This is a genomic window from Streptomyces sp. NPDC046349 (assembly GCF_055587885.1).
On sequence record NZ_JBVJFK010000009.1, the window covers coordinates 278,508 to 333,232 of the forward strand.

Annotated in this window: 57 protein-coding genes and 1 pseudogene (2 of these 58 cut by a window edge); 33 read left to right on the forward strand and 25 right to left on the reverse strand. The window is 73.0% G+C overall.

Annotated elements, in window-relative coordinates; all coding sequences use genetic code 11:
- The 8 genes in view from ACZ6JS_RS22720 to ACZ6JS_RS22755 are tightly spaced (at most 36 nt apart) and all read left to right on the forward strand, a layout consistent with a single transcriptional unit that may run on beyond the window.
- A protein-coding gene (locus ACZ6JS_RS22720; protein ID WP_469300340.1) for an aspartate aminotransferase family protein crosses the window boundary here: on the forward strand, positions 1–182 show its 3' portion. 1,249 nt of this gene lie to the left of the window's left edge; 182 of the gene's 1,431 nt are visible here — the last part of the coding sequence; the start codon falls outside the window, past its left edge; the stop codon is at positions 180–182.
- A gap of 16 nt (positions 183–198) precedes the next feature.
- Positions 199–945 carry a class I SAM-dependent methyltransferase gene (locus tag ACZ6JS_RS22725; protein ID WP_469300342.1) on the forward strand — a complete coding sequence of 249 codons (747 nt, stop codon included), beginning with the start codon at positions 199–201 and terminating at the stop codon, positions 943–945.
- Between the two features lie 36 nt (positions 946–981).
- On the forward strand, positions 982–2,403 hold the full coding sequence (locus ACZ6JS_RS22730; protein ID WP_469300344.1) for a hypothetical protein: 1,422 nt from the start codon (positions 982–984) through the stop codon (positions 2,401–2,403).
- Positions 2,400–3,065, forward strand: coding sequence for a 2OG-Fe(II) oxygenase (locus ACZ6JS_RS22735; RefSeq protein ID WP_469300345.1), 666 nt, complete (start codon positions 2,400–2,402; stop codon positions 3,063–3,065). Before ACZ6JS_RS22730 ends, ACZ6JS_RS22735 begins: the two co-directional genes overlap by 4 nt.
- Positions 3,059–3,964, forward strand: a complete 906-nt coding sequence (locus ACZ6JS_RS22740; protein ID WP_469300348.1) for a class I SAM-dependent methyltransferase — start codon at positions 3,059–3,061, stop codon at positions 3,962–3,964. The genes ACZ6JS_RS22735 and ACZ6JS_RS22740 overlap by 7 nt, the downstream gene beginning before the upstream one ends.
- Before the next feature lies 1 nt (position 3,965).
- Positions 3,966–5,102 carry a hypothetical protein gene (locus ACZ6JS_RS22745; RefSeq protein WP_469300349.1) on the forward strand — a complete coding sequence of 379 codons (1,137 nt, stop codon included), beginning with the start codon at positions 3,966–3,968 and terminating at the stop codon, positions 5,100–5,102.
- On the forward strand, positions 5,099–6,274 hold the full coding sequence (locus tag ACZ6JS_RS22750; RefSeq protein WP_469300351.1) for a hypothetical protein: 1,176 nt from the start codon (positions 5,099–5,101) through the stop codon (positions 6,272–6,274). The genes ACZ6JS_RS22745 and ACZ6JS_RS22750 overlap by 4 nt, the downstream gene beginning before the upstream one ends.
- On the forward strand, positions 6,271–6,948 hold the full coding sequence (locus ACZ6JS_RS22755; RefSeq protein ID WP_469300353.1) for a hypothetical protein: 678 nt from the start codon (positions 6,271–6,273) through the stop codon (positions 6,946–6,948). Before ACZ6JS_RS22750 ends, ACZ6JS_RS22755 begins: the two co-directional genes overlap by 4 nt.
- Before the next feature lie 17 nt (positions 6,949–6,965).
- Here the strand turns inward: ACZ6JS_RS22755 and ACZ6JS_RS22760 are convergent, their stop codons facing one another.
- Positions 6,966–7,496, reverse strand: a complete 531-nt coding sequence (locus ACZ6JS_RS22760) for a GrpB family protein (RefSeq protein ID WP_469300355.1) — start codon at positions 7,494–7,496, stop codon at positions 6,966–6,968.
- Between the two features lie 264 nt (positions 7,497–7,760).
- On the opposite strand from ACZ6JS_RS22760, the gene ACZ6JS_RS22765 reads away from it, so the two are divergent.
- The 5 genes from ACZ6JS_RS22765 to ACZ6JS_RS22785 are packed head-to-tail and all read left to right on the forward strand — an operon-like array spanning position 7,761 to position 11,911.
- A complete protein-coding gene (locus ACZ6JS_RS22765) occupies positions 7,761–8,972 on the forward strand; it encodes a hypothetical protein (RefSeq protein ID WP_469300356.1) in 1,212 nt (403 codons plus the stop codon).
- Complete coding sequence (locus tag ACZ6JS_RS22770; RefSeq protein ID WP_469300359.1) at positions 8,969–9,751, forward strand: tyrosine-protein phosphatase; 783 nt, start codon at positions 8,969–8,971, stop codon at positions 9,749–9,751. Before ACZ6JS_RS22765 ends, ACZ6JS_RS22770 begins: the two co-directional genes overlap by 4 nt.
- The gene (locus ACZ6JS_RS22775) at positions 9,751–10,800 is read left to right on the forward strand and encodes a GNAT family N-acetyltransferase (RefSeq protein ID WP_469300360.1); all 1,050 of its coding nucleotides are present in this window, start codon (positions 9,751–9,753) and stop codon (positions 10,798–10,800) included. Before ACZ6JS_RS22770 ends, ACZ6JS_RS22775 begins: the two co-directional genes overlap by 1 nt.
- Entirely contained in the window at positions 10,797–11,288 is a 492-nt protein-coding gene (locus ACZ6JS_RS22780; RefSeq protein WP_469300362.1) for a hypothetical protein, read from the forward strand. Before ACZ6JS_RS22775 ends, ACZ6JS_RS22780 begins: the two co-directional genes overlap by 4 nt.
- Entirely contained in the window at positions 11,288–11,911 is a 624-nt protein-coding gene (locus tag ACZ6JS_RS22785) for a 2OG-Fe(II) oxygenase (protein WP_469300364.1), read from the forward strand. The genes ACZ6JS_RS22780 and ACZ6JS_RS22785 overlap by 1 nt, the downstream gene beginning before the upstream one ends.
- A 35-nt stretch (positions 11,912–11,946) precedes the next feature.
- Here the strand turns inward: ACZ6JS_RS22785 and ACZ6JS_RS22790 are convergent, their stop codons facing one another.
- The 4 genes from ACZ6JS_RS22790 to ACZ6JS_RS22805 all read right to left on the reverse strand — a co-directional run bounded on the left by ACZ6JS_RS22790 (position 11,947) and on the right by ACZ6JS_RS22805 (position 16,424).
- On the reverse strand, positions 11,947–12,372 hold the full coding sequence (locus ACZ6JS_RS22790) for a nucleoside-diphosphate kinase (RefSeq protein WP_469300366.1): 426 nt from the start codon (positions 12,370–12,372) through the stop codon (positions 11,947–11,949).
- Positions 12,369–13,127, reverse strand: coding sequence for an IclR family transcriptional regulator (locus tag ACZ6JS_RS22795; RefSeq protein WP_469300368.1), 759 nt, complete (start codon positions 13,125–13,127; stop codon positions 12,369–12,371). Before ACZ6JS_RS22795 ends, ACZ6JS_RS22790 begins: the two co-directional genes overlap by 4 nt.
- 1,295 nt (positions 13,128–14,422) lie before the next feature.
- Positions 14,423–14,662 carry an MbtH family NRPS accessory protein gene (locus tag ACZ6JS_RS22800; RefSeq protein ID WP_469300369.1) on the reverse strand — a complete coding sequence of 80 codons (240 nt, stop codon included), beginning with the start codon at positions 14,660–14,662 and terminating at the stop codon, positions 14,423–14,425.
- Positions 14,663–15,392: 730 nt separating this feature from the next.
- Entirely contained in the window at positions 15,393–16,424 is a 1,032-nt protein-coding gene (locus ACZ6JS_RS22805) for a PEP/pyruvate-binding domain-containing protein (protein WP_469300371.1), read from the reverse strand.
- Between the two features lie 327 nt (positions 16,425–16,751).
- Between ACZ6JS_RS22805 and ACZ6JS_RS22810 the strand changes: the two genes are divergently transcribed.
- The 5 genes from ACZ6JS_RS22810 (at position 16,752) to ACZ6JS_RS22830 (ending at position 20,321) form a co-directional block, all read left to right on the forward strand.
- The gene (locus tag ACZ6JS_RS22810) at positions 16,752–17,423 is read left to right on the forward strand and encodes a CBS domain-containing protein (RefSeq protein WP_469300373.1); all 672 of its coding nucleotides are present in this window, start codon (positions 16,752–16,754) and stop codon (positions 17,421–17,423) included.
- Positions 17,424–17,524: 101 nt separating this feature from the next.
- Complete coding sequence (locus ACZ6JS_RS22815; RefSeq protein WP_469300374.1) at positions 17,525–18,235, forward strand: response regulator; 711 nt, start codon at positions 17,525–17,527, stop codon at positions 18,233–18,235.
- A gap of 173 nt (positions 18,236–18,408) precedes the next feature.
- Complete coding sequence (locus ACZ6JS_RS22820; protein ID WP_469300375.1) at positions 18,409–19,011, forward strand: CBS domain-containing protein; 603 nt, start codon at positions 18,409–18,411, stop codon at positions 19,009–19,011.
- A gap of 37 nt (positions 19,012–19,048) precedes the next feature.
- Complete coding sequence (locus ACZ6JS_RS22825) at positions 19,049–19,708, forward strand: CBS domain-containing protein (protein ID WP_469300377.1); 660 nt, start codon at positions 19,049–19,051, stop codon at positions 19,706–19,708.
- 121 nt (positions 19,709–19,829) lie between these two features.
- Positions 19,830–20,321, forward strand: a complete 492-nt coding sequence (locus tag ACZ6JS_RS22830) for a CBS domain-containing protein (protein ID WP_469300379.1) — start codon at positions 19,830–19,832, stop codon at positions 20,319–20,321.
- Between the two features lie 228 nt (positions 20,322–20,549).
- Here ACZ6JS_RS22830 and ACZ6JS_RS22835 read toward each other — a convergent pair whose 3' ends face one another.
- Together ACZ6JS_RS22835 and ACZ6JS_RS22840 are read right to left on the reverse strand one after the other, a co-directional pair.
- Positions 20,550–21,023: a pyridoxamine 5'-phosphate oxidase family protein gene (locus ACZ6JS_RS22835; RefSeq protein WP_469300380.1), complete on the reverse strand. Its 474-nt coding sequence runs from the start codon at positions 21,021–21,023 to the stop codon at positions 20,550–20,552.
- A gap of 57 nt (positions 21,024–21,080) precedes the next feature.
- On the reverse strand, positions 21,081–21,359 hold the full coding sequence (locus ACZ6JS_RS22840; RefSeq protein WP_469300382.1) for an SHOCT domain-containing protein: 279 nt from the start codon (positions 21,357–21,359) through the stop codon (positions 21,081–21,083).
- Between the two features lie 177 nt (positions 21,360–21,536).
- Here ACZ6JS_RS22840 and ACZ6JS_RS22845 point away from each other — a divergent pair, with 177 nt between their 5' ends.
- The gene (locus tag ACZ6JS_RS22845; RefSeq protein WP_469300383.1) at positions 21,537–22,001 is read left to right on the forward strand and encodes a Crp/Fnr family transcriptional regulator; all 465 of its coding nucleotides are present in this window, start codon (positions 21,537–21,539) and stop codon (positions 21,999–22,001) included.
- 32 nt (positions 22,002–22,033) lie between these two features.
- Here ACZ6JS_RS22845 and ACZ6JS_RS22850 read toward each other — a convergent pair whose 3' ends face one another.
- The 5 genes from ACZ6JS_RS22850 to ACZ6JS_RS22870 form a co-directional block, all read right to left on the reverse strand.
- Positions 22,034–23,767, reverse strand: a complete 1,734-nt coding sequence (locus tag ACZ6JS_RS22850) for a sensor histidine kinase (RefSeq protein WP_469300385.1) — start codon at positions 23,765–23,767, stop codon at positions 22,034–22,036.
- Between the two features lie 81 nt (positions 23,768–23,848).
- Positions 23,849–24,109, reverse strand: coding sequence for a DUF1918 domain-containing protein (locus ACZ6JS_RS22855; protein ID WP_469300387.1), 261 nt, complete (start codon positions 24,107–24,109; stop codon positions 23,849–23,851).
- A 2-nt stretch (positions 24,110–24,111) separates the two neighbouring features.
- The gene (locus ACZ6JS_RS22860) at positions 24,112–26,688 is read right to left on the reverse strand and encodes a cation-translocating P-type ATPase (protein WP_469300390.1); all 2,577 of its coding nucleotides are present in this window, start codon (positions 26,686–26,688) and stop codon (positions 24,112–24,114) included.
- 7 nt (positions 26,689–26,695) lie between these two features.
- Complete coding sequence (locus tag ACZ6JS_RS22865; RefSeq protein ID WP_469300391.1) at positions 26,696–27,553, reverse strand: universal stress protein; 858 nt, start codon at positions 27,551–27,553, stop codon at positions 26,696–26,698.
- Complete coding sequence (locus ACZ6JS_RS22870) at positions 27,550–28,458, reverse strand: universal stress protein (RefSeq protein WP_469300393.1); 909 nt, start codon at positions 28,456–28,458, stop codon at positions 27,550–27,552. Before ACZ6JS_RS22870 ends, ACZ6JS_RS22865 begins: the two co-directional genes overlap by 4 nt.
- 259 nt (positions 28,459–28,717) lie before the next feature.
- On the opposite strand from ACZ6JS_RS22870, the pseudogene ACZ6JS_RS22875 reads away from it, so the two are divergent.
- The 5 genes and pseudogenes from ACZ6JS_RS22875 to ACZ6JS_RS22895 form a co-directional block, all read left to right on the forward strand.
- A pseudogene (locus tag ACZ6JS_RS22875) lies at positions 28,718–28,828 on the forward strand (CBS domain-containing protein); the annotation flags it as partial.
- Positions 28,829–29,178: 350 nt separating this feature from the next.
- Complete coding sequence (locus ACZ6JS_RS22880) at positions 29,179–29,385, forward strand: hypothetical protein (protein WP_469300555.1); 207 nt, start codon at positions 29,179–29,181, stop codon at positions 29,383–29,385.
- Between the two features lie 32 nt (positions 29,386–29,417).
- A complete protein-coding gene (locus ACZ6JS_RS22885; protein WP_469300396.1) occupies positions 29,418–30,296 on the forward strand; it encodes a universal stress protein in 879 nt (292 codons plus the stop codon).
- Between the two features lie 24 nt (positions 30,297–30,320).
- Positions 30,321–30,926, forward strand: coding sequence for a CBS domain-containing protein (locus ACZ6JS_RS22890; protein WP_469300397.1), 606 nt, complete (start codon positions 30,321–30,323; stop codon positions 30,924–30,926).
- Between the two features lie 11 nt (positions 30,927–30,937).
- A complete protein-coding gene (locus ACZ6JS_RS22895; protein WP_469300398.1) occupies positions 30,938–31,525 on the forward strand; it encodes a CBS domain-containing protein in 588 nt (195 codons plus the stop codon).
- A 364-nt stretch (positions 31,526–31,889) separates the two neighbouring features.
- On the opposite strand, the gene ACZ6JS_RS22900 is transcribed toward ACZ6JS_RS22895, so the two are convergent.
- From ACZ6JS_RS22900 to ACZ6JS_RS22940, 9 genes are all read right to left on the reverse strand, one after another.
- Complete coding sequence (locus ACZ6JS_RS22900; protein WP_469300400.1) at positions 31,890–32,711, reverse strand: hypothetical protein; 822 nt, start codon at positions 32,709–32,711, stop codon at positions 31,890–31,892.
- Positions 32,708–33,625 carry an ABC transporter ATP-binding protein gene (locus ACZ6JS_RS22905; RefSeq protein WP_469300402.1) on the reverse strand — a complete coding sequence of 306 codons (918 nt, stop codon included), beginning with the start codon at positions 33,623–33,625 and terminating at the stop codon, positions 32,708–32,710. Before ACZ6JS_RS22905 ends, ACZ6JS_RS22900 begins: the two co-directional genes overlap by 4 nt.
- A gap of 101 nt (positions 33,626–33,726) precedes the next feature.
- Positions 33,727–34,032 (reverse strand): DUF1876 domain-containing protein, encoded by a 306-nt coding sequence (locus tag ACZ6JS_RS22910; RefSeq protein ID WP_469300404.1) that lies wholly within the window; start codon positions 34,030–34,032, stop codon positions 33,727–33,729.
- 16 nt (positions 34,033–34,048) lie between these two features.
- The gene (locus ACZ6JS_RS22915; protein WP_469300406.1) at positions 34,049–36,721 is read right to left on the reverse strand and encodes a cation-translocating P-type ATPase; all 2,673 of its coding nucleotides are present in this window, start codon (positions 36,719–36,721) and stop codon (positions 34,049–34,051) included.
- Positions 36,714–37,304, reverse strand: coding sequence for an Rv1733c family protein (locus tag ACZ6JS_RS22920; protein WP_469300408.1), 591 nt, complete (start codon positions 37,302–37,304; stop codon positions 36,714–36,716). The genes ACZ6JS_RS22915 and ACZ6JS_RS22920 overlap by 8 nt, the downstream gene beginning before the upstream one ends.
- A 43-nt stretch (positions 37,305–37,347) precedes the next feature.
- Complete coding sequence (locus ACZ6JS_RS22925) at positions 37,348–37,848, reverse strand: flavodoxin domain-containing protein (protein ID WP_469300410.1); 501 nt, start codon at positions 37,846–37,848, stop codon at positions 37,348–37,350.
- Between the two features lie 50 nt (positions 37,849–37,898).
- The gene (ppsA, locus tag ACZ6JS_RS22930; RefSeq protein WP_469300411.1) at positions 37,899–40,340 is read right to left on the reverse strand and encodes a phosphoenolpyruvate synthase; all 2,442 of its coding nucleotides are present in this window, start codon (positions 40,338–40,340) and stop codon (positions 37,899–37,901) included.
- Between the two features lie 297 nt (positions 40,341–40,637).
- Entirely contained in the window at positions 40,638–42,113 is a 1,476-nt protein-coding gene (locus ACZ6JS_RS22935; RefSeq protein ID WP_469300544.1) for a bifunctional aminoglycoside phosphotransferase/ATP-binding protein, read from the reverse strand.
- A 177-nt stretch (positions 42,114–42,290) separates the two neighbouring features.
- Complete coding sequence (locus tag ACZ6JS_RS22940) at positions 42,291–42,710, reverse strand: CBS domain-containing protein (RefSeq protein WP_469300413.1); 420 nt, start codon at positions 42,708–42,710, stop codon at positions 42,291–42,293.
- Positions 42,711–42,904: 194 nt separating this feature from the next.
- Here ACZ6JS_RS22940 and ACZ6JS_RS22945 point away from each other — a divergent pair, with 194 nt between their 5' ends.
- The 6 genes from ACZ6JS_RS22945 to ACZ6JS_RS22970 all read left to right on the forward strand — a co-directional run bounded on the left by ACZ6JS_RS22945 (position 42,905) and on the right by ACZ6JS_RS22970 (position 48,263).
- On the forward strand, positions 42,905–43,483 hold the full coding sequence (locus tag ACZ6JS_RS22945) for a hydrogenase maturation protease (RefSeq protein ID WP_469300415.1): 579 nt from the start codon (positions 42,905–42,907) through the stop codon (positions 43,481–43,483).
- A gap of 108 nt (positions 43,484–43,591) precedes the next feature.
- Positions 43,592–44,764 (forward strand): 4Fe-4S dicluster domain-containing protein, encoded by a 1,173-nt coding sequence (locus ACZ6JS_RS22950; protein WP_469300416.1) that lies wholly within the window; start codon positions 43,592–43,594, stop codon positions 44,762–44,764.
- Positions 44,761–45,237 (forward strand): cyclic nucleotide-binding domain-containing protein, encoded by a 477-nt coding sequence (locus ACZ6JS_RS22955; protein WP_469300417.1) that lies wholly within the window; start codon positions 44,761–44,763, stop codon positions 45,235–45,237. Before ACZ6JS_RS22950 ends, ACZ6JS_RS22955 begins: the two co-directional genes overlap by 4 nt.
- Positions 45,234–46,040, forward strand: a complete 807-nt coding sequence (locus ACZ6JS_RS22960; RefSeq protein ID WP_469300420.1) for an FAD/NAD(P)-binding protein — start codon at positions 45,234–45,236, stop codon at positions 46,038–46,040. Before ACZ6JS_RS22955 ends, ACZ6JS_RS22960 begins: the two co-directional genes overlap by 4 nt.
- Before the next feature lies 1 nt (position 46,041).
- On the forward strand, positions 46,042–46,857 hold the full coding sequence (locus ACZ6JS_RS22965) for an NADH-quinone oxidoreductase subunit B family protein (RefSeq protein ID WP_469300421.1): 816 nt from the start codon (positions 46,042–46,044) through the stop codon (positions 46,855–46,857).
- Positions 46,854–48,263: a Ni/Fe hydrogenase subunit alpha gene (locus tag ACZ6JS_RS22970; protein WP_469300422.1), complete on the forward strand. Its 1,410-nt coding sequence runs from the start codon at positions 46,854–46,856 to the stop codon at positions 48,261–48,263. Before ACZ6JS_RS22965 ends, ACZ6JS_RS22970 begins: the two co-directional genes overlap by 4 nt.
- 13 nt (positions 48,264–48,276) lie before the next feature.
- On the opposite strand, the gene ACZ6JS_RS22975 is transcribed toward ACZ6JS_RS22970, so the two are convergent.
- The 4 genes from ACZ6JS_RS22975 to ACZ6JS_RS22990 all read right to left on the reverse strand — a co-directional run bounded on the left by ACZ6JS_RS22975 (position 48,277) and on the right by ACZ6JS_RS22990 (position 52,667).
- Positions 48,277–48,726, reverse strand: a complete 450-nt coding sequence (locus ACZ6JS_RS22975) for a universal stress protein (RefSeq protein WP_469300424.1) — start codon at positions 48,724–48,726, stop codon at positions 48,277–48,279.
- Positions 48,727–48,829: 103 nt separating this feature from the next.
- On the reverse strand, positions 48,830–51,229 hold the full coding sequence (locus ACZ6JS_RS22980) for a glycoside hydrolase family 65 protein (protein WP_469300425.1): 2,400 nt from the start codon (positions 51,227–51,229) through the stop codon (positions 48,830–48,832).
- Positions 51,226–51,984, reverse strand: coding sequence for an HAD family hydrolase (locus ACZ6JS_RS22985; protein WP_469300427.1), 759 nt, complete (start codon positions 51,982–51,984; stop codon positions 51,226–51,228). Before ACZ6JS_RS22985 ends, ACZ6JS_RS22980 begins: the two co-directional genes overlap by 4 nt.
- On the reverse strand, positions 51,981–52,667 hold the full coding sequence (locus tag ACZ6JS_RS22990) for a helix-turn-helix domain-containing protein (protein WP_469300429.1): 687 nt from the start codon (positions 52,665–52,667) through the stop codon (positions 51,981–51,983). Before ACZ6JS_RS22990 ends, ACZ6JS_RS22985 begins: the two co-directional genes overlap by 4 nt.
- Positions 52,668–53,232: 565 nt before the next feature.
- Between ACZ6JS_RS22990 and ACZ6JS_RS22995 the strand changes: the two genes are divergently transcribed.
- The 3 genes from ACZ6JS_RS22995 to ACZ6JS_RS23005 all read left to right on the forward strand — a co-directional run.
- Positions 53,233–53,691, forward strand: coding sequence for a hypothetical protein (locus ACZ6JS_RS22995; RefSeq protein WP_469300431.1), 459 nt, complete (start codon positions 53,233–53,235; stop codon positions 53,689–53,691).
- A 9-nt stretch (positions 53,692–53,700) separates the two neighbouring features.
- Complete coding sequence (locus ACZ6JS_RS23000) at positions 53,701–54,354, forward strand: CBS domain-containing protein (protein WP_469300432.1); 654 nt, start codon at positions 53,701–53,703, stop codon at positions 54,352–54,354.
- A gap of 237 nt (positions 54,355–54,591) precedes the next feature.
- On the forward strand, positions 54,592–54,725 hold the start of the coding sequence (locus tag ACZ6JS_RS23005; RefSeq protein WP_469300434.1) for a 1-phosphofructokinase family hexose kinase. It continues 889 nt past the right edge of the window; the window shows 134 of its 1,023 coding nt (coding positions 1–134); it begins with the start codon at positions 54,592–54,594; the stop codon falls past the right edge of the window.

Genomic DNA, 54,725 nt, shown 5'->3' on the forward strand with positions numbered 1-54,725 from the left:
CCGACGAATTCCGTTCCACCGCGCGAAACGCTTCGGCCGTCGGCCCGGGAGGCCGGGGTAGGTTGGCGCGGGACGGCGCCCCCGCGGGCCCGGCCGCCGGTCCGGGGACCGGCGGCGAGGGGGCAGCCTCGGCACGGCACGCGGGGGGCGGGGCGCCGGTGCCCGGCCGTTCCCGTGCGTGATGAGGAGTGGAACACCATGGCTCGCGACAGGAGCTACGAGGAATTCGCCGTCCAGTACGACCGGGGCAGCGCGGACAACATCTACAACGCGCTGCTGGACCGCCCCGCGGTGCAGAGCAAGTGCCCGCCGCTGGCCGGGCTGCGCGTGCTGGAGGCCGGATGCGCCGGCGGACGGCTGACGCAGTGGCTGGCGGACCAGGGTGCGGCGCGTGTCGTGGCGCTGGACGCGAGCCCCACCCTGGTGGAGCTGGCGCGTGGGCGGCTGGCCGGGCGGGCCGACGTTCGGGTGCACGACCTGCGCGAGCCGCTGGACTTCCTGCCCGACGCGTCCGTCGACGTGGTGGTGTCCTCACTCACCCTGCACTATCTGAAGGATTGGGTTCCGGTTCTGTCCGAGTTCCGCCGGGTGCTGGCGCCTGGGGGCACCGTGGTGCTCTCCACGCACCACCCGCTGAACGACTTCGAGATGTCCCCGAGCGGCGACTACTTCCGTGTGGAGGAGCTGCAGGACGAGTGGCCCAGTTTCGGGCCGCCCACCCCGGTCGTGCGGTTCTTCCGACGACCGCTGGGACGCATGGTCGCCGACACGCACCGTGCCGGTTTCGTCCTGCGTGAGCTGTACGAGCCGCGGGCGGACCCGGCACGCCGGGAGGAGTTCGGCAAGAGGTTCGACAAGTTGTCGCACAAGCCGTGGTTCCTCGTCCTCGTGCTCGGCCATCCGGGCGACCTCCCCGTGGACGGGACTGCAGACACCGCCGGGTGACGCCGCCCGGCTGACCACACCCCAAGGAGCAGCCGCGTGCTGAACACCCCATCCGCCGTCGCCGTCGTGGACGCCGGACGCCCCGACGGCCCCCGCACTCCCTCCGCCTCGGAGGCGTACTGGACCGTCTTCGGGGGGCCGGCCGTCCCCCGCCCGACACTCGCGGCGGGCGGTTTCAAGCACCTGCTCGTACCGGCCATGGCCGCGGCATGTCTCGCCGACCGTCCGTGGCGCATCGCCAACGCCCCCCGGATCGAGGACCGCAGGCTGCTGTCCGCGATGCTCCGGGAACTCGGCGCCGAGGTGGACGACGACGGCCCCCGCGTCACCGTCGACGCGTCCGGTGTGACGGGGACCCGCATCCCGGCCCGGTGGAGCGCGGGCGTACACGGCGGCGTGTACCTGCTGCCCGCCCTGCTCGCGGCGCGCGGAGAGGCGGCTTCGGGCCGACACGGCGGCTGCGCGATCGGGGGCGGGACGCAGGGCTCCCGACCGTTGTCCCACATCGCCGCGGTCCTGGAGCGGTTCGGTGCCACGTGCGAGGTGAGCGACGAGGGCTTCGCCGCCACCGCGCCGCGGGGCGGGCTGCAGGGCACCCGGATCGACCTCGCGGACTTCGCCGAACCCGAGCCCCTCACGGGCACGCCCACGGGTCCGCACTACTCCGGTGCGACCAAGACGGCGCTGCTCTGCGCGGTCACCGCACGGGGTACGACGGTGCTGGACAACCCGTACCCGAAGCCGGACGCGCTGGAACTGGCGCGGATGCTGGGCGAGGCGGGCGCGCGGATCGAGGTGTCCGCGGCGCGGATCACGGTGGAGGGCCTGGGAGGGCCGCTGGGAGGCGCCGACGTGGTGCTCCCGTCCGACCTGATGGAGGTCGTCACGTTCATCGCGTGGGCGGTGCACCTGGGCCGGGACCTCGACCTGCTGCTGGAACGGCCCGATGTGGTCCGCTCCGGTCTCGCCCCGGAGCTCGAACGCCTCACCGCGATGGGCGTGCCGCTGGACTGGGAGGGCCCGCGGCTGCGGGTCGGACCGCCGGAGCGCCTGCGGGGCACCGACGTCCTGGCCGCCTCCCACCACGTGTACAGCGACGCGGGTCCGCTGTTCGCGCTGATGCTGCTGGGGGCGCAGGGGCCGTCGCGGCTGACGGACGGCGTATGGGAGAACCGCTTCGGCTACACCGAGGGCCTGCGCGGCATGGGTGCGGTGCTCGACCGGGTCGGGAACGAACTGCGTATATCCCCCGGACCGCTGAAGCCCTCCCCCGGACCGCTGGTGGCTGGCGACCTGAGGGCGGCGGCGACCCTGCTCCTCGCCGCGCTGGGCACCGGCGTCCCGCACCGGCTGTACGGCGTCGGCCACCTGGCCCGCGGCTACGAGGACCTGCCCGCGAAGCTCACCGCGCTGGGAGCGCACGTCGAGGTTCCGGGAGAGACGGGAGAGACCCAGTGACGACCACCGCAGTGCTCGACCCCGGTGCCATCGCCCGCACGGCCATGGCCCGCGACCCCTTCGCCTGGGGTCTGGTGACGGATTCCGTGCCCCGGGAGGCGACGCGGCGCCGTCTCGCCGCGGAGTTCCCCGACGAGGGCTTCGTCCTCACCGAGCGGCCCGCGGGCACTGCGGCGGGCAAGGGCTACCGCACGTGGAACCTGACCCTCGTCCAGGACGGCGTGGCGGTGCCCGAGCACGTCGGCCGGCTGACGCCGCTGTGGCGGAGCCTGGTCGCTGCGCTGCTGGACGACGGCTACCGGACGGCGGTCGCCGAGGCCACCGGCCGGGACCTGTGCGGATGTGCGCTGGAGGTGCGCGCCGTGCGGTACGGCGCCGGATCGTGGATCGACCCGCACACCGACCGTGCCGACAAGATCGTGACGCAGACCTGGTACTTCAACGAGGGCTGGCGCCCCGAGTGGAGCGGGGCCCTGCGCATCCTTCGCTCCCCCAGCGCCGACGACGTCGCCGCCGAAGTCCTGCCGGGGCTGACCGACTCCGTCCTGCTCGTCCCCTCGCCCGACTCGTGGCACGCGGTCATGCCCGTCGCCGAGCCGGCGGAGCAGGACCGGCGGGTGCTGCTCGTGCACTTCGTGTCCGAGGAGCGGGCCACATGGTGACTCCGCCGCCCGACGGCACCGGCGGCACCGAGCAGACCCGGGTGCAGCACCGCTACCACCGCGAGCTCTTCCCCGCCCTCCACGACTGGGAGCGGACGGAGGCATCCATCGTCGAGTTCACCGGAGAGACCGGGCCCAAGGGGCTGCTGGGCCTGGACCAGATGGGCCATTTCGGCCCCCAGGGCTGCGACCTCGTCACCCGGCACATCCGCGGCGCGCTCCCGGGCGCCGCGCTGACCGCGGGCGAACTGGGCAGCGGCTTCGGCGGCGCGCTGCGGTACATGGCGGACGCGCTCGCCTCCGGGGACGGGGGCATGAGACGGATGTACGGCATCGACCTGGTCCCCGAGCACTGTGCGGTCAGCCGGCGCATCACGGCCGCGCAGGGACGCACCGACGTCACCGAGATCTGCGCCGATGCGACCGGGGTACCGCTGCCCGACGGCACGCTCGACGTCGTCGTCGTCACGGGCTCGATGCCTCATTTCCCCCGCCCCGGGGCGGTCTTGCAGGAAGCAGCCCGCCTGCTGCGCCCGGGCGGCCTGCTCGTGGCCACCGAGGAGGTGAGCCTCGCCGCGCCGGGCCGGGAGCCGTCCGAGGCATTCCGGGAGGTCCATCCGCGGGACGTCTTCTTCGTCACCGCCCTGCCGGACCGGCTGGCACAGCTGCGCGAGGCCGGGTTCACCGACGTGGTGCGCGAGGACCTGACGGACTGGGCCGTCGCCCTGCTGGCGGACCGGCTGAAAGTGGTGAGGCTGTTCCGCGGGAGCGTGACCGGCATCTACGGGGAGGAGCCGGTGGACCTCATCCGCCGCACCCTCGCCACCGCCCGCGAGGAGTTCCTCGCAGGACGGCTGCTGCCGTCGCTGCTCACCGCGCGCAGGGCGGGAGCTGCCTGACATGACGTCCGAACCGCCCGGCCGCCTGACGGCCACCGCCCGGTGGGGGCCGTTGGCCTGGTCGTACGCGGCCGACGACGCGGCGGAGACGGCCCGGGTCGCTGCCCAGCTCGTGACGTCCGCGACGTCCCCCTGGCCCACCGGCACCCCCATCCGCCTCGACGTGCGCGCGACGCGCGACCGGGACGTGCTGGACCTGCTGGAGGAGGCGGCGGCGTCGGGGCCCGTCGGACGGCTCCGTGAGGAGCGCTACCGGCGCGCCCCCGACGGGACATGGGTGCGCTGCGCAGACCGCCCCGCGGACGCGGAGGAGCCGGGCCTGCCCCGGCACTGCGTCGGCCACCACGACGGGCGGTGGACGATCGTGCACGACGACGACACCGGCGCCCCGCAGCGCGCGCGGACCGGGGAGATCCTGCTGCGGTCCCTGGTGGCCGCCGCACTCGCGGACCTCGGGGGCCTGACGGTGCACGCCTCCGCCGCGACCGGCCCGGACGGGCGGGCCACGGTGTTCCTCGGCGACTCCGGCGCGGGCAAGAGCACGCTGGCCCTGGCGCTCGCCCGGGACGGTGGCCGCTTCATCAGCGGCGACCGCACCCTGCTGGTGCCGGGACCGGGCGGCTGGTGGGCCGTCGGGGCCGGGCTGCTGCCCCGCTACCGCTGGGGCACGCTGGAAGGGCTCGGCCTGGCGGAACGGGTGCGCGAAGCCGTCCTGCTGCGCCACGGCGACGGCCGTCGCCGGGTGGCCGACCTGCCCCGGCCACCGGCCAAGGTGGTGTTCACTCCCGCCGAGTCGGAACGCCTCCTGGACGTCCGCACCGCCGACTGCGCCCCGCTGGGCGGGCTGGTCGTGCTGCTGCCGGCCGGCGGGGACGGGCCCGCAGCGCGTCCGCTCACGCCCGACGCGGCCGCCGCGGCCGTCCGGGCACACCTGCTGCCCTCCGACGCCGGCTGCCTGTCCTGGCCGGTCGCCGGCCCTGCCACCGGAGCAGGGGATGCCGACGCCCTCGTACGGCTCGTCACCCGGTCCGCCCTGGCGTGGAATCCGGTCCGCCATCGTGCCGGGGAGGCGCTGAGCCGGGTGCCGGCTGCCGCGCCCGGGGCGGCGCGTTCCGGCCACCTGCCCACCGCCCCGTGAGGGGCCTGCGGGGGGCGTGGGGGCTTGGCGGCGGCACCGCCCTGCGTGGCGCGGCATGCGCGTCGGGCGTCCTGCTGCTCGCCGACCCCCCGGGCGGGGTGCTGTGGTGCCTGATCGGCTGCTGGCTGCTGTACCGGGCGGGGACCGCCCTGCGCACCGCGGCGCTGGCTCCGACCGCCCGCGCCCTGGACCGGGCGGCCCGTGACCGGCTGCTGTCCGCCGTGCAGGGACTCGCCGCGGAGCCCGGCCACCGGGCCCCGGCGCGGCTGCGGGACCACGTGTACGCGGCGGCGGGCGTCGCGATCCGCTGGGAGCCGAAACCGGGCGCGGCCGTGGCCGCCGTCGCGGGTCTCGCCGACTCCGTGCTGCTGCTCGCAGCCGTGTGCGCGGCGCTGGCCGCGGTGGATCCCGTTCTGGCCGCCGGGCCCGCCCTGTGCGCGGCTCTCGCGCTCGGCCTGGTGCTGCGGCCTCGCGGGCTGCGCGCGCGGGGCACCGGACGGGCCGGCTGGGACGCCCGCCGCCGCGAGGCGCGCGCCGTCGCCGTGCTCGCCCGGGTGCTGGCGGCGGCTGCCGCGTCGTTCCCGGCGTTCGGCGCCGCGCACTCCCCCGACACCGCCGCGGGCCTGTGGGCGGCCGCCGTCCTGCTGGCCCGCTTCCAGTACGCGATCTCGGTGGTGGACCTGACCGCCGTACGGCACTGGCGGGTGACGCACCGCCATCTGCGCGAGGCCGAACGGGCCGCGGCGGCGAACGGCACCGGGCGGCGGCCGGACGCGCCCACCGGGCTCGTCGTGGTCCCGGCACGGCCCAGCAGGCTCGGCTTCGCCGACCTCGCCGAGAACGTCCACCTGGGCGCGCTGGGCCCGGGGGCCTCCGTCCCCGAACGGCTTCCCCGCACCGTGCGCCTGTGCCGCCTCGACGAGCTCGCGGGTTCGCTGCCGAACGGGTGGCGCACCGTCCTCTCCGCCGAGTTCTCGGGCGGTGTGGACCTGGACGAGGAGGCGTGGGGGCGGATCACCGCCGCCCGGGTCGGCGCCCTGCTCGAGCTGGGCGCGACCGAGGTGTCACTGCCCGGACGGCCCGGGCCGGTCCTGGCGGCGGTACTGGCGGGCTGGGAGGTACCGGTACGGTACGCCCCCGCTGGCACGCCGTCCGGAGGGTCCGCCTCGTGAGGGGCGCCCCGGGCAGGTTCCGCGGGGCCGCGGCCACCGGTCTGCTCGGCGCGGCGGCGGCTCTGCTGGGCGCCGCCGCGGGCTTCCTCACGCAGTCTGCGGACACCGGCGGCACCGCAGGGCTGCCGCTGCTCGTTCTCGCCGCCGTGTTCTGCCTCGCCCGCACCCGGCCGCCCCGTGCCGGAGCAGCGCCGGTGCGCCATGTGGTGGACCGGGCGCTCCGGTTGGGGGTGGTCTTCGCCCTGCACCCGGCGCTGCCGCTGGCACTCCTGCCGCTGTGCCGGACGCTGCCGGCTCCCGCACCGCCGGCGCTGGGCGGTGCGGACGCCGACGCGGCCCGCGCGGTGCGCCGCATCGTCCGTACCGCGACGGAGGACGCCTGGACCGGTCCGGCCGGAGCCCCGCTCGTCCCCCTCCTGGTGCGGCGCCACGCAGCCTTCTCCGCACGCGTGGCCGAGGCGACCGCCCGCACCGCCCGGCGAGCCGCCGCCGCGGGCGTGCAGGCCCGACTGCCCGTGCTGTACGCCCTGGTGCTCTCGGCGGGCGTGCTGACCCTGGCCGGTCCGCCGGACCCGTCCGGACCCGGCGCTGCCGTCGGGGCCCTCGCGGTGTTCTTGACCGTGGTCACGACACCGCTGTCCCGTGACGGCGGCTCGAGCGGCCCGGGGGGTTGACGCCGCCCGCTCCTCGGTCAGGCGTCGCCGGGCCCCGGCTCCCAGCCGCGCGCCTGCGCCCATGCGTCGGCGCGGCGCGTCAGCTCCCACACCACCGAGGACTTCGCCGCCGTGTAGGCGCGCCGGTCCGCGCCGTGGCGCTCGGCGAGCTCGGCCTTCCGTGCCCCGTACAGCTCCGCGTCCGCGGGACTGTCGCGGAGGTAGTCGCGCAGCAGCAGGCAGAGTTGCTCTGTGAAGCTGCCCGCGCGTCGGACGTGGACGTGGGTGCGGGGGCCGGACGTCTCGCGGAAGTACCGCTTGGTCAGATCCGGGTTCCCGGCGCGGAACTCGAAGCCGAGGGCTTCCAACGGCGCTCGGTGAAGGTCGGGCTGCAGGGCCGCGACGGACACCTGCACGTCGATCACCGGCTTCGCCCGCAGCCCCGGGACGGCGGTGGAGCCGATGTGGTCGATACGCAGGGCGACGTCCCCGAGTCCGGAGCGCAGGCGCGCGCCCAGTTCCGAGAACTGCGCCGGCCAGGCATCGCGGTACTCGACGATCTCGATCACACGGCACACCCTACGGGTCCGGCGGCGCACGGGGCCGGGGGCCGGGGCGCGCCGTACCCGGCGGCCCACCGAACCGTCCGCCGGTCGCCCCGGGTCCGGCGCCGCCCCGGTGTTCCGCCCGGCGGAACGAATCGGCGGGCCCCGCGGATCGCCGTTCCGCGTAGGGGAACACCGCCTTCTCCGGCCCCCGGGCGTCGGCGACCATCACACCGTCAGGACCCGCGGAGCCTCCGTGCACCCATGCCACCCCGACGAAGGAGGCCCATGGCCGTCGCCGCCGCATCGCCCCGACCCGGCACCGTCGCGCAACGTCCGCCGGCTCCCGCCGCCAGGACGTTCCGTCTCGCCCTCCCTCCCGCCGAACTGATCGTGCACAGTGACCTGCCCGGGCTCCGGGAGGCGGTCAGCCCCCTGGTGCACCCCCTGTTCGAGGTGGGGGACGTGGACGACACCGTGTCGTCGGACGCGCCCCGCCTCACCCTCACGGCCCGCGCCGCGGGCTCCGGCCCGCCCGGCCAGGGGGACGCGGACACAGCGCCGCAGCTGCTGGTCCACCCGGACGGTCCCCGCTTCACCGTCCTGGAGCGCACCCCCGACCGGACCGTGCTGCTGCGCGACGGCGAGGCCGACAGCGCGCCGCTCCTCGTGACGGCCTCCCCCGCCACGGGACGGATGTCGGTCGAGGCCCCCGACACGGGTCCGGCGGCGGTACGGGCGGTCGTGCGGCTGCTCGGTACGCTCATCGGCGCGCAACTCACCGGCCGGGGCGCGGTCTTCCTGCACGGCTCGGCCGTGGCGCTGGGCGGCTCCTCGGTGATGATGCTGGGGCCCAAGCACCGGGGCAAGTCGTCGCTGGCCTTCCTCGCCGTCACACTGTGCGGCGCGGACTTCGTGTCCGACGACACCCTCGTCGCCTGGGCCCCGCGCGCCGGCGCCCCTCCGACGCTGGGGGGCTGGCCCAAGCGGGTCGGCATCTCCACGGCCCTGCTCGCCGCGCACCCCGCCCGCGGTGCGTTCGAGCGGGCGCCCCTGCGCCGCCACGGTTCCGGTACCCGGCGGGTACCCGCCAACGCCCCCTGGAGCACCGCCCCCGACGGCCGGAGGCGGCTCTTCGCGGATCTCGACGAGTTCACCGCGCTGACCGGAGCCGCGGTCGCCACCGGCACCCGCCCGGCGGGCATCGTCCTGCCGGTCGCAGACCGGGACCGCAGGGGCTGGGACATCGAACCGGTCACCGACCCGGCACAGGCCCTCGACGGGGCGCTGCTGTCCGGGCCGGACCTGCGGCACTTCACCGACTACCTGGGCCTGCTGCCCCGGCCGGCTCCCGAACCCGCGGTCCGCGCCGGCGTCCTCGCGGAGTTCGGCACGCTGCCGTGCGTACGGGTGCGCTACGGTCCGGACGTCAACACGGCCTTCCCCCGGTTCTGGGACGAGGTCACCGCCTCGCTCGCCCTGCCGGGGGGCGGACGGTGAGCGCCGTGTCCGCCCCGCCCGGGATCAACTACCGCATGCCGGTGGCGACAGGCCTGCGGCCCGGCGTGCTGCACCGCTCCGGCGACCTGACGGCGATCACGACGGCCGAGGCCGGCGTCCTCGTGGCGCGGGACGGCCTGGCCTCCGTGCTGGACCTGCGGTCCGAGACCGAAGTGGAACGCTACGGGCCGCCGGAGGCGCTGCTCGCGCACGGCGCGCGGTGGCTGCGTGTGCCGCTCACCGGATATCCCCGGGACAGCATCGCCGCACGGCGGCCCGGCGTCGCCGACCGCGCCCGCTACCTGCACGGCATCCTGACGGATGCGGTGCCGGGCAGCTGGCCGCACCTGTTCCGGACCCTCGCCGGGGCGGCGGACCGGCCGTTCCTGCTGAGCTGCCATTTCGGGAAGGACCGTACGGGCGTGGTGGTGGCCGCGCTGCTGACGCTGGTGGGCGCGCCCCCGCCCGAGATCGCGGCCGACTACGCCGCCGGCATGGCCGACCTGACCGCCAAGGCCGACCGCTTCCGCGACAAGTGGGAACGGCGCGGCCACACCCGCGAGGACTACCTCTCCCGGCTGCGCACCTCGCCGATGACGATGGAGCGCTGGCTGGCCGAGGTACGAGAGCGGTACGGCGGCGTCGGGACGGCACTGGAGTCGCTGGGCGTGGCACCGGAGGACATGGCGCGGGTCCGTGAACTGCTGTCGGCTCCCGTGCCCGCCGACGCCGCCCCGGGCCGCCCGGCCCGCGCCGACGACGTGGCGGAGGGCCGGTGATGGCGACGTCCGCACCGGAGGAGGTCCGCGTACGGGCCTGCGTACCGGACGAGCTGTGGCACGACGTGCTCGCCGAGGCCGGGTACGACGCCCTGCCGAGCCAGACACCGGGGTGGCGGGCGGCGGTGTGCTCGCAGGGCTGGCAGGACGCGACGCGGCTCTACACCTGGCCCGACGGCACGAGGGTGCTGGTGCCGCTGGTGCGGTCCGCCGCCGGGGACGGTGCGCAGTACGCGTCGTGGCCGGCCGGGTGGGGTGTGGGCGGGGTGCTCGGGGCTCCCGGGGCGGTCACGGCCGGCCGGGCGCGGGCCGTGCTGCGCGATCTGGCTGCGCTGCCCGCGGAGCGGGTCTACCTGCGTCCGCATCCGGCGTCGACGCGGATGTGGGAGGGGCTGGTCCCGCCGGGCACCCGGCGCAATCCCCGGCTGACCCAGATCCTGGACCTGGAGGGCGGCTTCGCGCACGTGTGGGGCAGCCGCTTCCGCGGGAAGCTGCGTTCCGCGGTCCGGCGTGCCGAACGGGCCGGGCTGACCATCGAGCAGGACGGCGCGGGTCGGCTGCTCCCGGAGTTCGACCGGCTCTTCGAGCTGTCGCTCGACCGCTGGGACAGCCAGTCGGACGAGCCGGCGGGAGAGCTGCGCCGCCGGGTGCGGGCGAAGAACCCGGTGGCGAAGTTCGCCGCGGTCGCCGACCGGCTGGGCGAGGACTGCCGCATCTGGCTGGCGCGCCGTGACGGACAGGCCGCCGCGGCCGTCATCACGCTCCGCCAAGGCCCGTACGTCGTCTACTGGCAGGGCGCCATGGACAAGGCACTGGCGGCACCCGCGTACGCCGCCCCGTACCTGCTGCACCTGGTCGTCGAGGACGCGTGCGCACACGGCGCCCGGGCGCTCCACATGGGGGACACCTACCCCGGCACGTCGGTGACCCGCTTCAAGACGGCCTTCGGCCCGGACGAGTACCACACGGCCGGCTACTGGATCCCCGGGGCGGCCGCCGGCGGGGGAACGCCGGCACAGAACGAGACGGAAGACGTGAGGAAGCCATGAAGGACCGTCACTGGAGGACCCGTTACGCCGTCGGAGCGTACGAGGTGTGGGGGACCTCGCTGGACAGCGAGGAACGCCGGCTGCACGCACCGCACGCCGAGCCGGCCGACTTCGGCCTCTATCTCGACGAACGCTGGCGCGGTGAGACGGACGCCCGTACCCCGCACTTCGTCTTCTGGCCGACCCTGGAGGCCCCGGTGGAGAGGTCGCTGCTCGTGCGGCGGGTCGAGGAGGCCGCTGCCGCGCTGGAGGGCGGCGCCACGGTGGAGGTGGCCTGCTTCGGCGGGCACGGACGGACCGGGACCGTCTTGTCCTGCCTGGACGTCGTCCTCGGCGGGAAGACGGCTCGGGAGGCGCTGGATCGGATACGACGGGAGTACTGCCGCTACGCGGTGGGTTCGCCCGAGCTCCAGCAGTTCCTCTTCGACGTGGAGGGCGAACTGTCGCCCCGCGGCCGGCGCTCGCTGCCCGTGGGAGAGGCCCGGTGATGACCTCCATGGTCTCCCTCGCCCGCACGACGACCGAAGAGGCCCCGTTCCGCTGGCACCACGTCCTCGACACGTTCGCACCCGCCGACCTGGAGGCGCTGCACGAGACGTTCCCCCGGGACGGGTTCCGGATGGTCACGCGCACGGGCCTGGACAAGTCGTACGCGATGTACCACCGCCCGCTGTACCCCGTGGACGAGGCGCACAGCGGTGTCGACGAACTCGCCGCCCCCTGGAGGCGCTTCGTGGCCGAGGTGACCGGTCCGGCCTACCGGGCGGCCGTCGCCGGGCTGACGGGACTGCCGCTCCAGGACGCGTCCGTGGAGGTGAACGTCTGGCGATACGGGGCCAATTGCTGGCTGGACCCGCACGTCGACAAACCGGAGAAGCTGGTCACGCACGTCCTGTACTTCAACCGGGCGTGGCCCGCCGGGCGGGGCGGAAACCTGTTGCTGCTGGGCTCCTCCGACGGTGGCGATGTGGTGCGGCGGGTCTCGCCCTCGGCGAACACGGGGGTCCTCCTGGTCCGGGGGGACGACAGCTGGCACGCGGTGGAACGGGTCGGCGCCGGGGAGGACGGACCGGAACGGCTGTCGGCCCAGGTGGTCTTCCACCGCGAGTGAGCGGCCCAGGGGCGGCCGGCCCGGCCGCCCCTCCCTCAGCAGGGTCGGACGAGGGGCCCGAACACGGCCCGCTCGTGGTCCCGTTCACCGCGGGTCTCGGGGCAGTGCGCGACGTTGCGCCGCTCGTCCGTGCCGAACCGCAGGCGCACCTCCTTCTTCACGCGGCGCGTCCGGTGCAGCACGTCCTCCCCGGTGACGGCCAGCAGCAGCATGGGCCCCTCGCAGAGGTAGGCGAGGGTGAGGGCGCCGTCGGGTTCGTTCAGCTTCTCCGGATACCAGAGCTCCGCCTGGGGCCGGGAGAGACGGAGGTGGCCCACCGGTTCGACGGTCAGGCCCGCTTGGCGCAGTCTGCGGACCACCTCCGGGGCCAGCCCCCTGGCGTAACCGTCGGGCTTGACCAGCACGTGGGTGTCACGGGCGGTGTCGCAGGGCGCCGGCGGCGTGCCGGATCGTCGCCTCACGGCACGGGGACCAGACCGGAGGCGGTCTGCAGGGCTCGCGAGAGCCCCGTCCCCGCGGCCCGCAGGTGTGCGGCGGTACGGACCGGGTGGCTGCGCTCCGCCGCACCCGCCGCGGCCAGGGCCGCGATCAGGAGACCGGAGGCGTCCAGCACCGGCACGGCGATCGCGCCGGTGGCAGACCCGGAGCGGCCGATCGCGAAGCCCCGTGCGGTGATCCGGGCCAGCTCCTGCGCCGACGGTTCGCGGACGGCCCGGCGAGGTGCGCGCCGCTCGGCGCGGCCGGTGCCGGGGGGCGCGAGCCGGGGGCGGTGGGCCCGCAGGAGCTGCGCCACCGCGCACGCCGCCGCCTCGGACTCCGCGGGGGAAGCGGCGGCCGTGGCCGTTCCCCGGCCGCTGTGCACCCCGTCCGCCATGACCGGGTCGAGGCCGTCCGGCAGGAACAGGAACACGCTCTGCCGCGTGAGGTCGTGCGTCCTCTTCAGGTGCGGGTGGGCCAGTTCGCTCAGCATGCGCTGCCGGGGCACGCGCGTACCCAGCATGAAAAGGCCGAGCCCGAGGCGGAGCCCCCGGTCCCCGCGCTCCAGCATGCCCTCGTCGACGAGCTCGGCGATCAGGCGGTGGGCGGTCGGCTTGGGCAGATCGGCTCGACGCGCGAGTTCGGACAGGGCCAGCTCGGTTTCCCCGGGACGGAAACAGTTCAGGATGGCCAGCCCTCGGGAGAGCATGGACCGCGTGGTGCGCGTCTGGCCGGTCAAGTGAAGGTCCTTCCGGTCGGTGGGGTGAGGGCGGACGTTCGGTCGGATGCCGGCCGGGGAGTCCGGGGCGGCGGGGACGGGCAGAGCGTGATCAGTTCGCGGTGGGTCAGGCGGTCCCCCCGGGCCTTGAGGACCAGCGAACGGAGCCGGGCCTCCCCCGGGTTCTTGCGCTTCTGCGCGACCAGGCCGCTGGCCTACCGGGTCGGCCCGGAGGTCTGCGCCCGGTACGCCTCTTCGTTCCCGGTGAGGTCGACCGCGGCGACGAAGCCGGCCGGCGACCCCTGTTCCGTCAGCCTTTCCAGGCATTCGCAGCCCGGGCGCGCGGGGGGGGTGCACCGCCGCGGCTCTGCTGAACCATTTTCCGGCGGGCACTTCGCGCCCGGGCCGGCAGTCGGCCACCGCCCGCATTCCGGTTCCGTTCGTCGCCGTGGCCCATCGCGTTCGGCTCGGCTTCTCGATCTGGAAAGCAGTGGGTAACAGGCCGGTCGGTGGAATTCCGGGCAGGCCTGTATGACGCTCGACCATGGATTTCTCCAGGATGGTGGGACGCGCCGATCGGCGCGGGATGAGAGAGGATTTCGGTCAGTCGGTGCTGCCCGTGCGCGGGCGAGTGGGTTCCGTTTCCGCCGTGTCGTGCCAACACCCGTCGACAGCGACCGCACCGATTTCCTGCTCGGCGGGGTGAAATCCGCCGATGCTGCTGTGTGCGCTCCGGAGTCCGGCGGTACCCGCGCTCAGGGCAACGGCAAGGATGTCGCCGAAGCGCGGCACCCGGAGGAATCACTGGTTGATAAGGGCGCTTTCAGTGGCGACGCGGCCGCTGGGCGGGAGATCCAGCGGACCCGGGGCAGCGTGAGCGTGTCCGCGGGACCGAGGCCCGGCGGCAGGCCGAGGCCGTGACGTCGCTGGTCGAGGATCGGAATCCCGGGCTCACCTCAATGCCGCTTTCCACGCGGAGCACCCCTGCGGGCAGGGAGACTCGCAGGTCGCAGGCGGCGAGGAGGGCCGCGCGGCGCGCCTTGTCCTTCGCGTCCGGAGTTCCCGCCCGTTCGGTTGCGCGATCGTCGGGTTCGACGACCGCCTCCGAGGTGAAGAGCCGGCACGGAGCGGGGTCCGGCCTCGGCAGAGCCTTACGCCGGGCATGGTGAAGACACCCCGGAGCAGTTCGCCATGGTGCCCCGGTGCCGCTCCCCTGCGCCGTTGCCGCCCCCGGGGCGCGTGTTCGGGTAGGTGATGTGCTGCGTCGTGACTCAACTGGGTCCCCCGTTTCCGCCGTTGCGCGACAGCAGTCGCTTTCAGGCGTCGGGCAGGTCCAGCGCCGGCACCAGGCTCGCCGGTCTCCTGTCGACCCGGGCCTCGGCGCTCCGGTCAGGACAGCCCTGTCGGGCCGAAGGCGCGCGGACGACGTCCCAGCCCGCCGGCACACCCGCGGAGTCCGGCCCCAGGCAATACCGCCCCTCGGCGTCGACCACGACAAGATATCGGGCACTCTCGGACTCGAAAACATCGGTCACTTCTGATCCCCCGTCATACATGTGAGCCAGATTACCGGGGATTCCACCTGGAAGACCGCAGGGCCTGGAGCAGGCCACAGGTCGAGGATTACGGAATCATCACGGCGCTTTCGATTCCTATCAGGCCGCAGCCCCAGGTGTCCACACTGATCTTTTCCGGCCACCTTCCTCCGGCGCGATTCTCACACATCGCGATCACCTCTCCGATAAAATGCCCGATTCCTTCCCGTACGACGCGTCCATCACTCACCGCACGAAGGACCCGCCAGGCCCTACCGGCGCGTAACCCGTGGCTCGATCCACACTTCCACCCCTGACCCCCGGATACGGGCTGCTAGGTTCGAAACAGCCTTCAGTCCGATCGAATTTCGACTGGCGGCCGACGGGATAACGGGGGTTATCGCACAAAGGCCAGTGCCGGAGCTTCTCGCACGGCATTCCGTGCGCTCAGCCGGTGAAATGCGGCGGACGACGGCACCGGTGGTGCACACTTCACGGCTTCTCCCTGCCCGTACGGCTGCTGTACGCGGCGTGCCTTCCCGTGCATGCGGCAGCAGCCGTTCCCGCCGCTGAGTACTGGCACACGCACGGGCAAGGGAGTCGAGTTTCATGCAGGACGCCGAACGGACGGACCGGGTACCGGGCCTCGGGGCCCCACGGCTGTACACCGCCGTCGTCGGAGGCGGCCCGCAGCCGGTGCGCGGGCTCCCGGGCGTCGCGGCACCGGCACGGACCTGTGGCCGGCCACGGATCAGCCTCCGGAAGACTGCCGCCGGGCTTCGAGCAACCACAGGACGCCGTTCTCGATGGTGAACTCGATGGCCTCGAGGTCGCCGTAATGGTCCTCCAGCTGCTCGGTGCACTCGCGGAGCCGGCGGAAGGAGGCCGGATCGAGGAGGGCGAGCTCCCGCAGGGGCAGCGCGTCGCGGTCACCCGCGAGCACCTCCCCGCCCTGGGCGTTGGGCAGGTAGAGGCCACCGGGTCCGCGGCGTCCGCCGGCCGTGGCTTCGGTGTACAGGACGCCGCTGCCGGAATCCGCCCCGACGTTCCCGAAGACCATCCGCTGAACGGTCACCGCGGTATCGGGCTCGCCCACCGCGCCGTCGCCGCTCCGGTCGGGGCGGGGCGACGCCTTGCTCCGCGGGATGCATGCGGCGAGGACCGCCTGGCGGAGCTGCTCGGCCGGAGCCTGCGGGAACTCCCTGCCGCTCTGTTCGAGGACGAGGTCCTTGAACATCTCGACGACTCGGATGAGGTCGCAGGTGTCCAGTGCGGAATCGTCCGGCACGCGGTGCTGGTCCTTGACCCGCGTGAGGGCGTCCTCGAACAGTGAAGGGGGTACACCCAGGACGGTGCTGCCGAGCATCTGCACCAGGCGACGGTAGGAGTCCCAGGCGAACCGCTCCCGCCCCCACCCCTGCTCTTTGGCCAGTCCGAGCACCGACAGGTCGTTCAGACCGATGTCCAGGACTGTCTCCACAGCGCCCGGCAGGGGGAACTCGGTTCCCGACCGGACCGAGAGCAACAGCGGATCGTCCACCTGCCCCAGCTTTCTCCCCTCCCCCGCTTCGAGCGCCGACAGGTGCCCTGCCAGCTGGCTCTCCAGCTCCTCCGGGATCTCACCCGTGGCACGCAGGACGCGGCACGCCTGCGTGGTGATGGTGAAGCCCGGGGGGACGGGCAGACCCATGCGCGTCATCTCCGCGAGGCTCGCGCCCTTGGCGCCGAGGAGCTCGGCCGTGTTCCGGCTGCCCTCGGTGAAGTCGTACACGTACGAGACCACGCTGCCACCCAGCCTTCTGCGCCACGTCGTTCACACCACGTGTGCGTGAAGCCGCCGTGCGACCACCGCCCACGCGTTCCAGGTCCCAGAGTGGACTGCGGGGCCGGTCTCCAGGAGGGCCGGACGGCCCCTTTCGCGAGACGGGCGGCGACCACCGCCCGGATGCGCGAGCGCCGCCGATGCATGGGGGCCGGTCGGCCCCCGCCCCGGGCCCACCGGTCCCCTGCCGAACTGGATGCCGGGCGCCGAGACTGGAGGGGTCAAGGCCCGCCCCGCGTGCCCTCCGGGCGCCGGGGGCATCCCTCGACCACGGCGAAGGAGCCGGTCATGCCCGCACCCCGCTATACCGTCAGTGACGTCATGACGCACACCGCCATCGCCATAGGCCGGGAGGCGTCGTACAAGGAGATCGTCGAGCTGATGCACGAATGGAAGGTCAGCGCGGTCCCCGTTCTGGAAGGCGAAGGCCGCGTCGTCGGCGTCGTCTCGGAAGCCGACCTCCTGCCCAAGGAGGAATTCCGCCGGGAGGAGCCCGTGCTGCCCGACCAGCTGGAGGAGGCCTCCAAGGCCGGTGGGGTCCTCGCCGAGGAACTCATGTCGAGCCCCGCCGTCACCGTCCACCCGAGCGCGACCATCGCCGAGGCGGCCCGCATCATGGCCCACAGGCGCGTCAAGCGCCTGCCGGTCGTGAACGACGTGGGAATGCTGGAGGGCGTCGTCAGCCGCAGCGACCTGCTGAAGGTCTTCCTGCGGCCGGACGAGGAACTGGAGGAGGAGATCCGGCAGGCCGTGCTGACCCACCTCGCGCCCGGTGTGCCGGTGGACCTCACCGTGGAGGAGGGTGTCGTCACCCTGCGCGGGCAAGTGCGTGACCGTGCTCTGGTCCCCCTCCTGGCTCGCGCCATCAGCGCCGTCGAAGGAGTCGTCGATGTGCGGATGGATCTCGAGGCCGCCCTCTCGGCCCCGGCTCCGGCCCAAGGGGCCGGCGATCGACCGTAATGGAGGCGGTCGCGGACCGCGGGTCGACGGATGCGTACGGCCCCGCCCTGAGACAATCCTGGTGAAGGCTCACGCAGCACGGTTCCGATCAGGCGGCGAACATGTCCGATGTTCCGGGTTCCCCATCCAAGGCGCCGACCAAGGTGTTCCTCCTGGACGACCACGAGGTGGTGCGGCGGGGACTGCGTGACCTCCTCGACGCCGAGGAGGACATCGCCGTCGTCGGCGAGGCAGGGACGGCGGCGCAGGCGCTGGCCCGCGGGCCGGCCCTCCGCCCGGACGTCGCCGTCCTCGACGTGCGCCTGCCCGACGGCGACGGAATCACCGTCTGCCGGGAACTGCGCTCGCGGATGCCGGGCCTCGCCTGTCTGATGCTGACGTCGTTCGACGACGAGGACGCCCTGCTCGACGCGATCATGGCGGGAGCTGCCGGCTACGTTCTCAAGCAGATCAACGGATCGGACCTGGTCTCCGCCGTACGGACGGTCGCCACCGGCCAGTCCATGCTCGACCCCGCCACCACGGCCCGACTCATGCGCTCCCTGCGTGCCCCGGAAGCCGCCGGTGAGCCCCAGGACGCCCGGCTGGCCACCCTCTCCGAGCGCGAAAGGGCAGTACTGGCGCTGATCGGTGAAGGTCTCACCAACCGCCAGATCGCCAAGCAGCTCTACCTTTCGGAGAAGACCGTGAAGAACCACATCTCGCGGCTTCTCGGCAAGCTGGGAGTCGAACGCCGCGTCCAGGCCGCCGTCATCGCCGCGCAGGTCCGTGACGAGGGCCACGAGGGCGGGGCGCCGCCACCGAAGCGCTGACCTGAACGCGCTGCGCGAGGGCTGTTCGCCTCAGCGCCCGCCGCTGCGGCACCGACCGGGGCGTGCCGCACGGGACCGGTCAGCCCCCTCCGGGACCCGGTCGGCCCTACTGCCCGTCCTCGTGCAAGGCCACCCTGGGCCTGGGAGGGCGTACCTCACTGGCGGGAGGAATCATGAAGCACCTTCGCACCGTGAACGACGTCATGACGCACGCCGTCGTCTCGGTCGACCGCGACATGCCGATCCACGACATCGTGGGAGCCATGCGGCGCTGGGGTTTCAGCTCCCTGCCCGTGATCTCCGCCGAGGGCCGCGTCGTCGGTGTGGTCTCCGAGGCAGACCTCCTGGCCAAGGCCGAAGGTACCGACGTGTCACACAGCGTGACAGCCGGACAGTTGATGACCGTTCCGCCGGTGACCGTGCCCAAGGACGCCACGATCGCCGGCGCGGCCCGCCTGATGGCCCGGGGTCCCTTCAAGCGGCTGCCGGTGGTCGACGCCGAGGGCCGGCTCGTGGGCGTCGTCAGCCGCGGCGACCTTCTCAAGATCTATCTGCGCCCCGACGGCGACATCGCCGAGGAGCTGCGCGATCTCCTCACCGCACGGCTGATCCCGTCCGGATCCGCGATCGTGCACGTCCACGTCGATCACGGCGTCGTGCGGCTGGAGGGCGAGGTGGCCGATCCGGGAACGTCGGACGCACTCGTACGCGTAGCGCGGGCCGTGCCCGGGGTCGTGGACGTCGTCTCCCGGCTCCACGCGCAGGTTCCCGCCTGACGACGACCACGGCAGAACATCCCGGAAGGAGTACACGGTGAGGCACAGAGACGTGAGCCGGCTGATGACGCGAGAGGTCGTCACGGTGCCCCGGCATGCCACTTTCAAGGACGTCGTGCGGGCGCTGCGCGAGCACGACGTGTCCGCCGTGGCGGTCACCGACGCGGCGGGCCACCCCCTGGGAGTGATCTCCGAAGGTGATCTGCTGCCGAAGTCCGCCGATCAGGGCGACTGGTTCCGCTCCCTTCCGCGTCCCGAACCGTGGGAGAGCGACAAGGCCGCCGGCACGACGGCGGAGGAGCTCATGTCGGCGCCGGCCGTCTGCGCGCAGCCGGACTGGACCGTCGCGGAAGCCGCTCGGCTCATGGAGAGCCAGCGGGTCAAGAGGCTCCTGGTCGTCGACGACAACGACGTCCTGGCCGGCATCGTCACCCGTGGCGACCTGCTGCGGATCTTCCTGCGCGACGACGGCGCCATCCTCCACGAGATCACCGCGGATGTCCTGGACCGCACCTTGCACCTGGAGCCCGGAGCCGTGTCCGTCGAGGTGGTGGACGGCGTGGTGACCCTCCACGGCGCGGTGCGCTTCAGGAGCATCATCCCCGTCGTCGAGCGGTTGTGCCGAAGCGTCGACGGCGTCGTGCGGGTCACGCAGCAGCTCGCGTGGGAGACCGACGACACCGCTACGGGCCGCTGAGCCGGCGCGGGGCGGGCGTCCTGGCCGAGCGGGCCCGCTGCACGGTCCGCTCGGCCCTCGCCGGGGCGGAGAACGCGGACCTACGGTGAACCCAGGGGGTAGCGGGGAAAGGATCCGAACGATGAAGGTCACCGCGGCCATGTCCACACCCGCCGTATCCGTCGACCCCACGGCGACGATCGGCGAGGCTGCCCGCCGCATGGACGTGCACGGCGTCGGTGCTCTCGCCGTGATGGAGGGCGAAGCACTGTGCGGGATCGTCACGGACCGTGACATCGCCGTGCGTGCCGTGGCCGGGGGCCTGGGCCGCGACGAGCCTGTCGCCAGGATCATGACGGCCCCGGCCGTTTCCGTGGATGCCGCCGCCGACATCAATGCCGCCTACCGCACACTGCGCACCAGCGGTGTCCGGCGGCTGCCCGTCCTCGACGGGCAGCGCGTCGTGGGCATGGTGACCGTGGACGACCTGCTGATGGACGTCTTCCGGAGAGTGGCGGACCTCCTCGGGCCCGTCGCCTGGAGCGTCCTGGAGCAGCCGCCCGGTCCGCAGGACGAACTCGGCCCCCGGACGCGGACGGAGCGAAGGAGTCCCCCCGCTTCTCGCGGATCCTGATCGTGCGGCGCACGGCGTCAGCCGCTTCTCCGCGTCCTCACCGCACTCCCTCCGTCCCCTTCAGAACATCCCATCGCCGTATGCGCCCCATCAGGCCGAACGGTTCCCGTCCGGCCGCCGCACAGCCCTGCCCGCCGAGTTCGGCATACGGACGACCCGCCTCCCCGCGGGTCGGTTCTCAGGGCCGGCCACCCGGCGGCAGCACACGGCACGCGCCGGGGCGGCACCTCACGCATCGTCAGCCCGGAGCACGAAGCCGGTGACCACGCCCGGCCTGATCCGGACGGCACCCGATTCCGGAGCGTCGGGCCAGGGCTTCAGCAGTTGTGCGTAGCGGTGCAGCTCTGCGGGATCGGTGACCGGGCTCGCATAGCCGGTGGCGACCACGCTCCATCCCAGACCCGCGCCCGGATCGATGGAGTCCGCCTCGTAGGCGACGACCACGTCGGAGCCGTCCTGCGCCGCGAGCACGGCCGCGAGGGTCGAGCCGTCCTGCACACGGACGATGATGTCGTCGCCGTCGAGGAGATGGCTGACGGGGCTTATCGCGGGGAGCGCGTGCCGTGTGAAGACGATGCGGCCCAGTCCGACGGACTCCAGCAGCCGCAGCGCCTCCGCGGCGCCGAGCTCCGCCGTTCGCTTCCCCGTCGTACGGTCCGTTGACAGGGCGGAGGGCCTGTCGGCCGGGCGGCGACGCTTCATCGCGGGTACCCTCCTTTCGCCGGGCGGACCGCGACCCGGCCCGCCGCCGGAGAGCGGCTACGCCCTTGGCCCGGGGGCGGTGCCGCGCAACACCATCAGTCGGTGCTGGTACTCCTCGTCGTCGATCTCGCCCCTGGCAAATCTCTCCGCCAGCAGGTTCTCGGCCGTGCCGGACGCAGCAGCGCGCTTGGCGGACGCAGCCCGTCCGGCCGCGTCCTGTCTGAAGGCCCGGGCCATCAGGACGGCCAGCGCCACGGCCAGAGCGAGGACGATCAGCGTGGTGAAGGACATGGCGAACCAGCCCCAGGCACCCATGCCGTGACCGTTCCAGTACATGTCACACCTGCCAGGTCGACGGGAGCGGCGACCGCGGACCGGTCGTCTGCTGTCCAGGGTCCGCGCTCGTTCCCGTCCCGGCATGGGCCGTTCGGTCCCTGCGGGGGCCCACATGACCCATGCCCCGGGCAGGCACGTGCGCCGAGACTGGAAACGGAACCGACCAGGAGGCCACTCATGAGCACGCCCTCTCCCATCCGTTTCCATGCGGCCCTCCCTGCCGATTGCCGCGCCCGCCTGATGCAACTGGCCCACGAGGTCCATTACGACGAGGGGAGCCGTCTCTTCCGTGAAGGCGGTCGTGCGGACCGGTTCTGGATCGTCCGGTCGGGCACGGTCACCCTCGACGTGCACGTCCCCGGGCGGCGCCCGGCCGTCATCGAGAGCCTCGGAACCGGAGAACTGGTCGGCTGCTCTTGGCTGTTCGAGCCGTACGCATGGCGCTTGGGCGCCGAGGCCATGACCCCGGTCCGGGCCCACGAGTTCGACGCGATGCGTGTCCGGGCCCTGATGGACGCGGACCCCGCCTTCGGGTCGGCACTCGGCCACTGGGTCGGACAGGTCCTGGCCCATCGGCTGCAGGCCGCGCGGGTCCGGCTGCTCGATCTCTACGCACCCCACGGCAGCGGCGTCTTCCTGTGACCCGCGTCCTCGGAACGGGCTGCCGCAGACTGTCACTCCGGTGGCTCGGAGAGCGGCACCGACCACTCGAGACGGGTCCCGCAACCGCCCGGTCCGGGCGAGGTGATGTCCATCCGGCCGCTCAGTCTCCCGGCTCGTTCCGCGAGGTTGCGCAGTCCGCTGCGTCGGCCCACCCGGTCGGGCAGGCCGACTCCGTCGTCGGTCACCGTGACGGTCAGGACGCCGTCGGCCGCGACGACCGAGACCTCCGCCCGGCTCGCCTCGGCGTGGCGGGCGACATTGGTCAGGGCCTCGCCGAGCACGGCCGGCACCTCGTCGGCGACGGCCGCCGGCACATCGGTCTCCACCAAGCCCTCCATCCGCAGTGCGGGCGCGAAGCCGAGGGCTGCGGTGGCTGCGTCCACCGCCCGGACGGTGCGCAGGCGCAGTTTCGGTGACCCTTCCGCGGCGTCGTGTTCGCGGAGTCCGAAGATGGTGGATCGGATGATCTTGATGGTGGCGTCCAGGTCGTCCACGGCGCGGGCGAGGCGTTCGGACGCCTCGGGATGGTCGACGAACCGCTGTGCGCTCTGCAGGGTCATGCCGGTGGCGAAGAGCCTTTGGATGGCCAGGTCGTGCAGGTCGCGAGCGATGCGGTCGCGGTCTTCGAGCAGACTCATCTGTTCGGCGTCGCGGCGCCGGTCGGCCAGTTCGAGGGCGAGGGCCGCCTGGTCGGCGAAAGCCGGCAGGGAGGCGACTTCAGCTTCGGCGAAGGCGGGGCGGCCATGGCGCCGGGCCAGGACCAGGATTCCGCTCAGTTTCTCCTTGGTCCCCACGGTGACCGCGACGGCGGGCCCGAATCCCGTCCACCGCTCGGGCCGGACGGTGACGTTGCGGTCGCTCGCCACGTCGGCGACCGTGATCAGCCCGCCTTCGGCCAGCGCCGCCTCGGCCAGCGTGCCGGCGGCGCTCGGCAGGACGACGCCCCGGTGGGCTGCGGCGCCGTGTCCGAGGGCCAGGGATCCGCGTAGTTCTCCCGATGCGCCCATCAGGTAGAGAACGCCGAGGTCGGCGCTGGTGATGTCCTTGGCCCGCTCCAGCATGCCGGCGAGGACCTCGTCCTGGGGGATGCCGGAGAGGAGGGCGCTGGTGATGTCCGAACTCGCCTCCAGCCAGCGCTCGCGCAGGCGGACCCCCTCGAAGAGGCGGGCGTTCTCGATGGCGATGCCGGCCGCGACGGCGAGCGTGGACAGGACCGCCTCGTCCTCGGCGTCGAAGGCCGCTCCGCCGCGCTTCTCCGTGAGGTAGAGGTTGCCGAAGACCGCTTCGCGCACGCGGATGGGGACGCCGAGGAAGGAGTGCATCGGGGGGTGGTGGGGCGGGAAGCCGTACGAGGCGGGATGCTCGGCCAGCTCGGACAGCCGCAGGGGCTCGGGGTGGCGGATCAGTTCACCGAGGATGCCGTGGCCCGACGGCAGGTCGCCGATCCGGGCGCGGATGTCGTCCGCGATGCCGACGGGCAGGAACTCGGCCAGCTTGCGGTCGTCGCCGATGACGCCCAGCGCGCCGTACTCGGCGTCCACGAGGACCACGGCCGCCTCGACGATGCCGTTCAGGACTTGCGGCAGGTCCAGCTCGCGGCCGACGGACATGACGGCCTCGAGGAGGCCGTTCAGGCGGTCCCGGGTGCCCCGGACCTCGTCGATGCGCACCTGGAGCTCGTCGAGGAGCTCGTCCAGCCGCAGCCGGGGCACGCCGCCCGGTACGGGTCGGCCATCCGCGCTCATGACCCACCTCCGGCCGATGGTGACGGTAGGGCCACGAGGGCCACCGCCTCCACGGTAGTCCCGGCGGGCACGGCTTTCCGTTCAGACGGTGCGCTGCTGCTCCGTTCGGCGGGGACCTCCCCGCTCCGTGTGCAGGTGCCGGACGTGAGCGTCCGGGCCGGGGAAGAACACGGTGGTGCGGCCGGTGTCGGACCAGCGCACGTCGTAAGGCGGGGTGCCGTCCTCGTGGTGCAGGGCGACGACTTCTCCGTCACGGCCGGGGGCTCCGACGGTGGGCCCGCCGACGACGATCTGGTCACCCACCTCGGCGTGGACGCCCGGTCCGGGTGCGTAGGTCTCCATGATCATGCCTTTCTGTGGAAGGCGCCCCGTACGAGGCGTGCGGCGGCGAACGCCGCGAGGCCGGCCGCGAGGGCGAGCGCCGTGCCTGACCAGCCGACGGGCTCGGTGTCCAGCAGCGACCGCAGCGCGGGAACGTGGAGGGCGGCCGCCGCGAGGAGTGCGGAGGCCGCCACGGAGGCGGGGAGGTAGAGGTTGCGGGCTGTGAGGAGCCGGGCCCGCAGGCCCATGGCCACGCCCAGCTGGGCCGCGAGCAGGGCCAGGAAGAGCGTGCTCTGCCAGGGCACGTCCATGGCACGGGCGGCGAGAGCGGCGCTCAGGCTGAACGTCGTCACGGCCACGGCGAGGACGAGGAGGCGCTGCCACACACCGGCGGCGAGGATGTGCTGGCCGGGAGGCCGGGGCGGGCGGTGCATGGCGTGCGGGCTGACGGGTTCGGCGCCCATCGCCATGCCCGTCAGCCCGTGGGTCAGGAGGTTGATCCACAGGATCTGGCCGGCGCGCAGGGGCAGGGACAGCCCGAGCAGCGGGCCGGCCAGCATGACGAGGATCTCGGCGGTTCCTCCAGCCATGGCGTAGACGAGGAAGCGGCGGATGTTGTCGTAGACACGACGGCCTTCCTCGACGGCCGTGACCACGGTGGAGAGTTCGTCGTCGGTGAGTACGAGATCCGCCGCTTGACGGGCCACTTCCGTGCCGCGGGCGCCCATGGCCACGCCGATGTCGGCCTGGCGGAGCGCGGGACCGTCGTTGACGCCGTCCCCCGTCATCGCCGTCACGGCACCGCGGGCGCGCCAGGCGTGCACGATGTCCAGCTTCTGCTGGGGGTCGGTTCGCGCGAACACCCGTACGGCGGTCAGGTCGGTGTCCGGGGCCGCGGTCAGCTCGGGGCCGGTGAGCACCTCACCGGCAGGTCCGTCCGCGACGAGGCCGGTGCGTACGGCGATGGCGTGCGCGGTCGCGGGGTGGTCGCCGGTGATCAGGACGGGCGTGATGCCCGCCGCACGACACGCCGCGAGGGTGGTGGCGGCCGTCGCTTTCGGCGGGTCGCTGATGGCGACGAGGCCCAGGAGGCCGAGCTCGTGCTCGGCCTCGGGAACGGGCTGGTCCCAGACGAGCCGTTCGGTGCCCGCCACGGCCAGCACGCGGTATCCGTCGGCGGCCAGGAGAGCAGCATGGCTGCGGGCCAGGTCCAGGAGTTCCTGCGGCTCGGCGAGGACGGTGGAGGTGAGCACTGTCTCCGGCGCCCCCTTGAGGCACACCAGGACGTTTCCGTCGGGAAGGTGGTGGAGTGTGGTCATCCGCTTGCGCAGGCTGTCGAAGGGCGCCTCGGCGAATCTGGGGCAGGCTGCGCGCAGCGCGGCCTGGTGCGGGCAGCCTGCTTTGGCGGCGGCCGCCAGGAGGGCCGCTTCCATGGGGTCGCCCACCGCTGTCCACGCGTCGGAGCCCTCGCGTGGTGGCCGCAGGCCGGCGTCGTTGCACAGGGCAGCGGTCGTGAGCAGTTCCCGCAGCGGACGGAGTTCCTCGGGTGTCAGGGGACGGCCCTCGCGGGTCAGACGTCCTTCCGGGGCGTAGCCGGTGCCGGAGACATCGGCCGTGCCGGAGGGCGTCCACAGCCGCTGGACGACCATGCGCCCCTGCGTGAGGGTGCCGGTCTTGTCGGTGGCGAGTACGCTCACCGACCCCAGGGTCTCGACCGCCGGCAGGCGCCGGACGAGCGCGTTGCGGGCCGCCATCCGGCGGGCCCCCAGCGCCAGGGCGAGGGTGACCACGGCCGGGAGGGACTCCGGTACGGCGGCGACGGCCAGGCTGATGGCGGTCACGGCCATGGTGGCCGGGGACAGGCCGCGCGCCAGGCCGAGGGCGAAGAAGAGCACGCACAGGGCGACGGTGCCGATCGCCAGAACGCGTCCCAGAGAGGCGAGTCGGCGCTGCAGCGGAGTGGGGTCGCGCCCCTCGTCGAGGAGTGCCGCGATCCGGCCGAGGGCGCCGGCCGGTCCGGTGGCGGTGGCCGTGGCCACTCCCCGGCCGCGTACGACGACGGTGCCGGCGCTGAGCATGTCGCCGACCGCCTTGTCGACGGGCTCGGATTCGCCCGTGAGCATGGACTCGTCGACCAACAGCATGGACGCCTCGCTGACACCGGCATCCGCGGCGACGATGTCACCCTCCCCCAGCAGCAGCAGGTCGCCCGGTACCACGAGGGCTGCCGGCACCTCCTGCGGAACGCCTTCGCGCAGCACACGGGCATGAGGGGCGGAGAGGGCGGAGAGCGCCGCGACAGCGCGGTCCGCCCGGACTTCCTGCGCCACTCCGACGGTGGTGTTGAAGACGACGACCAGGCCGATGACGACGGCGTCCGGATGGTCGCCGATCGCGACGGTCAGCAGCGCGGCGCCCAGCAGCACCATGATCAGCGGGTCGCTCAGCTGCGCCAGCACGCGTCGGTGGAGCGGGGTCGGGCGCGGGGGCGCCACTTCGTTGCGGCCGTAGCGGGCCAGCCGGCGCTCCGCTTCGGCGTGCGTCAGCCCCGGGCCCGACGGGGCCGTGGCGGTCCGTGCGGCGGAGGTGCGGCTGGTCATGGCGGATTCATTCCGCCGGGACCGTGATCACGGGGCAGTGCGCCCGATGGAGCAGGCCGTGGACGACGGACCCGAGCTTCATGCCGGTGTATCCGCCGCGTCCGCGACGGCCGACGACGACCGACAGGGCGTGCTCGGCCGCACGCGCGAGTTCCTCGACGGGGTGCCCGGTCAGGATCTCGTGCGTGACGTGGACGTCCGGATACTTGTCCGACAGACCGGCAGTGGCCTCGGAGAGCAGGGCGCGCCGAGCGCCCGGGGCCACTTCCTCGCCGTCCTGCATGAAGACCGGCGGCTGCCACACGCACACCGCGCGGAGCGCGGCCCCGCGCAGGTCGGCCTCGTCGAAGGCGAACGCCAGCGCGTTCTCGGCGGCCGCGCTGCCGTCGATGCCCACGACGACGTAGGGCGGCTGCTGGCTGATGTGCTCCGAGTCGCCCACGACGACGACCGGACAAGGTGCCTGGGCACTGACCGGCACCACGACGGATCCGGCGCTGAAGAACTCCGCGGTGCGGCTCAGGTGCCGGGAGCCCAGCACGAGCATGCGCGCATCCTTCGCCGCGCCGCCCAGGGCGGCGACGGGGAAACCTCCCCGCAGATCCACCTGCACGTCCACCTCGGGGTGCCGGTCGTGCACCCAGTCGCGGGCCTGTCCGAGTCTGTCGGCGCCCGTCTGCCGCAGGGCCGTCCGGCCGGGGGTGTCGTCGAGGTTGTGGGTCTCGTGCGGGGGCGGAACCGCGAGCACCGGCCGCAGGGGCAGCCGGCGGCGCTGTGCCTCGTCGGCAGCCCACGCCACGGGCAGGTGCCAGTCCCTGGCCGGGTCGATCCCGACGACGATCTCGCGACCCCGTAGCTTGTTCATGACCGGGTCCCGAAGTCGCTGCCCATCCGGGGGATGAGGAGGACGGGGCAGTGCGCGTGGTGCAGGACGCTGTGCGTGGCCCGGCCCAGGCTGCGGCCGATGCCCAGGGACCCGGGCACCCGGCGGCCCCCCATGACGAGCAGGTCGGCCCGGCGGGAGGCCTCGACGAGGACGCCGGCCACCGTGATGCTCTTCTCCGCGTCGGCCCGCACTTCGAGATCGGGGAACTCGTCACGGACCGCGTCCCTGACGGCCCGCAGGGCCTGCGCATGCGCGCCGGCGATCTCGTCGAGGTCGTCGACCATGCTGACCACCTGCCCCACCGACTCCATCATGTTCCACACGTGCAGCATCCGGAGGGATCCCTTGCGCAGTTCGGCCTCGCGCGCGGCGTACCGGGCGTACAGGAGGTCGTTCTCGTCCCGGACGGCCGCGAGGACGGTGCCGGTCTCCTCGGCCCCGTCGACGCCGCGGACGACGATGACGGGGGTCATCGCCGCGGTTGCGACGTCCAGGCCGACCGAACCGAGCATGAGGGACTCGAACCCTCCGTAGCCGCGGTTGCCCACCACGACCGTGTTGTGCAGGGCACCGGCCCGGTGCAGGCTGCTGACGGCGTCCTGGCGGCTGAATTCCGTGGTCACGCGCAGATCGGGATACTCGGCCTGCACCGCGTCCGCGGTGTCGTCCAGAAGTCGGCGACCGTTGGCGCGCACCCGTTCGATGGTTTCCCCGGACACGTACAGGGCCCTGCCGTCGGTGTCGGCCGCGTAGATGATGTGCAGGGGGCGGTTTCGGCGTACGGCCTCCCCGGCTGCCCACATGGCGGCGGTGCGCGCCGTCTCCGATCCGTCCACGCCGACGACCACCGAGCTGGTGTCCGGAGTGCGGAATGCGTTTTCCACGATTCCTCCCAACCGAGATGCCGATGAGGGACACCTCCCACGCTGCATCGGTGGCGGCCGTCTGCAGAGGGGCCGCCCGGGGCCGTGGCCGGGACCAAAGGTCCCCATTGCCCGTCCCGGGCCGTTCCGCGTAGGCCGCCGGGCCCTCCTGTCCCCCGGACGGGACCGTTCGGCCCTCGCGCGAGGGCCCGTACCGGCAGATGGTGGGGCAGAGCGACCAGGTCCGTGCTCGCCTGACGCGGAAGAGGAGGAGGACGCGATGAAGCACATCAGGGTGGGCGACCTGGTGACCGGCGAAGTCGTCTCCGTGACAGCGGATGCCGCCCTCCAGGAGCCGGCCGAGCTACTCGCCCAGCACGACGTTTCCGGCCCTCCGGTCCTGGACCACGAGGACCGCGTGGTGGGTGTGGTATCGCAGAGCGACCTCTCGGCCCACGCGGCACCGGACCCCCGTCCGGCCCGGGAGAGCGGCCCGTTGGCAGAGGCCTCGACGACCGCGAGCCTCATGTCCGCGCCCGCGATCACGGGCCGCGCCGAGGAGACGGCCGCCGACGCCGCCCGGCTGACGACCCGCCGGGGCATCGGCTCCTGCCCGTCGTCGACGAGGAGGACCGCCTCGTCGGCATCGTCACCCGCAGGGACCCCCTGCGCCTGTTCGTACGCCCGGACTCCGGAATCCGCCGACGCGTCACGGACGAGGTTTCCGGCGAGATACTCGGAGTGCCTGCCGGTGACGTCGGCGTCCACGTGGTGGACGGCATCGCCACCATGGACGGCCGGGTCGGCCGCCGAAGCCGGCTCACCGCACTCGTCGGCCTCGTCGAGCGGCTCGACGGGGTTTTCGCCGTGGCCTCTCCCGTGGCGGCCCGCATCGACGACACGCCGCCGGTCCCGGCCGGCCTTGCCCGCCACACACCGCTCCGGTGACGTGGCCCGCCCGCACGAAGGGACGACCATCCATGGATGAGCACGTGACCGTCGGGGTCGACGGATCACCCGAGAGCCGGGGGGCCGCGCGCTGGGCCGCACAGGAAGCCGTCCTGCGCCACGTGCCCCTGCGCCTCGTGCACGCCGTCGACTGGCCCTTGGACCCGGTCCTCCCGGGCCTGGGACGCCAGGACATCGACCGCTGGGCCGACCTGGCCCTGACGGAGGCCACGCAGGAGTTGCACCGCCGTCACCCGGACCTGGAGATCACCACGCGCTGCCTGGCGGCCCGTGCACCGGCCGCCCTGGCGGCCGAGGCGGCGGGGGCCGGACTGCTTGTGCTGGGCTCCCGTGCCCTGGGCGGCCTGGCCGGGTTCCTCGTGGGGTCCGTGTCGATGTCCACCGTGGCAGCGACCGACACGCCGGTCGTCCTGGTCCGGATCACCGACGCCCCCGACGGCCCCGCCGCGCCGCAGGCCGCCTCCGGCGCCGAGGTGGTCGTCGGAATCGACATCCACGAATCCTGCGATCCCGTGCTCGCGTTCGCCTTCGAAGAGGCGGAACGGCGCAGCTGCGGGCTGCGTGCCGTGCACGGCTGGAAGCTCCCGCCCGCCTACACCTACGTCCCCTTCTTCGACCCCGACAACGAACGCGAGATCGCCGGAAGCGTCACCCACATGCTGGACGACATGCTGCTGCCCTGGCGGCGGAAGTTCCCGGGGGTGGAGGTCAGCCACGGTGTGTTCAGGGGATCCGCGGGCGACAGGCTGGTCCGGGCCTCGCAGGGCGCCTCGCTGGTCGTCGTGGGCCGCCGTCTGCGCCGTTCCCCGCTCGGCGCCCATCTCGGACCGGTGACCCACGCGGTCCTGCACCACGCGGCCGCTCCGGTCGCCGTCGTCGCCCACGAGTGAGAACACGAGCGAAAGGCGCGAGCGATGAATCGGCATCTGCGCACCGTCGACGACGTCATGACACATTCCGCGATCTCCGTCGACCAGGCCACCGCGTTCAAGGACATCGTCGAAACGCTGCGCATGTGGAACGTCAGCGCACTTCCCGTCGTCGCCGGGGACGGCAAAGTGGTGGGAGTCGTCTCGGAGGCCGACCTGCTGCTCGACGCACCGCGCACCGGCGCGGCCGACACCACTACGGCGGGCCGGCTGATGACCAGGCCGGCCGTGACCGTGACGAAGGAGGCCCCCCTCCACGCCGCGGCCCGCCTGATGGCCCGCAGCCACTTGAAGCGGCTGCCCGTCGTCGACGGCGACGGCCGGCTGACCGGCGTCGTGAGCCGCGGCGACCTGCTGAAGGTCTATCAGCGACCCGATGCGGACATAGGGTCCGAGATCCGCGAGATGATCACGTGCGAGCTGCTTCCGGGGCTGTCCGCCGAGGTACACGTCCATGTGGACAACGGCATCGCCTACCTGTACGGATCGCTGCCGGAGCCCGCACTCGAGGACGCCGTCGCACGGGCCGCGGGAACCGTGCCCGGCGTCGTGGCCGTCAGGTCGGACTTCACCGTACCCGTGTCCGCGTGAGGGCGGCCGCCATGAGACACCGCAGCGTCTCGGACCTGATGACACCGTCCCCGGTCACGGTGCGGCGTACCACCGCCTTCAAGGAGATCGCGCGCCTGCTGAAGGAGTTCGACATCACCGCCGTCCCGGTCGTCGACGCATCGGGGCGTCCGGTCGGCGTGGTCTCCGAGGCGGACCTGCTCCGCCGCCCGCCCAGTTCGGCGACGGCCGAGGGCCTGATGACCAGCCCGGCGATCACCGCACGGCCCGAGTGGAGCGTGGTCCGCGCTGCCCGGGTCATGCGGCGGCACCAGGTGAAAAGGCTGCCGGTGGCCGACGCCGAGGGCCGTGTGATCGGCGTGCTCAGCCGGGGTGACCTCATCCGGCTGTTCCTGCGCAGCGATCATGCCATTCAGGAGGAGATCATCGAGGACGTCCTCACCCGCACCCTCCGCATCCCTCCGTCAGCCGTCACCGTCGGAGTCGACGACGGTGTGGTGACGCTCAGCGGCGCGCTGCCACAGCCCGAGCGGATGCCGATCGTCCTCCGGCTCTGCCAGAGCGTCGACGGCGTCGTCGACGTCGACAACAGACTCACCGGCGAAGCGGAGCCGGACTGAGCCCGGACGGGCCCCGTCGGGCCGGGAGGGCCGCTCGGACCCTCCCGAGGCGGCTGGTGGACGGCCGGGAGCCCCGGACGGGCCGCTCGGGCCGGAAACGGGCCGCTCGGGCCTCCCGGCGTGGCGGTGGACGGCCGGGAACCCGCATCGGCGTCCGCCGGGCGCTGGAACGCCTCTCCCGGGGCCCCGCGCCCGGCCTGGGCCTCCCCGAGCCTCCGACCCCCGCCCCCCGGCCCCCCGGCGCCCCCAGCCCCGGCCGACGTGCTTGCGCGGTCCGACAACGCGGCGAGTGCCGGGCGGGCGTCGTGCCCCGGCAAACCATTCCGGTCACGGCACCAGCCGGCCGGCGTGACCGCCGGAGCGCTCAGGGGGCGAGGTCCCGGCGTCGGATCAGCAGATGGGCCGCCAGGAGCCCGGCCGCCCCCGCACCGGCCAGGACGCAGAGCTGGGGCCAGAGCACGCCCCCTTCGGCGAGGGCGTCGCCCGGCGCGTAGTAGTGGAACGGGCTCAAGTACCTCAGGGGTGCTGCGGGTGACCACGCCAGCGCGATGAAGTTGACGGCGAAGCCGACCGCTCCGATCGCGATGGTCGCGCCGACCACCTGGGCCCGCCTACGTCCCGCCGCCGACACGGCCATCGCCGGGCCGATCAGGCACAGGGCGAATCCCACTCCCATCAGCCCTGCGGCGAACACCCCGCCGATCGGCACGTCCTGGCGGATGTCCGGTGACAGGGCCACCCCCACCGCGACGGTGAGGGTCGCTGCCGCGTTCAATGCGAGTGCCGCGATCACCAGTGCGGCGGTCCGCTCCACCAGGAGTCTCGTGCGGCTGACGGGGCGCACCATCACCAGCTCCACCGTCCCGGATTCCACGTCCGCCGCCACGGCGGCCGCGGCGAGCGAACCGATCGCGGTCAACTGCATCGCGATCCAGAACGGGTGCGTGAGGCCGGCGCCCAGCAGCCCGGGATAGCTGGCGATGGACACGTCGCCGCTGGACCCGCTGAAAGCCCGGTAGGCCGAGGGCGGCCCCTTCCCGCCCGCGGAGAAGAGCTGCCCCGGAGGAATCGCGTTGGCGACCACCACGATGAGCGCCTCGAAGACGACCATGCCCACGATCAGGGCGGCCAGCATCCTGCGCCTGCGGTACAGGGCGAGCCACAGCAGAGGCCACCGTCCTCTCACGGCCCCTCCTGCGGACCGCCGTCGCGGTAGAGGTCCAGGAACGCCTCGTCCAGTCCGGCCTCCTCCACCGTCACATCGGTCACCGGAAGTCGCAGCAGCGCGCGCAGGGCGTCCACCACCTCGCTCGGCGGTACGAGCAGCTCCGCCCGGTCACCCTGCCAGTGCGGGGCCCACCGGTCGGCGTCACCCAGGGGACGGGGGCCGGGCCCGTCCGCGAAGGCCAGCCGGATGCGGCGGGCACGGGCCTCGCGCAGGCTCGCCACGCTCGCCACCGTCACCAGCCGGCCGTCCCGTACGATCGCCACCCGGCCGCAGGTGCGCTGTACCTCCGGCAGGATGTGACTGGACAGCAGGACGGTCCGCCCGGCGTCGGCGGCCTCTTCCAGCAGGGCGAAGAACGTCCCCTGCACCAGTGGGTCGAGCCCCTCGGTCGGCTCGTCCAGCACCACCAGGCGCGGATCGTGCTGCATGGCCTGCACCAGGCCGAGCTTCTGCTTCATACCGCGCGAATAACCCCCGACGGGACGGGAGAGCACGGCGCCCGTCAGCCCCAGCCGGTCGCACAACTCGCTGCGCCGGGGTACAGGGACTCCTTGCAGGGCGGCCAGCAGATCGAGCGTCTCCGCTCCGGAGAGTTCGGGGTAGAAACGCAGTTCGCCCGGCAGGTACCCCATGTGGGGTGCCAGCCGGAGGTGATCGCCCACCGGATCCAGCCCGAGCACCCGGACACGGCCCTCGCTCGGCCGCAGGAGCCCGGTGAGACAGCGCAGCGTGGTCGTCTTGCCCGCGCCGTTCGGACCGAGGAAGCCGAAGACTTCACCGGTGTGCACGGTGAGGCTCAACCGGTCGACGCCCCTCACCGGCCCGTACCGTTTGGTCAGGTCCGTCAGCTCGATCGCCGGCCCGTCGCCCATGCTCCCAGTCTGGTCCTGTCTCCGGAAGCCCGCCTGCTCACCCCAGGTGGCCTCGGGAGGTGACGCAGACGCAGCCGGACGGCGGGCGGTGCGGGAAGCCCTCATGAGACGTCCGCACCGTCCATCCAGCCTCCGTAGGGCTTCAGGGATTCCGGTCGCGGCCCCGCCCCGACCGCGGCCATGTCCCGGTGGGCGATCTGCCTGAGCTGCGCTGCGAGATCCTCCAGCGCGCGGGAGGCGGCGAGTTCGTCACCGATCTCGGGGACGTCCTTGTCCGTGGGGTTGCAGCGGGCGGTTCCGTGCCCGGTGAGCCGGTTGGTTCCGGTGTCGAGTTCGACGCGGGCCTTGGTGGTGCCGTCCTCCTCGAAAAGGTAGGTGCGGGTCTTCCACTCGGTCGTGTGCGACATGGTGTTCCTCCTGATTTCAGAAGTGGTGACGGCGGCGCCGGGCCCAGCGCCGGACTTCGTCGGTGCCCCAGACCAGCGGCGGGAAGACGGCAACGAGCAGAACGACGTCCCACGGCAGGGCGGCGGTGCCGAAGAGGTGCTGGAGCGGCGGCGCGTAGACGAGCGCCGCGGTGAAGGCGAGTTCGAAGGCGATGCCGGCGAGCAGCAGCGGGTTGGTGAAGAGGCCGATGTCGCGCAGTGCCGCGTGGTCGGTGCGCGCCGCGACCGCCGTACCGACCTGGCAGGTGACGATGCCGGCGAAGGTGGCGGTGGTGGCGGTGAGGTAGGCGTGGTGGAGTGGGGTGCCCGGGCCGGTCGGGTCGCCGGGGTGCCAGCCCGCGCGCCAGAGCACATAGAAGAAGGCTGTCATCACCAGGGCGGCGGAGACCGTGCCCAGCCAGCCCCAGCTGCGGACGAGCATGTCCTTGTTGATCACGCCCTGTGTGCTGGGCCGCGGTGGTCGTGCCATGACGCCCGGTTCGGCGCGTTCGCGGCCCAGGGCCAGGGCGGGGAGCGTCTCGGTGCCGAGGTCGATGGCGAGGATCTGGAGCACGGTCAGCGGCAGGGGAACGGTTCCTCCGGACAGGGCGAACACGAGGAAGGGCACGACCTCGGGAGTGAGGTGGGCGAAGATGTAGACGATGAACTTGCGGACGTTGTCGTAGACGCGGCGCCCGGATTCGATCGCCGTGACGATGGTGGCGAAGTTGTCGTCGGTCAGGACCATGGTTGCGGCCTCGCGTGCCACGTCGGTGCCCGAGCGTCCCATGGCGACGCCGATGTGGGCGCGGTGCAAGGCCGGGGCGTCGTTGACCCCGTCGCCGGTCATGGCGACGATCCGGCCGTGGGCCCTCAGCGCGTCGGCGACCTTCAGTTTCGTCTCGGGCGAGGAGCGCGCGAAGACGATCTCCGTGCCGGGCAGGCGCAGCAGGTGGTCGAGCTCGTGGTCGTCGACCGCCTCGGACTGGGCGACGACGCGCAGGCCCGCAGCGCCGATGCCGACGGAGCGGGCCACGGCGGCGGCCGTGGCACCGTTGTCGCCGGTGACGATGTGGACGGTCAGCCCTGCCCGGTGGCAGCGTTCGACCGCGGCGGCGACCTCCGGGCGCGGTGGGTCGTACAGGGCTACGAGCCCCAGCAGGTGGAGGTCCTGTTCGGCCTGCTGACGTCGTGCCGGGGGGGCGTCGCCGGCCGGCAGGTCGCGGACGGCGACGGCCAGTACCCGCATGCCGTCGGCCGCCAGGGCGCCGGCGGCGTCCCGGGCCGGCCGGGCCGGCTCTCCGGCCGCCAGCAGTGACAGGACTGCCTCCGGAGCGCCCTTGACGATGACGCGCAGTCGGCCCCGGTCGGTCGTCTGGACGACCGACATCAGGCGCAGGCGGGGATCGAAGCGGAAGCAGGCACGGCGGTCGGCGTCCCGGCCGGCCGGATTCAGCGGTTCGGCCCACTGCGCTGCCCCGTCCACCAGTGCGATCTCGGTCGGGTCGCCGTGCAGCCGGCCGTCGGACTCGCGCGTCACGGTGGTGCACAGGGCCGCCGCACGGACGAGCTCGCTGTCCCGGGGCCCGGCCTCCGTGCCGTGCTCCGGAGTCCAGATCCCGTGCAGGCGCATCTCGTTCCGGGTGAGGGTGCCGGTCTTGTCGGTGCAGATCACATTGGTGGAGCCCAGTGTCTCCACGGCGCTGAGCCGCTTGATGACAGCGCCCTGCCTGGCCAGGACCCTGACGCCGACGGCGAGGGCGAGGGTGATGGTCGGCAGGAGCCCTTCCGGCACGTTGGCGACGAGCAGGCCGATCGCGAACATCAGCGAGTCGGTCACCGGCAGGCCGACGGCGACACCGATCGCGAGGAACACCGCGCTCATGGCGACGGCGACCGCCGCGATCAGCCAGGCCACCCTTTTGACCTGCTGCTCCAGCGGGCTCGGTTCGCGTGGGGTGCGCTGGCTGAGCGCGGCGATCCGTCCGAGCTGCGTGTGGTCCCCGGTGGCATAGACGATCGCCCGGGCCTGGCCCTCGGTGGCGCTGGTACCGCTGAAGACGAGATTCGGTTCCTGGAGCACCGGCACGGCCTGGAGGCCGGGGCCGGCCAGGCGTTCCACCGGGGTGGATTCGCCCGTCAGCATGGACAGGTCCGCCTCGATGCCGCCTTCGGTCAGCCGGGCGTCTGCGGCGATGCGGTCGCCTTCCTCCAGGGCGATGAGGTCGCCGGGTACCAGGTCCCGGGCCGGGACGTGTTGGGGCTGCCCGTCACGGATCACCCTGGCCTGTGCGGGGAGGTAGCCGGCCAGAGTTTCGACGGCCTTCTCGGCCTGCCGTTCCTGGACGAGCGCGAAAGCGGCGTTGACGAGGACGACCGCGATGATCGCCCAGCCGAGCACTTCGATGTCTGCGATGAAGGCGAGCGCGGCGGCCGCCCACAGCAGCAGCGCCAACGGGTGGGCCAGTTGACGCAGGAGTTCCCTCGGGACGCTGGTCCGCGCGGTCGGTCTGACCTCGTTCGGCCCGTACACGGCGAGTCGCCGTGCCGCTTCCCGGCTCGACAGGCCCGAAGGCCCCGTGTGGAGCTCCTGGCGGAGCAGGGGAAGCGGCTCCATGGGGTCGGGCACGACGTCCCGGGCGAGCCCTTCGTCGCCGGGACCGTCAATCATCGTCCGCTCCGGGGCGCAGGCGGCCGGTCCAGCGGGGCTCGACGTCCTCCCATTCGGATTCCCATGCCCGGGCGCTGCGGGCGTCCACGACCCGGATGCCCGTCCGGACGAAAGCTCCCGCCAGGAACGTGATCCCGGTGGCGGCCATGGCGCCGAAGCCGAATGCCTGCAACGCGAGGTCGGCAGCCACCGGCGGCGCGGTCGCGGCGTCGCCCCGGTCGTCGACCCATACCCGGACGGTGTCTCCCTGCCGGGTCCCGGCCGGGACGGGGACGGTCTCCGCGTGTCTGCGGTCGGCGGGATAGTGCCAGGCGACGGTAGCCACCACGACGGGCCGCTCACTCGTGCCCGATCCGGCTCGGTGGCTGGTCCCGCCGACGGCCGTGGCAGTGACGGCGTGCCGGTGCCGGGCGAGCACGTCGGCGGCGCGGCTGCCGTCGGTCCAGGCATCCCGGCCGACCGCGATGCCGCAGATCACCGCGATCAGGCAGCCGACGGCGAAGGCGGCGTGCAGGCGCGAGCGGGTGCGGTCGGCCCTCCGCCGGAGCGGATTGGTAGCCGGCCGTAGGGTCCGGTCGTCCATCGCTCACCTCCACGCTGCGCGGGTAGGGGGCCGAGCCGCCCGGTCAGGCGGCGCCGAGTTCGGCGCTGATGTGGTGGGCCCAGTCCTCGATGCGGTCGGGGGCGCGGTAATCGCCGCCCTTGCCCTGGCGGAGCATCGACCGGGCGAGAAGTCCGGGGGTGCGAGCCGTGACGCTGCCGCCGAACGTCTTGTGCTCCCGAGCGCCGATGAGCTGCATCTGCCGCGCGACGGCGGGAACCGGGGGGATGTCGCGTTCCTCGGCGGAGCGGTCGAGCGGGCCGCTGCTGAACAGCCAGACCGGGCGGTGCCGGAGGGCATCCGCGTTGCGTTCTGCGCAGCGCTTGGCCTTGCCGCTCCAGTGACCGGCGTAGAGGGAGCCGCCGAGGACGACGGCGTCGTACCCGCGGACGTCCTGGACGTCACCGGCGGGCAGGACGACTGCCTCGATGCCGTCCTCGCCGAGGGTCCTGCCGATCTGTTCTGCGATCCCTGCCGTGGCTCCGTGCCTGGTGCCGTAGGCGACCAGGACCTTTTTGGCGGTCATGGAGGGGCCTCCTTGCCTGAGGGTCCCGTGTTCTCGGGCTGATGCCACTGTCAGGCCGCCGGCGGCGGCTGCGCATGGGCCGGACGGATCCCTGCGGGGGCCATTCGGTCCTCGCCGCCGTGGCTCGCCTCGGCTGCGGCCACGTGCTGCTTGACGGCGGCGAAGCTGTCCGGGGCCACGGAGATCGAGTCGATGCCGACGCCGACGAGGAACGCGGCGAAGGCGGGGTCGTCGCTGGGACGCTGACCGCACAGGCCCACGGGGCGTCCCGCGGCCTGCGCGCGCTGGACGAGCATGCCGATCAGGCAGGTGACGGCCGGATCGTTCTCGTCGAAGACCTCGGCGAGGGCTTCGGAGTCGCGGTCCACCCCGAGGGTGAGCTGGGTGAGATCGTTACTGCCGATGGAAAAGCCGTCGAAGCGTGTCGCGAAGTCCTGGGCGAGAAGGATGTTGGCCGGGATCTCGGCCATCACGTAGACCTCGAGCCCGTTTGTCCCCCTGCTCAGTCCTTCGCCGCCCATCACGTCGAGTACCTTGTCGGCCTCCTGTGGAGTGCGGCAGAAGGGGATCATGACGATGACGTTGGTCAGGCCCATCTCGTCCCGGACCCGGCGCAGGGCCCGGCATTCGAGGGCGAAGCCCTCCCGGTATCCGTCGCTGTAGTAGCGGCTCGCGCCCCGCCATCCGATCATCGGGTTGGCCTCCGCCGGCTCGAACGACCGCCCGCCGAGGAGCTTGGCGTACTCGTTGGTCTTGAAGTCGCTGGTGCGCACGATGACGGGGTCGGGCCACCGGGATGCGGCGATCCGGGCGATGCCGCGGGCGAGGCGGTCGGTGAAGTAGCTGGTCCGGTCGAGGTGGCCCTCGGTGAGCTGGTCGACGGCGCAGCGGTCGGCCGCGTCCAGCCTCTCGGGGTGCAGCAGGGCCATGGGGTGGACCTTGACCTGGTGGGCGACGATGAATTCCAGGCGGGCCAGGCCGACGCCGTCCGCGGGCAGCCGCCACCAGCGGAAGGCTGCCGACGGATCGGCGAGGTTGAGCATCACCCGGGTGCGGGTGGCGGGCAGGGCGGTGAGGTCCGTCTCGCTCTCCTCGTACGGCACCCGGCCCGGATACACCTTGCCGCGGCTCCCCTCCGTGCATGAGACGGTGACTTCGGCGCCTTCCTGCAGGACCTTGGTGGCGTCGGCGGTGCCGACGACGGCGGGGACGCCGAGCTCGCGGCTGACGATCGCCGCATGTGAGGTGCGGCCCCCATGGTCGGTGACGATCGCGGCGGCCCGCTTCATGATCGGTTCCCAGTCCGGGTCCGTGATCGAGGTGACGAGCACGGCACCGGCGGGGAAGCGCTCCAGTTCCACCGGAGTGTCAAGACGGCACACGGGGCCGACGCCGATCGCCTCACCGACCGCGACGCCCTCCACGAGTACCCCGCTCGGCATGCCGGTCAGTCGGCACCGGCGCAGTGTCGCGGAGCGCCGCCGGGACTGCACGGTCTCCGGCCGGGCCTGCACGATGGCCAGCTCCCCGGTGATCCCGTCCTTGGCCCACTCCAGGTCCATGGGGCAGCCGTAGTGCTCCTCCACGGCGACGGCCCACTCGGCGAGACGGCGGACGTCGGCGTCGGTGAGAACCCGTCGGGCCCGCTCTTCGGGTGTGGTGTCGACAGTGTCGGTGAGTCCGGCTTCGGCGTAGACGGCCTTGCGTCGTTTGGCTCCGAGGCGGACGTCGATGACGGGGTTCAGCGCGGGGTCCTTCAGGGACGGCTTGAATACGGTGTATTCGTCCGGGTCCGTCTGACCGCTGACCACCGTCTCGCCGAGCCCCCAGGCCGCACTGACGACCACGACCTCGGGGAATCCGCTCTCCGGGTCGAGAGTGAACATCACTCCGGCTCCGGCGAGGTCCGAGCGGACCATCGCCTGAATGCCGACGGACAGCGCTGTGCGCAGATGGTCGAAGCCCATGCGCTCGCGGTAGTCGATGGCCCGGTCGGTGAAGAGCGAGGCGAAGCAACGGTGTACGGCTTCCAGGAGCTGCTCGCTGCCCCGGACGTTCAGGTACGTCTCCTGCTGGCCGGCGAAACTCGCTTCCGGCAGGTCCTCGGCAGTCGCGCTGCTGCGCACGGCGACCTCGGGGTCGGGCCGGCCCAGTCGGCGGCCGAGATCCGCGTATGCCGCGGTGATCTCGTCCCGCAGCGCCTCCGGCAAGGGTACCGCCATGATCAGGGACCGGATTTCCGCGCCCGTGTCCTCCAGCGACGCGCCGTAGTGGAACCGGTCGAGCTGCTGTCGGATCCGGCTGCGGAGCTCGTCTCGGTCGAGCAGTTCGTCGTAGGCCTCCGCAGTGGTGGCGAAGCCTGGCGGTACGGTGACGCCCGCCGGGGCCAGCCGTGCCGTCAGCTCGCCGAGGGAGGCGTTCTTGCCCCCGACGCGGCCGACGTCGCCGCGGCTCAGACTTGTGAAGGGTATGACGCGTCGCGTGTGTCCCATGACGACCTCCGGGGCCCTGCTGGCGGCGGTGCTCAGTACGGCAGCGGGCGGCCGGACGGTGTGCGCAGGTCCAGCGGAGCGGGGTGGTCGGGCTGCTTCGGCCGAGTCCGGATCCGTACGCGCTGCATCGTGGTCACCCTCTTAGGGAAACGGCACCGGTTCGGCGTCCGTAGTCCCACGGTCAGCCGGAGGGGGGCGGTGTCCGCAGTGCCAGGGGGGTCCGATGCCAGGGCCGAGTGGCCCCCCCGTGCATGGGGCCGGTGGGCCCCCGAAGGACCCGCCGGCTGTCACCGCCGCTCAGTCCGGCTCCATGTAGGGACGGCGGAAGACGGGGGCCTGACTGCTTCCCCACGGGTGTACGGCCGTCAGCGCCCGGACGACGGCGGATTCGAGGGAGCCGCCGGTATCGATGGTGACGGCGTCGGGCCACGGGTCTTCTCGGGCGGCCATGGCCCTGGCGACCGCCACGTCGGCGTCGGACGGTCCCGGTGCACGGCTCTCGATCCTGGCCTCAGCGACGTGGCCGGGAGCGTGGCAGTGCAGTGCCACGAGGTCGGCGTCGGCGCGTTCGGCGACGCGGACGGCGGCTTCGCGCTGGTCCGCATCGATCCAGGTGGCGTCGAGCACCACCGACTCGCCTGCGGCAAGCAGGGTCGACGCGCGGTCGAGGAGGGCCGCGTACGCCTCTGCCGTCCGCTGCGGTGTGTACAGGCCCTCGCCGTAGGCGGCCGCCGCCGACTGCTCCGCGGGGATGCCCGCGACTTCCTTTCGGATCCGGTCGGTACTGAGAAGTGTCACGCCGAGGCGGTCGGCCAGGGCTCCGGAGAGGGTGGACTTCCCGCTGCCCGGGAGCCCGCCGACCAGTGTCAGGCCGACGGAGGAGGTGCGCAGGTGCCGCAGGGCGACCGCTGCCAGGCGCCGCGCCGCGGTCTCCGCGCCCGGGGCTCCTTGGGCGGCCTGGATCAGGGACACCTTGGCCCGTACGCAGGCACGGTAGGCGACGTAGTGGTGCCGCAGGGAGGGGGGTGCCGGGTCACCGGAGTACGCGCCGTACCGGGCCAGGAAGTACGAAGCGGCTTCGGGAGCACCCAGATGTTCCAGGTCCATGGCGAGGAACGCGGCGTCGTCGAGACCGTCGACGTAGCGCAGGTGGTCGTCGAACTCCAGGCAGTCGAGGATGCGGGGACCGTCGTCGAGGCAGAAGATGTCGTCGCCGAGCAGGTCTCCGTGGCCGTCGACGATCCGCCCCTCGGCGATGCGAGCGTCGAACAGCTGCTTCCGGCCGGCGAGGTAGCGGCGGACCAACAGCTCGGTCTCGGCCAGGCCGGCGGGCAGGTGTTCAGGACCGGTCAGCTCACGTACCTGCGCGAAGCCGGCTTCCCAGCGTGCCGACAGCGCGTCCCTGGCGCCTTGTGCGTCCACTTCCGGGCCGCGGGTGGCACCGGCATGGTGCGCGGCGAGCCGGCGCGCGACGGCGTCCAGGGCGCGGTCCACGTCCACGCCCTCCGCCACCAGCGTCGAGAGGCGGCGGCCGGCCGGCATCCTGCGCATGACGACCACCGGTTCGGGGACGTCCTCTCCGGGGCTTCGCAGCTGCCCGACCCCGAGGTAGACATCCGGCGCGAACTGCCGGTTGAGGGCGACTTCCCGTTCGCAGGCGGTACGGCGCGCGGCCACGGTGCTGTAGTCCAGGAAGCCCAGGTCGACCGCCTTCTTGAGCTTGTAGGCACGGTCTCCCATGAAGAGGACCACGGCCGTGTGGGTCTCGCACACTTCCGCCCTCGGCGGCGCGTCCGGCCCGTGGCCGGTGCCCGGCCGCAGCACCGACGCGCCGCTGTCGGGGCCCACGGTCACAACCGGGTCCATGGCGTCCGCTCCCTCTCCCTCGGCCCCCGGGATGACAGCACGGCCCGCCCCGTCCCGGCCGCGTGGGCGCAGGGGGGACGGGGATCAGCGGGTTGCGCAGATGGTCTCGACGAAGTGACCCACCTGTTCCTCCGAGAGGTGCCGCGCCAGGTCGGCCTCACTGATCATGCCCACCAGGCGGTGGTCCGCGATGACGGGCACGCGCCGGATGCGGTGGTCCTGCATCGTGGCCAGGACCTGGTCGGCTCCCGCTTCGGCGTCGACCGTCACCGGCTTCCCCTGCGCGAGCTGCCCGGCTGTCATGTGGCGGGGGTCCTTGCCTTTCGCCAGGCATTTGATCACGATGTCACGGTCGGTGATGATGCCGTGCAGGCGGTCGTCCGGGCCGCAGATGGGGAGCGCCCCGACGTCCAGCTCGCCCATGAGCCGCGCGGCGTCCATGAGTGTTTCCGTCTCCTGAACGCAGGAAGCACCGGCATGCATCATCTCGCGGGCGGTTTTCATGTTGCCTCCTCACTTCCCACCTTCCAGACTTCCCACCTTCCAGTCTGGCCGCCGGCCCATCCGCCCGCGCGTCGGACGGGCGGTTCCCGGATGCACGGCACCGGACCCGGGACGATCGTCGCCTCGCCCGCACCGCGACCCGCGGGGCCGGTGCCGGCGGCTCGGTGATCTTCGGACGAGGGGACCAGAATCGAATGGAAGCAGCCGGCCGGACCGTGATCATCGGCCTGGGCAACGTGTTCCGTCGCGACGACGGTCTGGGATGGGTCGTGGCCGGTCTGCTGAGGCGCCGGGCCGCGCAGCGGCGGTTGGGCGCCGACGTGGTCGTCGCCCAGTGCGACGGGGATCCCGCGCGCCTGATCGAACTGTGGGAGGGCGCGGACCTGGCGATCGTCGTCGACGCCTGTTTTCCCCCCGCCGGACAGCCGGGGCGCACGCACCGGTGGGACGTCGGCGCCTGCGACGGGCCGAGCGTGGCCGGCCCGTCGCGACACAGCACGCATGGGCTGGGATTCGCCGAGGCGCTTCGTCTGAGCGACGCACTCGGCCGCAGCCCCGGTCACCTGATCGTGTACGCGGTCGAAGGCGCGGACCGCTCAACGGGAGTGGGAATGACTGCGGCGCCGGCGCGCGCGGTACCGCGGCTGCTCCTACGGATCACCGCCGACATCGAGCAGCGTGGCAGGGCCGCGGACGGCGCCGGCGCCCGGACGGCTGAACAGCCGACCGGGACTCGCCGGACGGCGGTCACCGAACGCAGGCCGCCCGGCTGACACCCTGGCCGGGAGCACTCGCGCGGTACGGCCTTCCCCTGGCGAGCGGTGGGCCGCCGCATGCACCATGCCTCCCGCCCTGTGGGAAGGCACGGACGGGAGGAAGCCATGACCGGCCCCGAGGCAGGCCTCCGCCGCGTCGACGACGGCGGCATCGAGGCGGTGCTCGATCGCGGCGGCCTGGCCGCGCTCGTAACGGTCCTGCGGCGCCGCGGCCGTACGGTGATCGGCCCGACCGCGCGGGACGGTGCGATCGTTCTCGACGAGTTGGACTCCGCCGACGCGCTGCCCTACGGGTGGGGGGTCGAACTGGAGGCGGGTACGTACCGGCTCCGTCGCCGCGACGACGCAGCCGCCTTCTCGCACAGTGCGGGGCCCCAGTCGTGGAAGTCTTTCCTGCACCCGGAGCGGGTCCGCCAGTGGTCGGCGGACCGCGGGCCCGGCGGCGAACTGTCCGTACGCGAGGAAGAACCGGAGGACGTCTCCTACGCGTTCCTCGGCGTGCGGCCCTGCGACCTGCGCGCCATCCGGATCCTGGACCGGGTGATGTCCGGCGGCCGGTACCGCGATCCGGCGTATCTGTCCCGGCGTACCGGCGCCTTCCTGATCGTCGTGGAATGCACCGAGCCCGGGGCCACCTGCTTCTGTGTCTCGATGGGGACAGGACCGGCCGCCGACGCCGGGTACGATCTCGCGCTCACCGAGGTGGTGGACGCCGACGGCCACCGCTTCCTGTGCCGGAGCGGGACCGCGGAGGGAGCCGCGGTCCTCGCGGAACTCCCCCGCCGCGCGGCCGACGACGCCACGCGGACCGCCGCCGTCCTCGGGGTGCGGCAGGCAGCCGACCGCATGGGCCGGTCGATGCCGCCGGTGGACCTGCGCGCGCTGATGCGGGACACCCTGGAGGCGGACCGCTGGGACGACGTCACGGCCCGGTGCCTGAGCTGCGGCAACTGCACCATGGTCTGCCCGACCTGCTTCTGCACCACGACCGAGGACGTGACGGACCTGACCGGCGACCACGCGGAGCGGTGGCGCCGCTGGGACTCCTGCTACGACCTCGACTTCTCGCTCCTGCACGGCGGGCCGGTCCGGGCCAGTCCCCGCAGCCGCTACCGCCAGTGGCTCACTCACAAACTGGGCACCTGGCACGACCAGTTCGACAGTTCCGGCTGCGTCGGGTGCGGACGCTGCATCGTCTGGTGCCCCACCGGGATCGACCTCACCGAGGAAGCACACGCCCTGCACCGCGAGGTCGAGCAGCGGGAGCAGGCGCCGTGACGGCGGATCCCGACCGGCCCTGCGGCACGCGACTGCTCGCCGCTCTTCCGGCGGGCGAGCGCGAGCCTCTGGCGGCCCTCGCCCTCACTGTCGACATGCCCGCACGCACGCGGGTCTTCGAGGAGGGCGGAAAAGCGGACCGCTTCTGGATCCTGTGCTCCGGGACGGTCGACCTCGATGTCCACGTCCCCGGCCGGGGACGAACGGTCGTGGAGACCATCGGAGCGGGCGGCCTGCTGGGCTGGTCGTGGCTGTGCCCGCCGCGGCAGTGGCACCTGGGGGCCGAGACGCGGGAGCCCGTCCGCGCCTGGCAGTTCGACGCCGCCGCGGTACGCGCCCTGTTCGCCGAACGGCCCGCGCTGGGGCTGGCCCTGGTCACCCTCGTCGCCGAGACCATCGGAGAACGGCTCAGGGCCACGCGCACACGGCTGATCGACCTGTACGGACCCCCGCAGAACGGATCACTGCCATGACGTCGGCACCGCTCCCCCACCGCGTGGTGGACCGGCGCGAGGAGACGCACGACACGGTCACCCTCGCCCTCGAACCGTGCGGAGAGGCACTGGCCCCCTTCGCGCCGGGCCGGTTCGCGATGGTGTACGCCTTCGGTGTGGGTGAGATCCCCGTGTCGGTGTCCCGGATCCTCGGCGGCGGACGGCTGACCCATACGGTGCGGGCCGTCGGAGCCGTCTCGCGTGCGTTGTGCGGGCTGGGGGTGGGGGCGTACGTCGGCGTCCGCGGCCCGTTCGGTACCGGCTGGGACACGGCGGCGGCTCGTGGCCGCGATGTGCTCGTCGTGGCCGGGGGCATCGGTCTGGCCCCGTTGAGACCGCTGATCGAAGCCGTGCTGACCGAGCCGGACGCCTATGGGCGCCTCAACGTGCTCGCCGGCGCCCGGAGCCCCGGCGACCTGCTGTACCAGGACGAGTTCCCCGGCTGGCGCCGGCCGTTCGCCGAGGCCGCCGTCGACCGTCCCGCGGCCGGTTGGGCAGGCAGGGTCGGGGTCGTCACCGACCTCATCGACGAGGCCGGGTTCACTCCGGCCGCCGCGACCGCCTTCGTCTGCGGACCCGAAGTCATGATCCGTGCCACGGGGCGGGCACTGGTGCACCGGGGCATGCACCCCGCCCGTATCCAGGTCTCCCTGGAGCGCAACATGCGGTGTGCGACGGGGCACTGCGGGCACTGCCAGCTCGGTTCCCTGCTGCTCTGCCGCGACGGCCCGGTGGTCGGCCACCACCGGGCCGAACCCCTCCTCAGCGTACGGGAGTTGTGAGATGCACCCTCCTGAGCAGCCCCGCCGGCCCGACCGGCCGCGGCTCGGTGTGTTCAAGTTCGCCTCGTGCGACGGCTGCCAGCTCACCCTCCTCGACTGTGAGGACGAACTGCTCGGCATCGCCGCAGAACTCGACATCGCCCACTTCGCGGAGGCGTCCAGCGACGCGGAGCCCGGACCGTACGACCTCGTGCTCGTCGAAGGCTCGGTCAGCACCCCGGAACACGTCGACCGCATCCGGCGCATCCGTGCCGACTCGCGCCACCTCGTCACCATCGGCGCATGCGCCACCGCCGGCGGCGTACAGGCGCTGCGCAACTACGCCGAGGTCGAGGAGTTCCTCGCCACCGTCTACGCCCGTCCCGAATACATCGCCACCCTCGCCACGTCCACTCCCGTTTCCGCCCACGTTCCCGTCGATTTCGAACTGCGCGGCTGCCCCATCGACCGCGGACAGCTCGTGGAGGTCATCACCGCCTTCCTCGCCGGGCGCAAGCCGGACATCCCGAACCACAGCGTCTGCTTCGCCTGCAAGCGGCGCGGGAACGTCTGCGTCACCGTCGCCCACGGAACACCGTGCCTCGGTCCTGTCACCCACGCGGGCTGCGGAGCCCTGTGCCCCACGTACGGACGCGGCTGCTACGGCTGCTTCGGACCGGCCGGTACGACCAACCTCCCGGCGCTCATCCCGCTCCTGCACCGCGACGGGATGAGCGACGAGGACACCGCCCGGTTCCTTCACACCTTCAACGTGACGTCGTTCGCCTCCCTGGAAGCACAAGGACCGGGCCGGGCGGACGGGGGAGGCGCCGAGTGAGGGAACCCACGCCCTCGTCCCGAGTCCTGCGCATTCCCGCCGTCACCCGGGTCGAGGGCGAAACCGCGCTCCGCCTGCGGATCCATGACGGCACCGTCACCGAGGCGAGTCTGAGGATCTACGAACCTCCGCGTTTCTTCGAAGCCTTCCTGCGCGGGAGGGCCCACACGGAGCCGCCGGATCTCACCTCGCGCATCTGCGGGATCTGCCCCGTCGCCTACCAGATGAGCGCCTGCCGGGCCATCGAGGAGGCGTGCGGAGTGACCGTCGGCGGTCAACTGGCCGCTCTGCGCCGTCTGCTGTACTGCGGCGAGTGGATCGAGAGCCAGACGCTGCACATCCACCTGCTGCACGCGCCGGACTTCCTCGGACACCCCGATGTGATCGGGCTGGCGCGCACCCACAGGGAACACGTGGAACGCGGACTGCGTCTGAAGCAAGCCGGCAACGCGGTGGTCGAGCTGCTCGGGGGCCGCGCCATCCACCCCGTGAACGTCCGCCTGGGCGGCTTCCACCGCACTCCCACGCGGGCCCGGCTCCGGCCCTTGGCGGAGCGGCTGCGCACCGCCCTCGACGACGCGTGGGACACCGTGCGCTGGGTTGCCGGCTTCGAGTTCCCGGATGCCGAGTGCGACGCCGACCTGTTCGCGCTGGCCGAGACCGACACCTATGCCATCGAGTCCGGTGTCCCGACCGTCCTGCCGTCCGGGGCGCCGGGCCGACCGCAGGGTTTTCCCCTGCGGGACTTCCTCGACCACGTCCGCGAGACCCAGGTCCCGCACTCCACGGCCCTCCACTCGCGGCTCGACGGCCGCAGGCACCTGACCGGCTCACTCGCCCGCTGGGCCATCAGCGGCCACCTGCTCTCCCCCATGGCACTCGAAGCCGCCCGGGAGGCCGGACTCGGCACACCCCCGGGGCACGGGGAAGCGGCGGGCACAGGCGGCGGCACCGTCTGCAGGAACCCGTACCGCAGCGTCCTCGTCCGAGCCGTGGAAGTGCTGTACGCCGTCGAGGAAGCGCTCCGGATCATCGACGCCTACGAGCCGCCGCCCCACCCCCATGTGGAGGTGCCCGCCCGGGCGGGCACCGGACACGGGGCCACGGAGGCCCCGCGGGGCCTGCTGTACCACCGCTACACGCTGGACACCCGCGGGCACGTCGTGGAGGCCACCCTCGTCCCACCGACCGCACAGAACCAGGGCGCCATCGAGGAGGACCTCCGCCTGACCGTCCAGGCATGTCTCGACCGTGGGGAGCACACGGACGCGGATCTTGCGCTGTGGTGCGAGCGGGCCGTCCGCAACCACGACCCGTGCATCTCCTGCTCCGCGCATTTTCTGGAACTGGACGTCCGACGCACAGACGGGGCGGAGCGCGGGACGGAGCACGGCATGGAGCGGTGAGGGAGGGCTCCCGCTACTCCACCGCCACTTCCGGCCGCACGATCGTCACCGGGCACGGGGCGTGCAGTGCCACCTGCTGGCTCACCGAGCCCAGCAGTGCCCGGAGGAAACCTCCCCGGCCGCGGCTGCCCACCACCAGCATGTCGGCCTCCGCCGCCGCGTCCACCAGGACGTCGACCGGGTGGCCGTGCACCAGGCGCTCGTGCACCCGGGAGGCGCCGTCCTCGCCCAGTACGGCGCGGACCTCCTCGACCAGCAGCCTCTGCGCCTCTTCCTCGTCGAAGTCGGCGTCGACGGCGGGGGCCGACCACGACGCTTCGCCGGGTACTTCCCAGGCCGTCACGGCCTCCACCCTGCCTCCGACGAGATCGGCGTACCGCACCGCCCAGCGCAGCGCGGTCTGGGACGAGGGAGACCCGTCGACACCCACCACGACCAGCGGAACCTCAGGTTGGGCGTCCATGGCCTTCACCCCTTCCGACGCTCCCTCCCAGCGTGTGCGAAGCACGGACGCACCGCCACCCGAACGAGGCCGCAGGGGTGTTCGGGTGGCGCGTGAGGGCCGGCTATTCGGCGGCGAGACGGAACCACCGCTCCTGGCCCGGGGCGATCTGCTCCCGCCGACCACCTGGGAGGATCAGCGGCACCGGTCCGTGGAGCGAGGCCGGAACCTTTGCTCCGAGCCGGCCGGGCCGGAAGCGAATACGGATGTCCCGGTGTCCGAGGTAGCAGACCGAGAACGCGGAACCGGGGATCTCCGAGAACGGCACGGGATCGATGTGCAGGCCGTCGGCACCGGGTTCGAGCCCCACGACGCCGCGCTCGACGAGGTCGAGGGTGCCCGCCATGGCGCCGAGGTGGATGCCTTCGCCGGTGGTGCCGCCCTGGACGTCGGTGATGTCGCTCAGGAGCGCTTCCCGGCAGTACCGCCAGGCGTCCGCGCCCTGCTGCCGGGCGAGGATCCACCCGTGGACGACGCTGCTCAGGGTCGAGCCGTGGCAGGTTCGGCGCAGGTAGTACGCCACCGTGCGCGCCCACAGATCGTCGTCCAGTGCATATCCGAGCCGCGTGAACAGGCGGGCGAGTTCCACCGGACGGAAGAGGAAGCCGAGCATGAGGGTGTCGGCCTGCTTGGACGCCTGGTAGCGGTTCGGGGTGTCGCCTTCGGCCTCCAGGATGCGGTCCAGGCGCCGGATGTCGTGGTAGCGCGCCCGGTAGGTGTCCCAGTCGAGTTCGGCGAGGTCTCCGTAGCCGTGGAACTGGCTGATCACGCCGCGGTGGAACGGCACGTACATGCGGCGTGAGATCTCCTCCCAGCCCTGGAGCCCCTGCGCGTCGAGGCCGAGCTGTGCGAGGAGCTCGGCCCGCCGGGCGGCCGTCACCTCCCCGTAGAGGTCGAGGGCGCGGGCGATCACCCAGGCGGCGGCGACATTGGTGTAGGCGTTGTCGTCGATGCCGGGCGTCGTGGCCGCGGGGTAGGCGTCGTGGTATTCGTCGGGGCCGACGACACCACGGATCCGGTAGCGGCCGACGTCGGCGTCCCAGGTGGCGGCGTCGGCCCAGAAGTGGGCGATGCCCAGCAGGAGTTCGGCGCCGGGCCCGTGCATGAAGCCGGTGTCGCCGGTGGCGAGGCCGTACTGCCAGACGTTCCAGGCGACGGCCGATCCGACGTGGCGCTGGAGGTGGGAGTGATCCGGCAGCCAGCGGCCCGAGCGGGGGTTGAGATGCAGCCGCTGGGTCTCCTCGGTGCCGGAACCGCCGCTCTGCCAAGGGAACATCGCCCCTGCGGAACCGGCTCGCCGTGCCTCCTCCCGGGCGGCGGGGAGCCGCCGGTGCCGGTACATCAGCAGGGCGCGGGCCGTGTCGGGGAAGTGCAGGTCGAGGTAGGGCAGAACGAACAGCTCGTCCCAGAAGACGTGGCCGCGGTACGCCTCCCCGTGCAGGCCGCGGGCGGGGACCCCGGCATCGAGTTCGGCGGTGTGCGGCGAAAGGGTCTGCAGGACGTGGAACGCGTGCAGGCGCAGGATCCCGCCGGTCTCCCCCGCCGTCCGCTGCCCTCCTTCGCTCCACAGCCGCAGCCAGGCCGCCCGGTGGGAGGCGAGCAGGTCGGGGAAGGCGGCGGCGTGCTCGGCATACTCGATGCTGCGCCGTACCGGGTCCGCCACGGGGCGGTCGAGGGAGGTGAACAGGGCGGCGGTCTTCACCACCACGACGTCCCGCCCGCGCCGTATGGGCAGGACGGACGACTGGGTCGCGGCCGTGGCGGTGCACGTCCCGGCCACGGTGGCGAGGGGGCGGACGGCCAGGCGGACGGCGAGGCCGATCCGGATGCCCGAGGCGGCCGTGCGGCAGGACAGCCAGGCGGTACCCGCCGCCTCCACGCCGGCCCGGTGCCCGACCAGATGCCGCCCGGCCAGGGAACGGTAGCGTTCCACGCCCGCGTTGACGACATCACCGTCGAGGACGGAGGCGACCTCGATACGGCCGCTCCATCCGTAGGCCCGGATCACGGTGCGCTGCGCGGCCAGGCGAGGATCCCCCATGTGGACGAGGCGGGTGTGGGTGACGCCCAGGCGGCGACCCGCGGCGTCGAGGAAGAGCATGCGCCGGGTGAGCGTTCCGGTACGCAGATCGAGCGAAACGCGGTAGTGGCGCAGGGCCGGGTGGTCCGGCGTCAGCCAGTCGCCGGGCGACGCGTCGTCGGGAAGGCAGCGGTAGCGCAGGGCGGTCCAGTCCGGCAGCCGGACCACGTCCTCGTTGGAGACCGTGCGGCCGGCGACGGCGGAGGTGAGGCGGTCGTAGCAGCCGGCCAGGTAGGTGGCCGGGTAGTGGATGTCGTCGGCGGTCGTCTCGGGGGCCGAGCCCCGGGTGGCGAACCGGCCGTTCCCCAGCGCGCAGAGCGACTCGACCAGCCGCTCGGACTTGGGGTCGTAACGCCGGTACTCCCAGCGCCATGATCCGTTCACCGCGGGTGTCCCTCGAGAGCGGCCGGAAGGCCGTCGAGTCCCGGCAGGACGAGGTCGGCGCCGTGCGCCAGGAGGGCGGAAGCCGTGTGCGGGTCACCGTCCCGGTCGAGCCCCACGACCAGGCGGAAGCGGCCCCGCCGACCCGCCTCGACGCCTACGACCGCGTCTTCCACCACGACGCTGTGCTCGGGCCCGGCACCGAGCCTGTCCGCCGCTTCGAGGAACAGAGCGGGGTCGGGCTTGCCGGGAAGCGCCAGCGCCTCGGCGTCCTCGCCGGTCACCACGGCATCGAAGAGGCCGATGAGATCCACGGAGCGGAGGAGGGAGCGGGCGTGCCGCGACGCCGAGACCGCCGCGCAGGCGATGTCCATCGCCCGTAGCCGCCGCAGTACGGGCCGGACGTCGTCGAAGGCCTCCGCCCCGTCACCGCGCATCATGTCCACGAAGATCATCTCTTTGCGTGCGGCGACCGCGTGCACCGTGCCGCATCCCGGCGGATCCTTCGGCGTTCCGGAGGGCAGATCGATGCGCCGGGCGGCGAGGAAGGCGCGTACGCCGTCGAGTCGGGACCGGCCGTCCACCAGATCCCGGTACTCACGGACAGGATCGAACGGATGTACTGTTCCCGCGACGTCCTGCGGCAGCCAGCGGGGGAGACAGCCGTCGAAGGCCGTCTTCCACGCGGCCGCGTGCAGGACCGCCGAGGCCAGGAGCACCCCGTCGGTGTCGAAGACGACCGCGCGCACGCCACTCACCAGTCGTGCGTCACACGACGGCCGGTCAGCCGGACGGGGGTGATCTTCATCCATTGATCACGGTCCGCGCCTGCCCAGGGGCTGGACCGGGCCGTGGCGTTCACATGCCGGAGCAGGTCCGCATCGGTGACCCCCTCGAGCACGCCGACCGCGAGTACGCTCCATCCGCTGGCCGTCACGTCGTCGATGTTGTCGATCTCGAAGGCGGCCTCCCTCCCCGCCGACCTCGCCACGACGGAAGCGGCAGAGGTGCGGAAGGCTATACCGGTACCCGCGATCAGATAGTTGACGGGCAGCACGGCCGGCCCCTCGGGCGTGAAGACCCCGATGCGCCCCACGCCGTGGGTCCCCAGCAGATGCCGGCACTCGTCCTCGCCCAGGGACACCAGCGCGGTGTCACGGCGGGCGGTGGATCGGCCGGGTACTCGATCGGCGCTCGCGCCGGTCAGGTCGTCGACCGTGACGCCGAGTTCGTCGGCCACCCGGACGAGGGTGCCGATGGACGGCGAGGCAGCGTGCTCCTCCAGGTAGGTGATGTAGTTTGCGTCGGCACCGCACCTGCGGCCCAGCTCTTCGCGGCTGAGTCCGAGGGCCTCGCGGCGGGCTGCCAGGCGGCGGCCCAGGTCGGTCCGGCTGGAGGTACCGGCGGACGACTCGGGCGGGGTGGTCGGGATCCTCTTCATGGTGATCACTTCTCCCGGGAGATGGGGACCGGGCCCGCTGCACGAAGCAGCCCCAGGGCCTGTCCGGGTCCCGGAGCGATGGGTGCCTTCATGGCCCGCCCTCTCTCTGCGATGCGGAAGCATCAACGACAGGCTGTGCCCCCGGCCCGCTGCCGCGCTTGGGCCGACCGGCCCCTCCGAGGACCCGATCGGCCCCCTCCCCGGCGTGCGGTCCCATGCGACGGTCGAGTTCGGCGACGGCACCTCCCCGGAAGGAGGGTTCCTGGGCCCGGCCGGCCCTGCTGCGCCTCTTGGGCGGTCTCCGGACGGTGCCGGCAGCGAGTGGCCGAGCGAGAGCGGCCCCCGCCCCGGGTCCTCGTCGACCGCGGCCTCTTCCAGGGTGTCGCGGACCTGCGCCGCCGCAACCGGGACAGGCCGCCCTGCGGCGCTCGCGACCTACCGGGCCGGGGAAGGCCGCCCTGGTCCGCCGAGGTGGGCCGAACGGTCCCGCGCGTGTGCACCGCGCGGCCCTCCCTGCCGAGGCCGGGCCGGGCGCAGGGTGAAGGAGAAGGATCGGAGGCGGACCATGGGCACGCTGCAGCGCATCCTCGAGGAGACGGCTGCGAAGGCCCGCGACGCGCTGCTCGCCCACTCCCGGCACCTGACGGTCCCGGCCGGGACCCGCATGCTCACGGAGCGCCGACGGACCTTCCGGATCAGCGAGGGGGGTAGCGTGGACCTGCCCGCCCACGTTCCCGGCCGCCAGGACGTCGTGCTGGGCAGCCTCGGCCACGGTGGGCTGCTCTGGTCCTGGATGTTCCGCCCCAGCACCTGGCACCTGGGCCCCACCGCCACCCGCGAGGCGGCCCCCCTCGAATGTGACGCGGCCGTACGGGAGCTGTGCAACGAGGACTCGGCCGTCGGCCGGTCCGTCTCCCCCGCGGTCGCGGCGGTCGTCGCCGACCGGCTCGGCTCCGCCCGCACCCGGCTCCTCGACTTCTTCGCACCCCACGGCAGCGGAACCCCGCTCGCCCGAGCACGCTGAGGACCTGCCATGACCTCCAGCCCGTACACCGTCGCCGATGTGATGACCACCGAGGTCGTCGCCGTCACCCCCGACGCAGGCTTCAAGGACATCGCCGCCGCGATGGAGCGGTGGCGGGTGACCGCCGTCCCGGTCGTCGAGGGCGAGGGCCGCGTCGTCGGGGTGGTCTCCGAGGCCGACCTCCTGCCCAAGGAGGAGTTCCACGATCACCGCCCCGGCCTGATGGAGCAGATGCGCCGCCTCGGCGACACCGCCAAGGCCGGCTCCACTCACGCCGAGGACCTCATGACCGCCCCCGCCGTCACGATCCGCCCCGACGCCACCCTTCCGCAGGCCGCCCGACTGATGGCCGACCGGCACATCAAACGTCTCCCGGTCGTGGACGCGGACGGTGCCCTCAAGGGCATCGTCAGCCGAGCCGACCTGCTCAAGGTCTTCCTCCGTTCCGACGAGGACCTGGCCGCCGAAATCCGGCGGGGTGTGGTCGAGCACCTTTTCCCCCTCTCCCACGAAGCCGTCAAGGTGACCGTCTCCAGGGGAGTCGCCACACTGACCGGCCAGGTCCGGGACCGGGCGCTGATCCCCATGGCAGAGCGCCTCACCCACTCCGTCGAAGGCATCGTCGACGTCCGATGCCGGCTGGAGGCGCGCACCGGGCCGTGAGCGGCGGGAAGCCGGCCTTCCCGGGGAAGGGCGAGGCCGATGAGCAGGCCCGGCGCTGAACCGGCATGCACGTGACGTCAGGCTGCTCGAGTATGGAAGCCGGGGCGGACGTGCCGCTGTCCGCGGAGGTGGTGAGCTGATGACGTCGGTGTCACGGCGCCGGATCGGTGGACCGGTGGAGCCGGACGGCTCCCCCAGCCGTCCGCGCCCCTCCCCCGGTGCGCCGAGGACGCCGCGATGAGCGCGGCTGCGACGCCGGACCCCGTTCGCGGCGGGACCGCCGGGCGTGCGGGGGGATCGGACGAGAACACCGCCGGACCGGCGATCGTCACCCTGACGATGAATCCGACCATCGATCTCTGCTGGGAGGT

Bases quoted from the DNA above. Each gene is read 5' to 3' on its own strand.
- ACZ6JS_RS22725 (WP_469300342.1), top strand. From the start codon at position 199: ATGGCTCGCGACAGGAGCTACGAGGAATTCGCCGTCCAGTACGACCGG.
- ACZ6JS_RS22740 (WP_469300348.1), top strand. From the start codon at position 3,059: ATGGTGACTCCGCCGCCCGACGGCACCGGCGGCACCGAGCAGACCCGG.
- ACZ6JS_RS22745 (WP_469300349.1), top strand. From the start codon at position 3,966: ATGACGTCCGAACCGCCCGGCCGCCTGACGGCCACCGCCCGGTGGGGG.
- ACZ6JS_RS22765 (WP_469300356.1), top strand. From the start codon at position 7,761: ATGGCCGTCGCCGCCGCATCGCCCCGACCCGGCACCGTCGCGCAACGT.
- ACZ6JS_RS22775 (WP_469300360.1), top strand. From the start codon at position 9,751: ATGGCGACGTCCGCACCGGAGGAGGTCCGCGTACGGGCCTGCGTACCG.
- ACZ6JS_RS22780 (WP_469300362.1), top strand. From the start codon at position 10,797: ATGAAGGACCGTCACTGGAGGACCCGTTACGCCGTCGGAGCGTACGAG.
- ACZ6JS_RS22785 (WP_469300364.1), top strand. From the start codon at position 11,288: ATGACCTCCATGGTCTCCCTCGCCCGCACGACGACCGAAGAGGCCCCG.
- ACZ6JS_RS22800 (WP_469300369.1), bottom strand. From the start codon at position 14,662: ATGTATGACGGGGGATCAGAAGTGACCGATGTTTTCGAGTCCGAGAGT.
- ACZ6JS_RS22810 (WP_469300373.1), top strand. From the start codon at position 16,752: ATGCCCGCACCCCGCTATACCGTCAGTGACGTCATGACGCACACCGCC.
- ACZ6JS_RS22815 (WP_469300374.1), top strand. From the start codon at position 17,525: ATGTCCGATGTTCCGGGTTCCCCATCCAAGGCGCCGACCAAGGTGTTC.
- ACZ6JS_RS22820 (WP_469300375.1), top strand. From the start codon at position 18,409: ATGAAGCACCTTCGCACCGTGAACGACGTCATGACGCACGCCGTCGTC.
- ACZ6JS_RS22830 (WP_469300379.1), top strand. From the start codon at position 19,830: ATGAAGGTCACCGCGGCCATGTCCACACCCGCCGTATCCGTCGACCCC.
- ACZ6JS_RS22835 (WP_469300380.1), bottom strand. From the start codon at position 21,023: ATGAAGCGTCGCCGCCCGGCCGACAGGCCCTCCGCCCTGTCAACGGAC.
- ACZ6JS_RS22840 (WP_469300382.1), bottom strand. From the start codon at position 21,359: ATGTACTGGAACGGTCACGGCATGGGTGCCTGGGGCTGGTTCGCCATG.
- ACZ6JS_RS22845 (WP_469300383.1), top strand. From the start codon at position 21,537: ATGAGCACGCCCTCTCCCATCCGTTTCCATGCGGCCCTCCCTGCCGAT.
- ACZ6JS_RS22850 (WP_469300385.1), bottom strand. From the start codon at position 23,767: ATGAGCGCGGATGGCCGACCCGTACCGGGCGGCGTGCCCCGGCTGCGG.
- ACZ6JS_RS22855 (WP_469300387.1), bottom strand. From the start codon at position 24,109: ATGGAGACCTACGCACCCGGACCGGGCGTCCACGCCGAGGTGGGTGAC.
- ACZ6JS_RS22860 (WP_469300390.1), bottom strand. From the start codon at position 26,688: ATGACCAGCCGCACCTCCGCCGCACGGACCGCCACGGCCCCGTCGGGC.
- ACZ6JS_RS22865 (WP_469300391.1), bottom strand. From the start codon at position 27,553: ATGAACAAGCTACGGGGTCGCGAGATCGTCGTCGGGATCGACCCGGCC.
- ACZ6JS_RS22885 (WP_469300396.1), top strand. From the start codon at position 29,418: ATGGATGAGCACGTGACCGTCGGGGTCGACGGATCACCCGAGAGCCGG.
- ACZ6JS_RS22890 (WP_469300397.1), top strand. From the start codon at position 30,321: ATGAATCGGCATCTGCGCACCGTCGACGACGTCATGACACATTCCGCG.
- ACZ6JS_RS22895 (WP_469300398.1), top strand. From the start codon at position 30,938: ATGAGACACCGCAGCGTCTCGGACCTGATGACACCGTCCCCGGTCACG.
- ACZ6JS_RS22905 (WP_469300402.1), bottom strand. From the start codon at position 33,625: ATGGGCGACGGGCCGGCGATCGAGCTGACGGACCTGACCAAACGGTAC.
- ACZ6JS_RS22910 (WP_469300404.1), bottom strand. From the start codon at position 34,032: ATGTCGCACACGACCGAGTGGAAGACCCGCACCTACCTTTTCGAGGAG.
- ACZ6JS_RS22915 (WP_469300406.1), bottom strand. From the start codon at position 36,721: ATGATTGACGGTCCCGGCGACGAAGGGCTCGCCCGGGACGTCGTGCCC.
- ACZ6JS_RS22920 (WP_469300408.1), bottom strand. From the start codon at position 37,304: ATGGACGACCGGACCCTACGGCCGGCTACCAATCCGCTCCGGCGGAGG.
- ACZ6JS_RS22925 (WP_469300410.1), bottom strand. From the start codon at position 37,848: ATGACCGCCAAAAAGGTCCTGGTCGCCTACGGCACCAGGCACGGAGCC.
- ppsA (WP_469300411.1), bottom strand. From the start codon at position 40,340: ATGGGACACACGCGACGCGTCATACCCTTCACAAGTCTGAGCCGCGGC.
- ACZ6JS_RS22940 (WP_469300413.1), bottom strand. From the start codon at position 42,710: ATGAAAACCGCCCGCGAGATGATGCATGCCGGTGCTTCCTGCGTTCAG.
- ACZ6JS_RS22945 (WP_469300415.1), top strand. From the start codon at position 42,905: ATGGAAGCAGCCGGCCGGACCGTGATCATCGGCCTGGGCAACGTGTTC.
- ACZ6JS_RS22950 (WP_469300416.1), top strand. From the start codon at position 43,592: ATGACCGGCCCCGAGGCAGGCCTCCGCCGCGTCGACGACGGCGGCATC.
- ACZ6JS_RS22960 (WP_469300420.1), top strand. From the start codon at position 45,234: ATGACGTCGGCACCGCTCCCCCACCGCGTGGTGGACCGGCGCGAGGAG.
- ACZ6JS_RS22965 (WP_469300421.1), top strand. From the start codon at position 46,042: ATGCACCCTCCTGAGCAGCCCCGCCGGCCCGACCGGCCGCGGCTCGGT.
- ACZ6JS_RS22975 (WP_469300424.1), bottom strand. From the start codon at position 48,726: ATGGACGCCCAACCTGAGGTTCCGCTGGTCGTGGTGGGTGTCGACGGG.
- ACZ6JS_RS22990 (WP_469300429.1), bottom strand. From the start codon at position 52,667: ATGAAGAGGATCCCGACCACCCCGCCCGAGTCGTCCGCCGGTACCTCC.
- ACZ6JS_RS22995 (WP_469300431.1), top strand. From the start codon at position 53,233: ATGGGCACGCTGCAGCGCATCCTCGAGGAGACGGCTGCGAAGGCCCGC.
- ACZ6JS_RS23000 (WP_469300432.1), top strand. From the start codon at position 53,701: ATGACCTCCAGCCCGTACACCGTCGCCGATGTGATGACCACCGAGGTC.